This window comes from Acinetobacter sp. RF14B (assembly GCF_006864105.1).
Taxonomy (GTDB): Bacteria; Pseudomonadota; Gammaproteobacteria; order Pseudomonadales; family Moraxellaceae; genus Acinetobacter; species Acinetobacter lwoffii_C.
This window is the reverse complement of the sequence record NZ_SMTB01000007.1, coordinates 1-57,447: the sequence shown is the minus strand read 5'-3', so window position 1 is coordinate 57,447 and position 57,447 is coordinate 1. Positions and strand designations below refer to the sequence as shown.

The 57,447-nt window shown below is 44.5% G+C and carries 46 protein-coding genes and 1 pseudogene; 27 read left to right on the top strand and 20 right to left on the bottom strand.

Annotated features, from left to right (window positions below; genetic code table 11):
* A partial coding sequence (locus tag E2K52_RS02480; protein ID WP_171478787.1) for an acyl-CoA dehydrogenase family protein occupies nt 1-199 on the bottom strand: 199 nt, incomplete at its 3' end.
* Nucleotides 200-231: 32 nt separating this feature from the next.
* Nucleotides 232-1,386, bottom strand: coding sequence for an acyl-CoA dehydrogenase family protein (locus E2K52_RS02475; protein ID WP_151203423.1), 1,155 nt, complete (start codon nt 1,384-1,386; stop codon nt 232-234).
* Between the two features lie 662 nt (nt 1,387-2,048).
* Here E2K52_RS02475 and E2K52_RS02470 point away from each other — a divergent pair.
* A complete protein-coding gene (locus E2K52_RS02470; protein ID WP_151203422.1) occupies nt 2,049-2,885 on the top strand; it encodes an IclR family transcriptional regulator in 837 nt (278 codons plus the stop codon).
* Nucleotides 2,886-3,087: 202 nt separating this feature from the next.
* Nucleotides 3,088-4,800, top strand: a complete 1,713-nt coding sequence (locus E2K52_RS02465; protein ID WP_151203421.1) for an electron transfer flavoprotein-ubiquinone oxidoreductase — start codon at nt 3,088-3,090, stop codon at nt 4,798-4,800.
* Between the two features lie 211 nt (nt 4,801-5,011).
* Here E2K52_RS02465 and E2K52_RS02460 read toward each other — a convergent pair whose 3' ends face one another.
* Nucleotides 5,012-7,210, bottom strand: a complete 2,199-nt coding sequence (locus E2K52_RS02460) for an OsmC domain/YcaO domain-containing protein (RefSeq protein ID WP_151203420.1) — start codon at nt 7,208-7,210, stop codon at nt 5,012-5,014.
* A gap of 361 nt (nt 7,211-7,571) precedes the next feature.
* A complete protein-coding gene (locus E2K52_RS02455) occupies nt 7,572-8,465 on the bottom strand; it encodes a LysR family transcriptional regulator (protein WP_151203419.1) in 894 nt (297 codons plus the stop codon).
* Between the two features lie 277 nt (nt 8,466-8,742).
* Here E2K52_RS02455 and E2K52_RS02450 point away from each other — a divergent pair, with 277 nt between their 5' ends.
* On the top strand, nt 8,743-9,453 hold the full coding sequence (locus tag E2K52_RS02450; protein WP_151203418.1) for an HAD family hydrolase: 711 nt from the start codon (nt 8,743-8,745) through the stop codon (nt 9,451-9,453).
* A gap of 404 nt (nt 9,454-9,857) precedes the next feature.
* On the opposite strand, the pseudogene E2K52_RS02445 reads toward E2K52_RS02450, so the two are convergent.
* From E2K52_RS02445 to E2K52_RS02420, 6 genes and pseudogenes are all read right to left on the bottom strand, one after another.
* Nucleotides 9,858-11,029: pseudogene (locus tag E2K52_RS02445) on the bottom strand (fatty acid desaturase family protein).
* A gap of 34 nt (nt 11,030-11,063) precedes the next feature.
* Nucleotides 11,064-12,086 (bottom strand): flavin reductase family protein, encoded by a 1,023-nt coding sequence (locus tag E2K52_RS02440; RefSeq protein ID WP_151203417.1) that lies wholly within the window; start codon nt 12,084-12,086, stop codon nt 11,064-11,066.
* Between the two features lie 305 nt (nt 12,087-12,391).
* Complete coding sequence (locus tag E2K52_RS02435) at nt 12,392-14,035, bottom strand: long-chain-fatty-acid--CoA ligase (protein ID WP_151203416.1); 1,644 nt, start codon at nt 14,033-14,035, stop codon at nt 12,392-12,394.
* Nucleotides 14,036-14,709: 674 nt separating this feature from the next.
* On the bottom strand, nt 14,710-16,041 hold the full coding sequence (locus tag E2K52_RS02430) for a DcaP family trimeric outer membrane transporter (RefSeq protein ID WP_151203415.1): 1,332 nt from the start codon (nt 16,039-16,041) through the stop codon (nt 14,710-14,712).
* Nucleotides 16,042-16,144: 103 nt separating this feature from the next.
* Nucleotides 16,145-17,524, bottom strand: a complete 1,380-nt coding sequence (locus E2K52_RS02425; protein ID WP_151203414.1) for an MFS transporter — start codon at nt 17,522-17,524, stop codon at nt 16,145-16,147.
* A gap of 223 nt (nt 17,525-17,747) precedes the next feature.
* A complete protein-coding gene (locus E2K52_RS02420; RefSeq protein ID WP_151203413.1) occupies nt 17,748-18,659 on the bottom strand; it encodes a LysR family transcriptional regulator in 912 nt (303 codons plus the stop codon).
* A gap of 116 nt (nt 18,660-18,775) precedes the next feature.
* Here E2K52_RS02420 and E2K52_RS02415 point away from each other — a divergent pair, with 116 nt between their 5' ends.
* The 12 genes from E2K52_RS02415 (at nt 18,776) to pcaD (ending at nt 29,975) form a co-directional block, all read left to right on the top strand.
* Nucleotides 18,776-19,885, top strand: a complete 1,110-nt coding sequence (locus E2K52_RS02415) for a muconate/chloromuconate family cycloisomerase (RefSeq protein ID WP_151203412.1) — start codon at nt 18,776-18,778, stop codon at nt 19,883-19,885.
* Between the two features lie 15 nt (nt 19,886-19,900).
* The gene (gene catC / locus E2K52_RS02410) at nt 19,901-20,191 is read left to right on the top strand and encodes a muconolactone Delta-isomerase (protein ID WP_151203411.1); all 291 of its coding nucleotides are present in this window, start codon (nt 19,901-19,903) and stop codon (nt 20,189-20,191) included.
* A 158-nt stretch (nt 20,192-20,349) separates the two neighbouring features.
* Entirely contained in the window at nt 20,350-21,270 is a 921-nt protein-coding gene (gene catA, locus E2K52_RS02405; protein ID WP_151203410.1) for a catechol 1,2-dioxygenase, read from the top strand.
* Between the two features lie 77 nt (nt 21,271-21,347).
* Nucleotides 21,348-22,736, top strand: coding sequence for a benzoate 1,2-dioxygenase large subunit (gene benA / locus E2K52_RS02400; RefSeq protein ID WP_151203409.1), 1,389 nt, complete (start codon nt 21,348-21,350; stop codon nt 22,734-22,736).
* Nucleotides 22,733-23,224, top strand: a complete 492-nt coding sequence (gene benB, locus E2K52_RS02395; RefSeq protein WP_151203408.1) for a benzoate 1,2-dioxygenase small subunit — start codon at nt 22,733-22,735, stop codon at nt 23,222-23,224. The genes benA and benB overlap by 4 nt, the downstream gene beginning before the upstream one ends.
* Nucleotides 23,225-23,314: 90 nt before the next feature.
* The gene (gene benC / locus E2K52_RS02390) at nt 23,315-24,331 is read left to right on the top strand and encodes a benzoate 1,2-dioxygenase electron transfer component BenC (protein WP_151203407.1); all 1,017 of its coding nucleotides are present in this window, start codon (nt 23,315-23,317) and stop codon (nt 24,329-24,331) included.
* Between the two features lie 16 nt (nt 24,332-24,347).
* On the top strand, nt 24,348-25,133 hold the full coding sequence (gene benD, locus E2K52_RS02385; protein WP_151203406.1) for a benzoate diol dehydrogenase BenD: 786 nt from the start codon (nt 24,348-24,350) through the stop codon (nt 25,131-25,133).
* A gap of 52 nt (nt 25,134-25,185) precedes the next feature.
* On the top strand, nt 25,186-26,403 hold the full coding sequence (benE, locus tag E2K52_RS02380) for a benzoate/H(+) symporter BenE (RefSeq protein WP_151203405.1): 1,218 nt from the start codon (nt 25,186-25,188) through the stop codon (nt 26,401-26,403).
* Between the two features lie 27 nt (nt 26,404-26,430).
* On the top strand, nt 26,431-27,099 hold the full coding sequence (locus tag E2K52_RS02375; protein ID WP_151203404.1) for a 3-oxoacid CoA-transferase subunit A: 669 nt from the start codon (nt 26,431-26,433) through the stop codon (nt 27,097-27,099).
* Between the two features lie 23 nt (nt 27,100-27,122).
* The gene (locus tag E2K52_RS02370) at nt 27,123-27,776 is read left to right on the top strand and encodes a 3-oxoacid CoA-transferase subunit B (RefSeq protein ID WP_151203403.1); all 654 of its coding nucleotides are present in this window, start codon (nt 27,123-27,125) and stop codon (nt 27,774-27,776) included.
* A 146-nt stretch (nt 27,777-27,922) separates the two neighbouring features.
* The gene (gene pcaF / locus E2K52_RS02365) at nt 27,923-29,128 is read left to right on the top strand and encodes a 3-oxoadipyl-CoA thiolase (protein ID WP_151203402.1); all 1,206 of its coding nucleotides are present in this window, start codon (nt 27,923-27,925) and stop codon (nt 29,126-29,128) included.
* Between the two features lie 67 nt (nt 29,129-29,195).
* On the top strand, nt 29,196-29,975 hold the full coding sequence (pcaD, locus tag E2K52_RS02360; protein WP_151203401.1) for a 3-oxoadipate enol-lactonase: 780 nt from the start codon (nt 29,196-29,198) through the stop codon (nt 29,973-29,975).
* Nucleotides 29,976-30,033: 58 nt separating this feature from the next.
* On the opposite strand, the gene E2K52_RS02355 is transcribed toward pcaD, so the two are convergent.
* Nucleotides 30,034-30,912: an EamA family transporter gene (locus E2K52_RS02355; protein ID WP_151203400.1), complete on the bottom strand. Its 879-nt coding sequence runs from the start codon at nt 30,910-30,912 to the stop codon at nt 30,034-30,036.
* 596 nt (nt 30,913-31,508) lie between these two features.
* Here E2K52_RS02355 and E2K52_RS02350 point away from each other — a divergent pair.
* Complete coding sequence (locus tag E2K52_RS02350; protein ID WP_151203399.1) at nt 31,509-32,576, top strand: putative zinc-binding metallopeptidase; 1,068 nt, start codon at nt 31,509-31,511, stop codon at nt 32,574-32,576.
* A gap of 82 nt (nt 32,577-32,658) precedes the next feature.
* Here the strand turns inward: E2K52_RS02350 and E2K52_RS02345 are convergent, their stop codons facing one another.
* The 3 genes from E2K52_RS02345 to E2K52_RS02335 all read right to left on the bottom strand — a co-directional run bounded on the left by E2K52_RS02345 (nt 32,659) and on the right by E2K52_RS02335 (nt 37,320).
* The gene (locus E2K52_RS02345) at nt 32,659-34,155 is read right to left on the bottom strand and encodes a succinate CoA transferase (RefSeq protein ID WP_151203398.1); all 1,497 of its coding nucleotides are present in this window, start codon (nt 34,153-34,155) and stop codon (nt 32,659-32,661) included.
* A gap of 115 nt (nt 34,156-34,270) precedes the next feature.
* Nucleotides 34,271-35,440 carry a thiolase family protein gene (locus E2K52_RS02340; RefSeq protein ID WP_151203397.1) on the bottom strand — a complete coding sequence of 390 codons (1,170 nt, stop codon included), beginning with the start codon at nt 35,438-35,440 and terminating at the stop codon, nt 34,271-34,273.
* 98 nt (nt 35,441-35,538) lie between these two features.
* Complete coding sequence (locus tag E2K52_RS02335) at nt 35,539-37,320, bottom strand: acyl-CoA dehydrogenase C-terminal domain-containing protein (protein WP_151203396.1); 1,782 nt, start codon at nt 37,318-37,320, stop codon at nt 35,539-35,541.
* 312 nt (nt 37,321-37,632) lie between these two features.
* Between E2K52_RS02335 and E2K52_RS02330 the strand changes: the two genes are divergently transcribed.
* Nucleotides 37,633-38,262, top strand: a complete 630-nt coding sequence (locus E2K52_RS02330) for a TetR/AcrR family transcriptional regulator (RefSeq protein ID WP_151203395.1) — start codon at nt 37,633-37,635, stop codon at nt 38,260-38,262.
* A 15-nt stretch (nt 38,263-38,277) separates the two neighbouring features.
* Here E2K52_RS02330 and E2K52_RS02325 read toward each other — a convergent pair whose 3' ends face one another.
* From E2K52_RS02325 to cysK, 4 genes are all read right to left on the bottom strand, one after another.
* Entirely contained in the window at nt 38,278-38,475 is a 198-nt protein-coding gene (locus E2K52_RS02325) for a heavy-metal-associated domain-containing protein (RefSeq protein WP_151203394.1), read from the bottom strand.
* Nucleotides 38,476-38,529: 54 nt separating this feature from the next.
* Nucleotides 38,530-38,955 (bottom strand): Cu(I)-responsive transcriptional regulator, encoded by a 426-nt coding sequence (gene cueR, locus E2K52_RS02320; RefSeq protein ID WP_151203393.1) that lies wholly within the window; start codon nt 38,953-38,955, stop codon nt 38,530-38,532.
* Complete coding sequence (locus E2K52_RS02315; protein WP_151203392.1) at nt 38,952-41,639, bottom strand: heavy metal translocating P-type ATPase; 2,688 nt, start codon at nt 41,637-41,639, stop codon at nt 38,952-38,954. Before E2K52_RS02315 ends, cueR begins: the two co-directional genes overlap by 4 nt.
* A 199-nt stretch (nt 41,640-41,838) precedes the next feature.
* The gene (cysK, locus tag E2K52_RS02310) at nt 41,839-42,837 is read right to left on the bottom strand and encodes a cysteine synthase A (protein WP_151203391.1); all 999 of its coding nucleotides are present in this window, start codon (nt 42,835-42,837) and stop codon (nt 41,839-41,841) included.
* A gap of 282 nt (nt 42,838-43,119) precedes the next feature.
* On the opposite strand from cysK, the gene E2K52_RS02305 reads away from it, so the two are divergent.
* From E2K52_RS02305 to E2K52_RS02260, 10 genes are all read left to right on the top strand, one after another.
* Nucleotides 43,120-43,440 (top strand): ArsR/SmtB family transcription factor, encoded by a 321-nt coding sequence (locus E2K52_RS02305; RefSeq protein ID WP_151203390.1) that lies wholly within the window; start codon nt 43,120-43,122, stop codon nt 43,438-43,440.
* A gap of 210 nt (nt 43,441-43,650) precedes the next feature.
* Nucleotides 43,651-45,399, top strand: coding sequence for a SulP family inorganic anion transporter (locus E2K52_RS02300; protein ID WP_151203389.1), 1,749 nt, complete (start codon nt 43,651-43,653; stop codon nt 45,397-45,399).
* Between the two features lie 326 nt (nt 45,400-45,725).
* On the top strand, nt 45,726-46,922 hold the full coding sequence (sstT, locus tag E2K52_RS02295) for a serine/threonine transporter SstT (RefSeq protein WP_151203388.1): 1,197 nt from the start codon (nt 45,726-45,728) through the stop codon (nt 46,920-46,922).
* Between the two features lie 43 nt (nt 46,923-46,965).
* The gene (locus E2K52_RS02290; RefSeq protein ID WP_151203387.1) at nt 46,966-47,640 is read left to right on the top strand and encodes a YoaK family protein; all 675 of its coding nucleotides are present in this window, start codon (nt 46,966-46,968) and stop codon (nt 47,638-47,640) included.
* Nucleotides 47,641-47,655: 15 nt separating this feature from the next.
* Complete coding sequence (locus E2K52_RS02285) at nt 47,656-48,192, top strand: DUF2058 domain-containing protein (RefSeq protein ID WP_151203386.1); 537 nt, start codon at nt 47,656-47,658, stop codon at nt 48,190-48,192.
* A 197-nt stretch (nt 48,193-48,389) separates the two neighbouring features.
* Nucleotides 48,390-49,646 carry a mechanosensitive ion channel family protein gene (locus E2K52_RS02280; RefSeq protein WP_151203385.1) on the top strand — a complete coding sequence of 419 codons (1,257 nt, stop codon included), beginning with the start codon at nt 48,390-48,392 and terminating at the stop codon, nt 49,644-49,646.
* A gap of 274 nt (nt 49,647-49,920) precedes the next feature.
* Nucleotides 49,921-51,777: an ABC transporter ATP-binding protein gene (locus E2K52_RS02275; protein ID WP_151203384.1), complete on the top strand. Its 1,857-nt coding sequence runs from the start codon at nt 49,921-49,923 to the stop codon at nt 51,775-51,777.
* A gap of 378 nt (nt 51,778-52,155) precedes the next feature.
* Nucleotides 52,156-53,184: an AraC family transcriptional regulator gene (locus E2K52_RS02270; RefSeq protein ID WP_151203383.1), complete on the top strand. Its 1,029-nt coding sequence runs from the start codon at nt 52,156-52,158 to the stop codon at nt 53,182-53,184.
* Nucleotides 53,185-53,265: 81 nt separating this feature from the next.
* The gene (gene gcvH, locus E2K52_RS02265; protein ID WP_151203382.1) at nt 53,266-53,640 is read left to right on the top strand and encodes a glycine cleavage system protein GcvH; all 375 of its coding nucleotides are present in this window, start codon (nt 53,266-53,268) and stop codon (nt 53,638-53,640) included.
* Nucleotides 53,641-53,894: 254 nt separating this feature from the next.
* On the top strand, nt 53,895-55,067 hold the full coding sequence (locus E2K52_RS02260) for an MFS transporter (protein ID WP_151203381.1): 1,173 nt from the start codon (nt 53,895-53,897) through the stop codon (nt 55,065-55,067).
* Nucleotides 55,068-55,527: 460 nt separating this feature from the next.
* Here the strand turns inward: E2K52_RS02260 and E2K52_RS02255 are convergent, their stop codons facing one another.
* Both E2K52_RS02255 and E2K52_RS02250 read right to left on the bottom strand, forming a co-directional pair.
* Nucleotides 55,528-56,577 (bottom strand): 3-deoxy-7-phosphoheptulonate synthase, encoded by a 1,050-nt coding sequence (locus E2K52_RS02255; RefSeq protein ID WP_151203380.1) that lies wholly within the window; start codon nt 56,575-56,577, stop codon nt 55,528-55,530.
* Between the two features lie 519 nt (nt 56,578-57,096).
* A partial coding sequence (locus E2K52_RS02250) for a hypothetical protein (RefSeq protein WP_151203379.1) occupies nt 57,097-57,447 on the bottom strand: 351 nt, incomplete at its 5' end.

Below are 57,447 nucleotides of genomic sequence, written 5' to 3'. Positions count from 1 at the left end.
GACCCAACAGACCAAGCTCGCCCATCTCACGAAAAATAGCCGGATCGGTTTTTTCATGACGGAACTGCTCGAGCACACGCGGCATCAGCTTGTCTTGACAATAAGCCTGTGCGCTGTCCCGAATCATACGTTCTTCTTCAGTCAACTGCTGTTCCAGTAAAAATGGATCCTGCCAGTCAAATCTAGTTCTTGTGCTCATTTCAATATGTCCAATATTCCAAAATCTGCTGCTTAAGCGGTCGCTTGTTTAATCATTTCACGTGCGATAATGATTTGCTGGATTTGAGTCGTTCCTTCATATAAACGGAACAGGCGTACATCGCGGTAGAAGCGTTCAATTGAATATTCACTGATATAGCCCGCGCCGCCATGAATTTGCAGACAGCGATCCGCTACACGACCACACATTTCAGTGGCAAACATTTTTGCGCATGAAGATTCAGTGGTCACATTTTTGCCTTCATCACGCAGACGAGCCGCATCTAGAACCATACATTTCGCTGCATAAATCTCAGCTTTAGAATCTGCCAGCATGCCCTGGATGAGCTGGAAGTTGGCAATTGATTGGCCAAACTGCTTGCGTTCAACTGCATAATTGAGAGCATCTTCAAGCATACGTTCTGCCATACCCACGCTATAGCCAGCAATATGCAAACGGCCTTTATCTAATACGCGCATTGCAGTTTTAAAGCCAATGCCTTCTACACCGCCAATCAGCTGGTCTTGATGTACCTTGCAGTTATCAAAAATAACATCACAGGTATATGAACCATGCTGACCCATTTTTTTATCAATTTTGCCTAGGCTTAGCCCGGGTGTGCCTGCTTCCACCAAGAAAGCTGAAATACCACTGGCCCCTTTAATTTCAGGATTGGTACGCGCCATGACTGTGAAAGTGTTTGCACGCGGTGCATTGGTAATAAAACGTTTGGTTCCATTTAAAACGTAGTAATCACCCTCTTTAACCGCACTGGTTTTTAAAGATGCTGCATCTGAACCCGAATCAGGCTCAGTCAGACAAAAAGAACCAATGATTTCGCCGGTTGCATAACGTGGTAAATACTTCTGTTTCTGCTTTTCCGTACCATCAATAATAATACCGCTTGAACCAATACCATTATTGGTGCCAATTAAAGAGCGGAAAGCGGCAGAAGTTTGGCCCAGTTCCATCGCCACCAGAATTTCTTCTTCCATGGTAATGCCTAAGCCACCGTATTCTTCTGGAATGGTTAGACCAAATAGGCCGAGTTCTTTCATTTGCTCCACAATATGCTCAGGGATGGCATTATTCTCTTCAACTTCATGCTCAAGTGGCATAAGTTCATTTTTAACAAAATTGCGAATGGTTGATAAAAGCTGATCAAGCATTTCTGGATCACGAATCATGGAGTTCTCCCTATCATATAATGTGAGTAAATTCCTTTACCCTTATTTTTGTTTCGCATTGCGAAATAAATAACCATAAAAAAGTTGTTTGAGCAAGCTTAATTATGAAAAAAATTATTTTTTAAGCAAAAAATGAAATTTTTATAGATTTAAACTGTTTTTTTACTTAGAATTAAGTTTCACAATGCGAAATATTTCTAAGTGTGGATAGGTTGGGACGGTAGACTCAGATCATTCGATATCGATTCAATACTTAAATTAAAACCAACTGAATGATCATAAAAGAATATTTTCCTGTGTTGAAAAAGGATATTCTTAATTGGCTGATTAGTTGTATTTTTATTTTATTCAACATAGGGTTTAACAAATACTGATCGAGTGAAATAATACTATGACCACAAGGACCGTGAAACTGGACTATTTTGCCCCATTCCAGTGTTGTAGAGAGGTACAAAGGCGCGCTTAATCTTATTTTTTAATACTTATCTTTAAATTTAAACAGATGATTTTATATTGTCTTTATTTTGATAGTAGCAATTGGTACACCTACAGATAGATTTTGGTATTTTTAAGGCATTCTACCTTTAATGGAAGTGTTTTATTTTGTATGGTGAAATTTAGTTGCTATTATATTCATTAATTTTATTTCAATTGCTGTGACTATGACAAAAAATAAAACTGGCGAAACTCCCAACTTTGATGAAATCCGCTTAGATCCGATTTCACATATTCATCGAGAAAATAATCCACAATTCATTGCATCTATTGCACGTGGGCTAGAGATTTTAAGATGTTTTTCCGCAACCAATCAATTACTGGGTAACCAGGAAATTGCTCAGCTGACCAATCTGCCTAAACCAACCGTGGCCCGGATTACCAGCACTCTGGTTTCTTTAGGTTATCTAAAACAACTGCCAAATACCACCAAGTATCTGCTGGATGTAGGTGTTCTCGCCTTGGGTTATGCTGCGCTTAGTAATATTTCTGCGCGTACTCAGGCTTATCCATTTATGGAAGAAATGTCACGCTATGCACAGGCTCCAGTTGCCATGGCGACCCGTGACCGTCTGAATATGATTTATCTGGAAGTGATTTATACCGATTCTACGTTAACCATGCGCCGTCCAGTCGGTTCAACTTTACCGATCCATAGCAGTGCCATGGGACGTGCCTGTCTTGCGGCAATGGAGGTAAAAGAACGTGAGTATTTATTTGATGCCATTAAAAAGCGCAATGAAGATCAGTGGCCGACCATTAAACGTAATCTGGAACGGGCGATTCGCGATTATCAGGACTATGGCTATTGTCTTTCTATCGGTGACTGGACCAAAGATGTGAATTCTGTCGCGGTTCCTCTGATTCACCCTAAACATGGCATTTTAACCTTTAACTGTGGTGCTCCAAGCTACATTCTGGATCAGGAAAAGCTGGAGAATGAAATTGGCCCTCGCCTCATTCATATGGTTAATAATATTGCGTTAAGCTTGAATAATATTTGAGTTATTGGGTCTGAAATAGAGAATGATACCGCCTCATTCTCTATTTTGTTACAGATCTAACCGCTATTTTTTTTGATTATGAAATTTGTTTTGTGGAAGCAGCTTGTTTCACTTCTTTGCTTTATAAAATAAAGCTTTACTAAATTATAGTCTGGACAGTGTGCAAGCATCATTATCGTATAACAACCTTAGGTTTTAGATTATGGAAGATATTACTCGAGAGTCGATGGAATTTGACGTAGTCATCGTAGGTGCAGGCCCTGCGGGTCTTTCTGCGGCAATTAAAATCCGTCAACTTGCAATTGAAAACAACCTGAACGATCTATCCGTTTGTGTCGTAGAGAAAGGCTCCGAAGTCGGTGCCCACATCCTGTCCGGTGCAATTATCGAACCTCGTGCCATCAATGAACTCTTCCCTGACTGGAAAGAACAGGGAGCGCCTCTTCATGTGCCCGTCACTGAAGACAAGACGTTCTTCCTGCTGTCTGAAACCACCTCCAAACAGGCTCCGCACTGGATGGTGCCAAAAACCATGCATAATGATGGCAACTATGTCATTTCCCTCGGCAACGTGGTGCGCTGGTTAGGCCAGAAAGCCGAAGAGCTGGAAGTCTCCATTTTCCCGGGCTTTGCAGCTGCTGAAATTCTCTACCATGAAGATGGCACGGTCAAAGGTATTCAAACCGGTGATATGGGCATTGGCAAAGACGGCGAACCGACGCATAACTTTACCCCGGGCTATGAGCTGCATGCCAAATACACCATCTTTGCTGAAGGCTGCCGTGGCCATTTAGGTAAACGCCTGATTCAAAAATTCAATCTGGATAAAGATGCTGATCCACAGCACTACGGGATCGGCATTAAAGAGCTTTGGGAAATTGATCCGGCCAAACATAAGCCAGGTCTGGTGATGCACGGGGCCGGCTGGCCTTTAAATGAAACCGGTTCTTCAGGCGGCTGGTGGTTATACCATGCTGAAAACAATCAGGTAACTTTGGGCATGATCGTGGATCTGTCCTATACCAATCCGCATATGTATCCATTTATGGAAATGCAGCGCTGGAAAACCCATCCTTTAATCAAACAGTATCTGGAAGGTGGCAAGCGGATTTCGTATGGTGCACGAGCTGTGACCAAAGGCGGTTTTAACTCGCTGCCGAAATTCACTTTCCCGGGCGGCTCTTTAATTGGTGATGATGCAGGCTTCCTGAACTTTGCCAAGATCAAAGGCTCACATACGGCAATGAAATCCGGCATGCTTTGCGGTGAAGCGGTATTTGAAGCAATCCAGGCCGGTGTAGAAAAAGGTGGTGATCTGGCGATTGCCCGTGTGAGCGAAGGTGAAGATTTCTTCATCAAAGAGCTGACTGCCTATACCGAGAAGTTCAACAACAGCTGGCTGAAAGAAGAACTCTACAATGCGCGTAACTTTGGCCCGGCAATGCACAAGTTCGGTCAATGGATGGGGGGCGCCTTTAACTTTATTGACCAGAACGTGTTTAAAGTACCCTTCACTTTACATGACCTGGTGCCCGACTTTAAGACGCTGAAAACTGTTGATGCAGTGAACTTCAAGCCGAACTATCCAAAACCGGATGGCAAGCTGACGTTTGACCGTCTGTCTTCAGTGTTTGTATCGAATACCGTGCATGAAGAAAACCAGCCTGCGCATTTAAAGCTGACCGATGCTTCAATTCCGGTAGAAGTCAACCTGCCGAAATGGGATGAGCCTGCACAGCGTTACTGCCCGGCGGGTGTGTATGAAATCATGGAAAATGATGATGGTTCAAAACGCTTCCAGATTAATGCAGCCAACTGTGTACACTGCAAGACCTGTGACATCAAAGATCCATCCCAGAATATCACCTGGGTAACACCGGAAGGTGGCGGTGGTCCGAATTATCCGAATATGTAAGGTAATTCTGGTGAATAAAAGGCATGTTCCTTTTATTCATATACCCAACCTTGAAGCCGTTATTGTTAACACTTCACTTTAATTTTTTAGGTAATCCCAGTTCCCCAGGGAGCTGGGATTAATAAATCACAAAACATGCTTTCAACCGCTATGGATGACGCTCAAAAAATGGCTTAGCGCGCCCCCCTAAACCATTTTCAAGATTCATGATTTAACTCGCTACAAACTTGGCACGGGCTGCATGCAGTTTTTTGTAACTTTCGATCAGACGTAAATGACGATCCAGTCCTTTAAGCTGCATATTGGTTTCGCTTAGGCCATGGAAACGTACTGTACCCTCGACTGAACTCATAACTGCATCCATATGGGCATCACCAAACATACGGCGGAAGTTATAGGCGTAGTCTTCCAGTTCTAGTTCATCATCGAGAATAACTTCAAGCACCACATTCATGCACTGGTAGAACAGGCCGCGTTCAACCGTATTGGTATTGTATTGCAGGAACTGCTCCACCAGATCTTTGGCTTCTTCAAACTGCTGTAGCGCCAGATAAATCAGCAATTTCAGTTCCAGAATCGTTAACTGGCCCCATTCGGTATTTTCATCAAACTCAATCCCGATTAAGGTGCGGATTTCGGTATAGTCATCCAGTTCACACTCTTCCAGACGCTCTACTAGCACCTCCAGTTGTTCATTATCCAGACGATGCAGGTTGAGAATGTCTTCACGGTACTGCAAGGCCTTGTTGGTATTATCCCAAACCAGATCTTCAACCAGATACACTTCCGAATAACCCGGCACCAGAATGCGACAAGCCGTTGCACCAAGATGCTGGTAGATGGCCATATAGACTTCATGACCCATATCTTCCAGAATGCTGAATAATGCCTGGGCTTCATCCGCATTCGAGTTTTGGCCATTATTGGTAAAGTCCCATTCGACAAAATCATAATCTGACTTTGCACTAAAGAAACGCCAAGACACTACACCGCTGGAGTCAATAAAATGCTCGACAAAGTTATTTGGCTCAGTCACGGCATTGCTGCTGAAAGTGGGTTGTGGCAGATCATTTAAGCCTTCAAAACTACGGCCTTGTAATAGCTCGGTCAGGCTACGTTCTAAAGCTACTTCAAAGTTTGGATGAGCCCCAAATGAAGCAAATACCCCACCCGTGCGCGGATTCATCAAGGTCACACTCATTACCGGGAACTGACCGCCTAAAGACGCATCTTTTACCAGTACCGGAAAACCTTGTTCCTCTAAAGCTTGAATACCTGCCACAATTTTTGGATATTTTGCCAATACATGTTCCGGCACATCCGGCAGGGCCAATTCCCCTTGCAGAATTTCACGTTTAACCGCACGTTCAAAGATTTCAGACAGACACTGAACTTGAGCTTCAGCCAAGGTATTGCCTGCACTCATACCATTACTTAAATACAGGTTTTCAATCAGATTGGATGGAAAATATACGGTTTCACCATCAGACTGTCGCACAAATGGCAATGAACAGATACCACGTGCCATATTCCCGGAGTTGGTATCATAAAGATGGATGCCTAAAAGCTCATCTTCAGGATCATAAATTTCACGGGTATGTTCATCTAAAATTTCTACAGGTAGTTCGCCATTCGGACCTGGCTGGAACCACTTCTCGTCGGGATAATGCACAAATTCGGCATTGGCAATTTCCTCACCCCAGAACTGGTCATTGTAGAAAAAGTTACAGTTGAGACGTTCAATGAACTCACCCAATGCTGACGCCAGTGCGCTTTCCTTGGTCGATCCCTTACCATTGGTAAAGCACATTGGCGACTGCGCATCACGAATATGCAATGACCAGACATTCGGCACAATATTACGCCAAGAGGCAATTTCAATCTTCATGCCCAGACCGGCCAGAATGGCAGACATATTGGCAATGGTTTCTTCCAGCGGCAGGTCTTTACCCGCAATGAACGTCGTATGGTCAGAAGCCAGACTTGGCATCAATAAGGCTTGAGCATCGGCATCAATGCTTTCCACTTCTTCAATGATAAATTCAGGGCCGGTTTGAATGACCTTTTTTACCGTACAGCGGTCAATTGAACGCAAAATGCCTTGACGATCTTTGTCAGAAATATCGGTTGGCAGTTCAATCTGAATTTTAAAAATCTGTTTATAGCGGTTTTCCGGATCGACAATATTGTTCTGTGACAGGCGGATATTGTCAGTCGGAATATTCCGCGCCGCGCAGTACACTTTCACAAAATAAGCAGCACAAAGTGCCGATGAGGCCAGGAAATAATCGAATGGACCCGGCGCTGAGCCATCACCCTTATAACGGATCGGCTGATCAGCGATTACCGTGAAGTCATCAAACTTGGCTTCCTGGCGAAGATTATTGAGATAATTGACCTTAATTTCCATGTGGATACCTAATATTCTTATGTGCCGTCATGGACAAATAAGATGCTAAATCTGAATATACAAGCCGGATCACAGAGGAGAACTTGAATGAAAAATAGAAAATGGTCAGCATGAGACATCTGCATCTCTGGTTTAGATGAACCCTGACCCGAATGGACGCTATTATAGAATTATTTTATGAAATTGATAATATTTGTCTGAATTTCTGCCCGATTTAAAAGAGCTTGATTCCTTATTCACCTGTTCGCAGGGCAAATCATCCGGGAAATGAGTGATCTGATGATTCATCTGCTCCTATACACTGTGCGTAATCACCCCCGTCCGTTGTCTGGTCTTTATCCAGTTATTGAAATTAAAAAAACTATTTACTTAAAATTTCATAGAAAGTATGACGCAACCACTGATGGCTAATCTTATGATGACAAGAAGCATGCCAATACTGTTTTACTGAATAGGTCGGAAAAGCAATGGGCGCATTAAAAGTTTTCAAATTACCGCGAGACAAGAGTACTTCACTTAAATAATACGGCACGGTTGCAATGGCATCAGTCTCTTGTACCACCAGACCCACCCCTAAGTAGCTCGGCAAACGCATCAAAATATCACGTTTTAACTCCAGGCGGAGTAACTCATTTTCAATATGGTAATGCCCCATGCCTGCATCAATATCAATATGAGTTTCATGTAAATACTCTTCCGTGGTCAGGGTCTCACCCGTTAGCCGTGGATGGTCTTTGGCTGCAATCACCACATAGTATTGTTCAAACAGCTTCTGCTGATAAAAACCATTTTCAAAATTAGGCAAAAAACCCAAAGCCAGATCAATTTCGCCATTGGCCATCTGATAACTGGTTTCTGAAGTAATGGGGCGTACATTCAGCCGGATATGAGAAGCATGCTGTTTGAGATATTGGGAAATTTTTGGCAAGAGTACCAGATGTGATACATCGGTCATGGCCAGCGTAAACTGTTGCTGCGAAGTGGCCTGATCAAAATCAATGGTAAAATTATTGATGGCCTCCACTTTACTCAGTGCTTCACTAACCAAAGGAAACAGCTGTTTAGACAACTCGGTCGGTAGCATTTCATTGCCAATACGCAGAAACAGGGGGTCACTATAATGCTGGCGAACTTTATTGAGTAAATTGCTGACCGCTGGCTGGCTCATTTCCAGATGTTCGGCTGCCTGTGAGACATTTTTGAATTTATACACATAATAAAAAATACTGAGTAATTTACAGTCAAGTTCAAACACAACAACATATTCCCTTTTACTTTTGCATCATTTGGCATGCGAATTATCCATATTGTTTTATCCACTGCCATTATCGAAATATAACACTTTTACACCCGCCATACCCTCCATTCCAATGCGAAGGCAAGTAAAAAAACACTTTTCCCTCTGCTAATTTTTTTAATATTTTTTTAAAAATAGCCAGGCTGGATTTTTTTGAGGCGATCAAAAAAATCAGGACTCCTGTTATATACTCTGCCACACACAATAAGCTGTAAAAAATTGGGGGAAACGTCAAATGTTCCAAGGTAAAAAGCTGGTATGCTTTGATTTGGATGGCACTCTGATTGATTCTGTCGGCATCTGGAATCAGGTGGATGCTGCCCTGATTCAGGAACTTTCTCATATGCAGGTCGGTTTAAGCCAAATTCAGCAGCAACGCGCTCGACAACTGAAAGCCTTTAAACATTCGCTTGATCCTTATCTGGAATATTGTGGTTATTTAAGAGAACTTTATGGCTTTAATCTTAGTAAAGAAGAGGTAAAGTCACGCCGTTATCATATTTCACAGCATTTTCTTGACCACGTGATTGAGCTGAAACCGCATGCAGAAACCTTGATTTCTGCCCTGAAACAGCAAGGTCTACATATCGCGCTAACCACAACTACCAGCTTATCCAATATTCAGCGCTATCAGGAAAATAATCAGAATATTAATCGCAAACTTAGTTTTGAACATGATTTTTCTATGATCTGGACGCGAGAAAATGTCGAGAATATTAAGCCGCATCCAGAAGTCTATTTGAATGCACTCAAGCATTTTAAACTTTCTGCTCAGGACTGTGTAATTATTGAAGATTCTTTGGTAGGTGTTGAAGCTGCCAATCAAGCCGGTATTGATGTCATCGCAATTTATGATCAATATTCTGCTCATGAAATCGACTTGATTAAAGCCAAAGCTGATTATTATGTAGAAGATTTTGCAGCACTACTACGTTTAGTGAGTTAAAAGTATTTAGTTGTGATCTAAGCTGACCTACCCACTAAAAAGTAAAGATTAACTCTTGGCTACTAGCTAGCCTATTGCACATCGTGGCTGTTATGCGAATTCAAAAAAACGGAGCATGTAGCTGCCATTTTTACTAATTTTAAGTATTTTGAACTGTCAGCTTTCAACCTAAAGTATTAATTACACGATTGATGGTATTAGAGCGAGATGCTGAATCTTGGCGCAGAACTTGATAGAGCTTCTCTGCCCATACGAGAACTTTAAGTTTGGCGTGATAACTATGATTGATAAACTATAATTGATAGCCCTAGTCTTAATCTCCAATTCTAATGAAAAAAATCCTCAATAAACCATCCAAATCTATTGAGGAGTATCCAGAGGGATAAGCAGTAAAAGTATCTAAATTATTTGATCAGTTTATTCTTTAAATCATTCCAGCCTGATTTCAGAGTCTGGATTTTTTCTACCATCTGCTTATTCCACTCCTGAGGCAGCGAGCATTTTGCCAGACCGATCCAAACCGTTGAAAACTGTTTAATAAAGCTGGCTTCATTATAATGAATCCCATATTCTGCACAGAGCGCTTTAATTTTCGGAGCAACTTCGGCATAGCGATTGGCAGGCATATCGGGGAATAAGTGATGCTCAATTTGATGGCTCAAATTACCACTTAATATATGCAACCAGGCAGCACCGCTAAAATTACTAGATCCCCGGATCTGGCGTAAATACCATTCAGCCCAGGTTTCCTTCTCGACACTATCCATTTCAAATTCAAAGGTTTCTGCATCTTCGGTAAAGTGACCATTAAAAATGACCGCTGAGGCCCATAAGTTACGAATGATATTGGCGACAGCATTTCCGGTAAAAACAGGAAGCGCATTCGGCCCAGCAATCAGCGGAAAAAATACATAATCTTTCACGATTTGACGGCGCATTTTCTGGCGTAGGGGCGCAGCTTCTTCCCATACCTGTGTCCAAGTTTTGGTTTTATAGACAATCACCTCTTCCAGATGTAGACGCTGCACCCCCACATACCATTCAAAAAAGACCATCAGTTGCATTGCCACTGGAATATTAAACAGGAAACGTGGTTCCCATTTCTGGGATTCACTGACACGAATCAGGCCATAACCTACATCATGATCCATCCCGACGATATTGGTATACGTATGATGCATATAATTATGGGTATACTTCCAGTCATCTCCGGTCGCAATGGTATCCCAGTCATAATTGGCACCATTCAAGCTCGGATCGTTCATCCAGTCGAACTGACCATGCATGACATTATGGCCCAGCTCCATATTCTCCACAATTTTGGAAATACCCAATAAACCCGTGCCTAATAGCCACACGGGTGGCAACCATCCAGCCAACATCAACATGCCACGCGAAGTAATTTCGCTATAACGGATAAAATTCCGGATTTATAAATATATTCTGCGTCTTTTTCACCCAAGTCATCCATGACCTGACGGCGGATTGCATCCACCTTGCCCCCAAACTCTTCAACCTGTTCAAGACTGAGAAATTGGGATTTGCTGTGTTTGTTAAAATTAACCGATAGATTCATGAATAGACCTTTTTATTTATTTGTTTAATTGTGGTTATAAGTTAATCACCACAGGACTAACCGCCTGTGAAATACAAAGTTTAATCTGGGTATTGTGAGCGTGATCAAGTTCACCGGTTAATAGATTGCGTACCGAACCACTCACTTTAGTACAGGAGCAGGTATTACAAATGCCCCTACGACACCCATGTGCAGGCTTAAGCCCGGCCTGTTCTGCACTTTCCAGCAAATTTGACTCAGCTTGAAATACTTGTTGAGACCTTAAAAATTCTACTGGCTGTGCCTTTACTTTTTTATCCGTGATCAGCTGGAAGTATTCAGTATGAAAATGCGGCTGGAGATCAAATTTAGCTACTATTCTAAGTGCTGCTTTCATCATGCTGGCTGAACCACAAGCATAGATTTCACGTTTTTCAAAATCAGGCACTCGCTTTCGTAGCAAAGTCTGATTCAAATGCTGTGCATGTTCGATGGTATTAAAATGATGATATTCGAAGTTGGGATGCATCAAAGCCAGCGTTTTGAGCTCGGCATGAAAAGCATTGTCACGGGTAAAATAAATCAGGTCGATTGGTTCGAGTGACTGCACTACGGCTTTTTGCAAAAGTGAATAAATTGCGGTAATGCCACTGCCAGAGGCCAAAAACAACAAAGGTCTGTCAGAATCACTCAAAGTGAAATTACCCTGAGCTTGAGAAAGCTCAATAACCGCACCCAGCTGCATCAGACTCAGCGCACGTGATACTTTGCCCTGCTGTCGAACTGCAATCAGAATATCACCATTGGTTAAAATTGTCACAATAGAATAATGACGCTGATGGTGAATCCCATCCAGTGCTACTGTCACCGCGATATGCTGGCCAGCTTGAAACAGTCGTCCTTTAAAGTTGCGGTTTGGACGTAATTGAATCTTGAAAAAATCCGGACTGACTGCCTGGATCTTAATGACCTCAGCTTTGACTCTTTTTAGTGCCCAGGTCGGATGTATTTTTTCACCTATGAAGTCAATAAAGTCTTCACGTACCCAATGCGGCCGGTAGGTGGTTATATTTGTCATTTTTATTCCCTTAATCCGTAGGTGTTTATTAATATACAATCGTCTATTTATTATGTGGTTCAGGATAAAAAGTTTTGAGTTTCACACCATATCAATGCAGGACAAATTATGGGCTGAGAATCCATGATGAGGTTTTTTGTAGGACAATATTGCATAGAAAAGCTGATTTAGCTCGCTTGAAGTCCAATAAATGCCTTGCTTGTGTAAAGCTTGTTTTAAAAACCAATAAAAAAAACCGGCCTGAATCCAGACCGGTTTTGGTTTTTTATATTTCATCGACGTGAAAGATCAGCGCCTTTTTTTTCTTAACTTGGTACTTGTTCTTGTTCCGTCAGGATAGAACCATAAGATTCACGTAAATCCTTTTTCAGCATTTTTCCAGTTCCGCTCAGTGGAATGCTATCTACAAAAATAACCTTGTCCGGAATCTGCCATTTGGCAATCTTGTCATCATAATAATCGAGAAGTTCCGTTTCACTGATTCGGCTTTCAGGTTTTTTCACCACAATCAAAACCGGGCGCTCATCCCATTTCGGATGTTGTGCTGCAATCACAGCAGCCATCGCAACTTCCGGATGACCCATGGCAATATTTTCCAGTTCGACTGAAGAAATCCACTCCCCGCCCGACTTGATTAAATCCTTCGCACGGTCACAAAGGGTCATAAAGCCATCTTCATTTAAAGTGGCAATATCACCGGTATCGAACCAGCCATCTGTGGTCAGTGCAGATTCATCCTTGCCAAAATAATGATCAATAATCCAGTGACCTTTAATTTGTAGATTCCCAACGGTTTTGCCATCCCGGGCAATTTCGTGGGTGCCTTTCTCTTCATCCGTCAAGCGCAGATCTACACCAAAAGGTGGACGACCTTGCGATAAACGCACTTTTAGGCATTCTTCCTCTGACAGATTAAGATGTTTGGTTTTAAGCTGATTCGCGCTACCGAGCGGACTGGTCTCGGTCATTCCCCAAGCATGAATAGTTTCACAATCAAATTGTTCTTTAAAGACTTTCAACATGGCGGGTGGACATGCTGAACCGCCCACCACATTGCGTTTCAGGCTTTCCAGCTTTGAGCCAGATTGCTGGGCAGCGGCAATCAGCCCCTGCCAGATGGTAGGCACACCGAGTGCAACGGAGACTTTGTAAGTATCAATCATATTGACCAGACTCGCTCCATCTAGGCCAGGTCCTGGCAAGACTAAGGTACATCCCACCATCGCAGCAGCATATGGCGTTCCCCAAGCATTCACATGGAACATCGGCACAACCGGTAGCATGATGTCACGTGCAGAGACATTTAAAGAATCAGGCAGGCTGATGGCATAACTATGCAAGGTGGTAGAGCGATGGCTATACAATACGCCTTTCGGATTTCCAGTGGTTCCCGAGGTATAACAGAGTGAACTGGCAATATTTTCATCCAGCTCAGGCCAGCTGAATTCTGCACTTTGCTGGGCAATAAGGGAGTCATAAAACTGGACTTCTGGCAATGCTTCAGTTATTGCCAGATCTTCGGCATCCAGACAGATATATTGCTCCACGGTTTTTAATAACGGTTTAATGGCCTTGATCAAAGGGGCAAAGGTTTTATCAAAGAGCAGAACGCGGTCCGCAGCATCATTAATAATAAAAACCAGCTGTTCTGGAAACAAACGCGGATTAATCGTGTGGCAGACCAGACCACTTCCTGAAATGGCATACCAAGACTCTAGGTGACGGTGGTTGTTCCAGGCAATTGTTGCAACACGATCACTCAGTTCCAAGCCAAACTGCATTAAAACATTGGCAAAACGTTTTGAATTTTGTCGAATCTCTCCCCAGTTGGTAATCGTGATACTGGTATCGGTATTTTTGGAAATCACTTCAGTGTCGGCATGATAACGCCCGGCATGTTCAATCATGCTACTGATCAATAAAGGCTGAAACATCATATTTCCCAGCATTTCACACTCCCGTTTCATTTTTATTAGTCCATGTTTTATTTGTTTTGTTAGCCTGACAGTATAGGACTGACTGAAAAAAAATCAGTCAGTTCCGGTCATCATGCCCACTGAATTTAACAGGGAATGGCTCATGTGTGATTGTCAAATTGTGACAAATTAATAGAAGTGACTGGGACGTACAGCAAATCAATCAAAGTCATTCAAAGAGCTAATAAACAAATCTAATCCACTGAGTCTTCTAGCTTTCTGCACAGTTTGTACTTTGAGTTTGGCTTTGCACATAGAGCTGTTATATCAGTCTAGATTCATGCAAATTTGGGCTTAACCGGTTAAAAAAGCAGTGATAACAATCAGAATGGTATAGGGTTGTTGAAGCACTTAAGCTTTGACGAAAGCTGATAATTTGATTCTATGCTGAGGCAATTCAATATTTCTAGTGAATAAGCCCTTTAATAGAGCCTCCCTATCCCAAAATGCACGCTTCAAATGTATTTCAGATTCTCATGATGAAAATTTTAAGGCAGTTTCGGCATCATTTGAAAAATCAAGAAATAGATAAAAAAGTTTTATCAAGAGCCAAAAAAGCACTGCAGTACAGATCATTTGGAAAAAATAAAACGCGGATGAATCCATCCGCGTTTTTATCAGTTGAATAACTTCAGTTTAAAAGTAGCTTAGAAGTTGTAAACGGCAACCGCATTAATTCGGTTATCTTCACCTTTGGTGCTGCCATTTGACGCTGAAGCTACAGCTTCACGTTCACCATAGACATATTCCAGACCAAAACTTAGAGGCTTCGTCGGACTATAGAAGACATTGGCCCACGCCTGCCAGAGGTCTTTATTGATTTTGGTTTTATCTGTAACACTCTGCACATAATTAGCATCTTGATCGAAGGTCATATAACCATAACCTAAAGTGCCACGTAATTTGTCATTAAACTGCTGAGTCAGGCCGACAGTAATTGAGTCAAATTCGCTTTGATAAAGGTTTCCACCTGCTGCAACGACACCCGGGTTAGCATAAGAGACAAAACTGCTGTCACCTTTTACATGGTAATAATCCGCTTTTACAGTCGTTCCTGGCATAACATCATATTTTGCGCCCAGCCCCACGCCCCATGCGGTTTCTTCCTGCTCGTTAATACGCTTTTCATGGCCCATGGCACGTGCGCTTACTGCAAAATTATCTGCCAGTTTATGGTTTAAACGTGCAGTTAAAGCAGGTAAACGTTGCTGAATAGAGCTGTCTTTTGGATCTTCTACTGCAACAACCAGATTGGTAGCCGGGCTAAACGTCGTAGTATGGCGAACCTGCGGTGTACGTTTTACCGCCCCCCCTGCATAAGCCAAAGCATCTACAGTTTCCGGTATATAATCAGGGAGTGCAAAGTTTGACCAGGTTTGCCCGATCAACCAGTTCGCATAGCTAATATAGGCATGCCGAATACGCAGGTTATCCAAGTTCGCTCCACCCAGGAAGTCGACTTCAAGTTTACCGCTAAGGGCATTGTCCCCGGCACCCACAGGTGCTTTAAAGTCCATTCCTAAACGTGTAGCAGCTAAAGTCGATCTGAGACGATCGCTATTTTCACCATTACCTTCAAGTGGTACCGCATTAATCTGGTTATAAGGCATATCCTTAGCACCACCTTCTACCTGATAAGAAGCATCGGCACGAATATTTCCATAAAGATTAAATTCGGCGCCGCTGGCAATTCTCATCACCGGGCTTGTTGCAGCTTTGGCGGGTACTGGCGGGAGGGGTGCAACAGGTGTTTGCACTGCCGTTGCAATCTGCTGAGTTTGGGCTTTCTGCTGTTCAATCATGCTACGTAAAGCTTGCACTTCTTGGCGTAGCTGCTCAATTTCCTGCTGGTTTGCCTGCGCTGTGGTTTGCGCTTGGGTCGATAGACTGATGCCCCCTAGACTCACAGCGATCATGCTCATCAATACTGTACGTTTCAATGTAATTGTTGGTTGGTTAAATAATGCAGCTGTGTTCATCCTAAACTCACTTTTTTTATTGTCCGATCGGATTCTAGCAATAGACCGCCAAGGCTTGCGATGGCGATCTATATCATTGAGGAAATTACACTTTTCAACTATTTCAAAATGATGGGTTGGCTTTTTTCGATGTTGAATCCGCTTCTAGCCCAGATGCTGCAAGGCTTTTACCATCGACGGAGTATTTTAAATTGACCAGGAAAATTGCCATCGCAGCGATTAGGCCAGGAATCGCAATTGCAAAGAAGTTCATTTGGTGAGGCAGGTTCATGGTCAATAAAGCACCTGTCAAAACCGGTCCAACGATAGCACCGATGCGGCCTATACCCGATGCCCAGCCCATTCCTGTAGAGCGTACAGTAGACGGATAGTACTGTGCGACGAAAGTATAAAGCAGGATTTGTGCACCGATGGTGGCGGCACCTGCCACGGCAATCAAGGTATATAAAACAAATTGTGGACTGTTATAACCCAGCAGGATCAGGGCCGTTGCACCACCGAGGAACATAATGGTCAGTACTGTCTTGATATGGAAACGGTCAGCCAGATAGCCACCGCCAATTGCACCGACCATTCCCCCAATATTCAGGGCAAACAGGAAGATCATACTCGCGCCTAGCGAATAACCTGCCTGAATCATGAGTTTCGGCAACCAGCTGCCTAGGGCATAAACCATCAATAAACACATGAAAAAAGCCAGCCAGAACATAAAGGTACTGAAACTGCGACCGTGCTGGAACAGTGCTTTTAATGGGGCTTCATCGCCTTTTTGTACTTCACTCAATACAAACTCAGTATCTTGACCAATCACTTGGGTTGGAGAGATTTTCTGAATAATACTGTGTGCCTCAGAAGTTTGCTTTTTGTTGGTCAGATACATCAAGGATTCTGGCAGATACCGCCATAACACTGGCAAAATCAGCAGTGGAATACCCGCAAGATAGAACATGATTTTCCAGCCAAACTGAGGAACCAGCCAGGCACCTAACAGAGCTGATGTCATACCACCAATGGCATAGCCACTAAACATTAAAGCAACCAGCGTGCTACGGATACGTTTTGGTGCGTATTCTGTCATCAATGCCACTACGTTGGGCATGACTCCACCAATCCCGAGACCTGCAATAAAACGTAAAATGCCAAATTCAACCGGTGTGGTGGCAAAAGCGCCCATAAAGGTAAAACCACTAAAAATTGCCACACAGATCATAATGGTCTTTTTACGGCCGAGCTTATCTGACAGGGTTCCAAAAGTCATGGCACCAAACATCATCCCGAACAGTGCGGTACTGGCCAGCATTCCTGCCTGCACTGCGGTCAATGCCCATTCCTGCATTAAAAGTGGTAATGCGACCCCATAAATGACCAAGTCATAACCATCAAAAATAATGATCAGCAAACACCAGATCAGTACTCCCCAGTGAAAAGGCGTAAACTTCGCTTCATCGATGAGTGTATTTATATTCACTTTATTCGTAGACATCTCCACCTCCTAACTGTGAAGTTCAATGAATGAGGCTCACAATGCAGAAGATAGGAAAAAATGTCCAAAACTGAATAGGCATGCTTCCATACCTATAAAGTCTACTGTTATCCAAGTGGTTTATTTTATTAAAGAATATATTTAAAAAAGAAAAACATAAGTCTTTGGGAGCAGACGAGTTTCATTTGCAATCCTTTATCATAAGAACTCAGGCTGCATATTTTCAAAAGACTGAACGGTCATAGGAAATAGCCTCAAGGTCATAGACCTGATAAACCGAATCGAATAGATGACGGATATATTCACTTTCATCCATATTGCGGATTGCCATAAATACTGGACTGACGGCTAAATGGTCGAGTATGGGGATAAAGTTCAGATGAGCCAGTTTAATATTCTTGGCACTTTCTGGTGTAATGCATATCCCTTCCCCCGCTGCCACAAAACCCAGGGCAAGCTGTAATTCACGTACAGTCCGGATGTTTTTAGGCTCTAATCCATATTCAGAGAAGATCCCCAGAGTCTGGCTGGCAAAGTTGGCTTTACCGCTATTGGGATATAAAAACAGGGGCTGCTCTACCAGTTCAGATAAATACACCCCTTCTTGCTGTGCCAAGGGGTGACTGGTATGTGCTGCCATCACCAGACGTTCTTCACGCAGTAACATTCGTTTAACCGCAGGATCGGAAATTCTCAACCGTCCGAATCCCACATCAATACGCCCTTCTTTCAGCGCCTGAATCTGTTCATAGGTATTCATTTCCATCATCTCAATCTTGAGATAAGGATGCTGCTGTTTAAATAAAAACAGAATTCGTGATAGCAAACCGAATAATAAAGAACCGACAAAACCAATAGTAATGCTGCGGTCTGCAATTCCAATGCGTCGCGTCATGGACTTGATTTCTTCTGCATTAGACAAAAGTTTAACGGCATGCTGATAAAAAAACTGGCCGGCTTCCGTGGTCTTGAGTGGACGGCTACCGCGCTCAAATAGCTGAATATCAAGCTCTTGCTCTAAGTTCTGGATTTGCCGGCTTAAAGGTGGCTGAGCAATAAATAGTTTCTCTGCCGCTTTGGTAAAGCTTTGCTCTTCTACTACCGCAACAAAGTAGCGTAAATGTCTAAGTTCCATCCCAAACCAATACCTTTAAAATATAAAGAAATGCCAAATCGATCTTCGACTGATCGAAACTATTCCTTTAAGGTATATTAAGTTAATGCATGAAAGCAAGAATGTGAACCGTAATTATGTATAAATCAGTTGAAACCTTGCTGTTGGAAATTCCCACCATCCGCCCACATAAGATGGCGGTGGCCACCATGCAAACCCAGACTTTGGTACTTGTCAAAATTACCACAGAAGACGGTTATGTGGGTTGGGGCGAAGCAACGACCATTGGTGGATTGGGTTATGGGGATGAAAGTCCGGAAAGTGTCAAAGTGAATATTGATACTTATTTCACCCCGCTTTTAAAAACGCTATCCGGTTTAAATGTTGCTCAGACCTTACAAGCAATTAAAAAGAATATTAATGGCAACCGTTTTGCGAAATGTGCCATTCAAACTGCCCTGCTGGATATTCAGGCGCAGCGTTTAGGCTTGCCGCTTTCAGAAGTTTTAGGGGGCCGTTTACGCGACAGTGTGCCGGTACTGTGGGTATTGGCTTCTGGCGATACCGAAAAAGATATTACAGAAGCAAAAAAAATGATTGCGGCAAAACGCCACAATATTTTCAAGCTAAAAATTGGTTCACGCCGTGTTGAAGAAGATGTTGAGCATGTGCTGGCCATTAAACGCGCCTTAGGCAAAGACATCTCGGTCCGTGTGGATGTGAACCGCGCCTGGTCCGAACTGGAGGCCCTTAAGGGTATTCAGCTGCTTCAGGATGGTGGCGTAGACCTGATCGAACAGCCTTGTGCAATTGATAATCTGGGGGCAATGCAACGCCTGACCCGCCGTTTTGACATCGCCATCATGGCAGACGAGTCGCTGATGGGGCCGCAATCTGCCTATCAGATTGCCACGCAGAATGGCGCTTCAGTTTTTGCCGTCAAGATCGCCCAGTCGGGTGGTCTGATTGAAGGTTGTGAGGTCGGCACCATTGCACAGCTTGCAGGTATTGATCTGTACGGCGGCACCATGCTGGAAGGTCCGGTGGGAACCATTGCCTCTGCACATGTGTTCTCTACCTTTAAGAATCTGGCCTATGCAACTGAGCTATTTGGCCCGCTCTTACTGACCGAAGACATTTTAAAAACCCCACTCAATTATCAAAACTTTGAACTTCAGCTTCCCAAAGGCCCAGGTCTGGGAATTGAGCTGGATGACAACAAGATTGACAACTTACGTCGTCAATAATTCAAGGAGAAACCCATGCTTTTCCATGTACGGATGGACGTGAATATTCCACAAGATATACCAGTGGAACAGGCCAATGAAATTAAAGCGGTAGAAAAAGCCTATTCTCAGGACTTACAGCGTCAAGGGAAATGGCGTCATATCTGGCGTATTAGTGGCCAATATTCAAATATCAGTATTTTTGATGTAGAGAGCAATGAAGAGCTGCACAACCTGTTACAAGGTTTGCCCCTTTATCCCTATATGAAGATTGAAGTGATGCCCTTGAACCGTCATCCGTCTTCGGTTCGTGATGATGACCGCTGAGCAGACCTTTTAACACGGGAATTACCGGATTTTGCCTCTAATCCACACAATAGAGAGCGACCCCACAAGGATTGTGGCCAGCAAGATTTAGCCAGCCGAACGCAAGCTAAAAACATGGGCCACCCAAATATAAAAAAACATACTTAAGGAGCACTAGTATGAACCGCCAAGCAATTGATGCACTAGTAAAGAAAATGAATATCGATACAGCCACAGGTCCAATAGATGAGCGTGTACAGCAAATTGTTGTGCGTTTATTGGGGGACCTTTTCCAGGCAATTGAAGATCTGGACATTTCTCAGTCAGAACTCTGGAAAGGTCTTGAATATTTTACCGATGCAGGACAAGCCAATGAATTAGGCTTACTGGCTGCAGGATTGGGGCTGGAACATTATTTAGATCTTCGTGCTGATGCTGCAGATGCAAAAGCAGGCATTACAGGGGGGACGCCACGTACCATCGAAGGTCCTTTATATGTGGCAGGTGCGCCCGAATCAGTTGGTTTTGCCCGCATGGATGATGGCTCCGAGGAAGGCAAAATTCCAACGCTGATCATTGAAGGTACGGTCACCGACACGCAAGGCAACCTGATTGAAGGTGCCAAGGTTGAAATCTGGCATGCCAACAGCTTAGGCAATTACTCTTTCTTTGATAAGTCACAATCTGACTTTAACCTGCGCCGTTCTATTTTCACGGATCAGGACGGTAAATATGTGGCACTTACCACCATGCCGGTCGGTTATGGCTGTCCCCCAGAAGGTACGACCCAGTTTGTACTGAACAAATTAGGCCGTCACGGTAACCGCCCTTCACACGTGCATTATTTTGTATCTGCACCGGGCTATCGCAAGTTAACCACCCAGTTCAACATCGAAGGTGATCAATACCTGTGGGATGACTTTGCCTTTGCAACACGTGATGGCCTGGTCGCTACAGCAGTTGATGTTACCGATGAAGCTGAAATCGCACGTCGTGGTTTAAACGGCCCTTTCAAACACATTCAATTCAATATTGAACTTGTGAAAGATCAAGCCGCTGCGCCTAGCACTGACGTTGAACGTCGCCGCGCAAGCGCATAATTCCCTATGGAATCGGGATGAGAGTCTAAGAACGACATCCCGATGACTTACCCTGTTTGGAAAGTCGGAGACTGGACATGCCTCGTATTCCTGTAATTAACACCAGCCATTTAGACCGTATTGATGAATTACTGGTCGATGATTTTGAATCCGGTGAATTTAAACTCCACCGTTCGGTCTTTACAGACCAAGCCATGTTTGACCTGGAGATGAAATACATCTTTGAAGGCAACTGGGTCTATCTGGCACATGAAAGCCAGATTCCAAACAACAATGACTATTACACCACCTATATTGGTCGTCAGCCGATTATCATTGCGCGTAACCGCCAGGGTGAGCTGAATGCCATGATTAATGCCTGTTCACACCGTGGTGCACAGCTGTGTCGTCATAAAAAAGGCAACAAGGCGACTTACACCTGCCCTTTCCACGGCTGGACATTTAACAACTCTGGCAAACTTTTAAAAGTAAAAGATCCGACAGATGCCGGCTATTCAGACTGCTTCAACCAGGACGGCTCACACGACCTGAAAAAAGTAGCCCGTTTTGAAAGCTACAAAGGTTTTCTGTTTGGCAGCTTAAATCCGGATGTGCCAAGTCTGGAAGAATTCCTGGGTGAAACCACCAAAATTATTGACATGATTGTAGACCAGTCAGATCAAGGTTTAGAAGTTTTACGCGGCTCTTCGACCTATACCTATGACGGTAACTGGAAGCTGACTGCTGAAAATGGTGCGGATGGTTATCATGTATCTGCAGTGCACTGGAACTATGCGGCCACCACCCAGCAGCGTAAAGAAAAAGAAGCCGGTGATAATATTCGTGCCATGAGCGCCGGTGCATGGGGCAAACAAGGCGGCGGTTGTTATGGCTTTGAACATGGCCATATGCTGCTGTGGACACAATGGGCCAACCCGGAAGACCGTCCAAACTTTGCCAAGCAGGATGAATATACCGAGAAATACGGTGAAGCGATGGCGAAATGGATGATCGAGCGTTCACGTAACCTGTGTATTTACCCGAACGTTTATTTCATGGATCAGTTTGGCTCACAAATTCGTGTATTGCGCCCGATCTCTGTCAATAAGACCGAAGTCACCATTTACTGTATCGGCCCTATCGGCGAAGCACCGGAAGCCCGTACTCGCCGTATCCGTCAATATGAAGACTTTTTTAACGCGTCCGGCATGGCGACTCCAGATGACCTAGAAGAATTCCGCGCCTGTCAGGCGGGTTATGCCGGTATCGCGCTGGAATGGAACGACATGTGCCGTGGTTCCAAACACTGGATTCAAGGCCCAGATGATGCAGCCAATGAAATTGGCTTAAAACCAAAACTGTCTGGGATCAAGACTGAAGATGAAGGTCTGTATCTGGCCCAGCACCAGTACTGGTTAGAGTTGATGAAAAAAGGCATTGCAGCTGAAAAAGAACTGGCAGCGCAGACTGAAGGAGAAACCGTATGAGCGACATCAGTTTAGAAAATATTGCCCAGTTTCTTTATCAGGAAGCCCGCTTTTTAGATGACAAGCAATGGGATGACTGGCTGAACTGTTATGCACCTACTGCATCTTTCTGGATGCCAGCATGGGATGACGATGACAGCTTGACTGTAGATCCACAGTCTGAAATTTCCTTGATCTACTATCCGGACCGTCAAGGTCTGGAAGACCGTGTGTTCCGTATCAAGACGGAACGTTCATCGGCCACCATACCGGATACCCGGACCAGCCATAACATCAACAATATTGAAGTGATGGAACGTGACGGTGACAAGATCACTGTACGTTTTAACTGGAATACCTTGAGCTTCCGCTACAAGACCAATTATAGCTACTTCGGCATGTCACGTTATGTGATCGATTTTTCGGGTGAACAACCGAAAATTTTAAGCAAATACGTGGTACTGAAAAACGACTACATCAACCAGGTCGTCGACATTTATCACCTGTAAGACTGTCTGCACAGCCAGGTATCACCTTTCAGCCAGATAGAAAATTGGCTGAAAGGTTTAGTTTCAAAGATTTATATAGGATATTCAGCCATGTCAAACCACAATATTGCACTTCAATTTGAAGATGGCGTGACACGCTTTATTAGCGTTGCCCAAGGTGAAACCTTGTCGGATGCAGCTTACCGTCAAAAGATTAATATTCCTTTGGACTGCCGTGACGGAGCATGCGGAACATGCCGTGCCTTTTGTGAATCAGGTGCGTATGACATGCCGGAAGAAACTTATATTGAAGATGCATTAACGCCGGAAGAAGCTGAACAGGGTTATATTCTGGCCTGCCAATGCAAGCCGACTTCAGATGCTGTGTTCCAGATTCAGGCATCTTCAGAAGTCTGTAAAACTACCATCCATGCTTTTCAGGGCACCCTGGCACGTGTAGACAACCTGTCGGAATCTACCATTAGCTTTGATGTTCAGCTCGATGAAGGTCAACCGGACATTCATTTTCTGGCAGGTCAATATGTCAATGTAACGATTCCGGGTACAACAGAAACCCGTTCTTATTCATTCAGCTCTAAACCGGGTAACCGTTTAACCGGCTTTGTGGTGCGCAACGTACCCAATGGCAAAATGAGTGAATTCTTGAGTAAGAATGCCGCCGCGGGCGATAAAATCAGCTTTGCCGGTCCATTCGGTAGTTTTTACTTACGCCCTGTGACCCGTCCAGTTTTGATGTTGGCTGGTGGTACCGGGATCGCTCCATTCCTGTCGATGCTGCAAGTATTGGAAGAAAAAGGCTCAGAACAACCTGTCCGTCTGGTCTTTGGGGTGACCAATGATTTTGACCTGGTGGCCCTTGAAAAGTTAAATGAACTGCAAGAAAAATGCCCTTGGTTTGAATATCGCACAGTGGTTGCAAGTCCGGAATCGGCACATAAGCGTAAAGGCTATGTCACGGGTCATATCGAAAATGAATGGTTAAGTGACGGCGATGTCGATATTTACTTATGTGGGCCGGTGCCTATGGTTGAAGCGGTCAGAAGCTGGCTAGACACAGAAGGCATAAAGCCTGCGAATTTCCTGTTTGAAAAATTTTCTGCGAATTAATAAAAGGAAATTTTCCATGTCAGCACGTCAAAGATTTTTAAACAGAGTTGTGATTGTCACAGGCGCCGCCCAGGGTATTGGTCATGGGGTGGCTTTGCAAGCAGCCCGCGAAGGTGCACAAGTAGTCTTGGCTGATTTTTCCGATTATGTTGAAGAAACACTGGCTGAAATTGAAGCTTTTCAGGGTGATGCCATTGTTGTCAAAGCCGATCTGGAAACCTATGCCGGCGCTCAGGCCGTTGTGGCCAAAGCCATCGCAGTCTATGGCCGTGTAGATGTGCTCATTAACAATGTGGGGGGTGCCATCTGGATGAAGCCCTTCGTTGAGTTCTCACCTGAAGAAATTGAAAAAGAAGTCAGCCGCTCATTATTTCCGACGCTATGGTGCTGCCATGCAGTATTACCTGAGATGCTGAAAAATAAGGAGGGCGTGATTGTGAATGTCTCTTCCATTGCAACCTGCGGTATCAATCGTATTCCTTACTCGGCCTCCAAAGGTGGAGTCAATGCACTAACCCGATCACTGGCATTTTGCCATTCCAAAGATGGTATTCGTGTGAATGCCGTTGCAACCGGTGGAACTGAAGCACCACCACGCAAAATCCCTCGTAACAGTAAGGCGTTATCAGAGCAGGAAAAATCCTGGATGCAGGAAGTAGTCGACCAGACGATTGACCGCACTTTTATGGGTCGTTATGGAACGATTCTGGAGCAGGTCAATGCCATTTTATTCCTGGCCTCTGATGATGCTTCATATATTACTGGAACGGTTGTGCCTGTAGGCGGTGGCGATCTGGGTTAACCAGACTATCTGAACGTTTACGGGATCATTGAATGCAAGGAGGCAAATCGCAATGGGAACCCTAGTTAAAACATTAAAAAATGACTGGTCTATTTCAGCCACTGTTGCAGGATTTTTAGCAGTGCTGATTTCCTATGCTGGCCCCATGATTATCTTCTTTCAGGCCGCCCAACAGGCTGACGTTTCATCCAGCATGATGGCCTCATGGATCTGGGGCAGTTCAATTGGGGCAGCCATCACCGGTATTGTTTTATCCATCAAATTTAAAGTCCCGGTGATTACCGCCTGGTCCGCTCCGGGTACAGCTTTACTGGTTGCCCTGTTTCCAGGGATTACTCTCAATGAAATGGTGGCGGCTTATATTAGCTCAGCCATCATTATTTTTATCATTGGGGTCACCGGATCATTTGACCGGCTTTTAAAAGCCATTCCTCAAGGACTGGCTGCCGGCATGATGGCCGGTATTCTCTTTCAATTCGGGATCGGATTATTTAAAGCAACCGACAGCATGCCTTATGTGGTCTTTGGCATGCTGCTGTGCTTTTTACTGGCCAAACGCTTTTCTCCCCGCTATGCCATTATTTGGGTTCTGATTGCAGGCATTAGCCTCAGTTTTATCTTTGGGAAAATCAATCCGGTTGCCATGAATTTTTCATTGGCTATTCCGGAGCTGATCATGCCGCAATGGACCTGGTCATCCACTTTAAACCTGGCCCTGCCTTTGACCATTGTCAGTCTGACAGGACAGTTTTTACCGGGTATGGCCATTTTAAAGCTCAGTGGATATGACATGCCGGCCAAACCGATCCTGAGTCTGGCCAGTATTGTTTCTGTAGGCGTGGCGATTGTGGGCGGGATTACGATTGTACTCGCTGCGATTACCGCCGCGCTGTGTACCGGTAAAGATGCCCACGAACTCAAGGAAAAACGTTATATCGCCGGTATTGCCAACGGCATTTTTTACATTTTAGGCGGTTTGTTTGCGGGCAGTATTGTCATGCTGTTCAGCATCTTACCCAAAGAACTGGTTGCGGCTCTTGCAGGACTGGCTCTACTTGGCGCGATTGCCACTAATATTTCCACAGCAATGCACAATGAATCACAACGTGATTCGGCATTAATTACCTTTATGGCCACCGCATCAGGCATGAGTTTTTTAGGGCTCAGTTCCGTCTTCTGGGGCATTTGTATCGGTATTGTGGCACATGTGATTTTAACCAGACGCACTGGCCAGACTGTTGCTGTGACGGGCACTCAAACCCAGCGTTAATGACCATTTGTTGAATTAGGAAATATTATGATTGATAAATCATCTGCTTTAACCGAAGCACTTGCACAAATTAAGGATGGCTCAACCGTCATGATCGGTGGCTTTGGTACAGCAGGTCAGCCTGCTGAACTGATTGATGGTCTGATCGAATTGGGCATCAAGGACCTGATTATTGTCAATAACAATGCCGGAAATGGTGATTATGGTTTGGCTAAGCTGCTCAAATCTGGTGCTGTTCGTAAAATTATCTGTTCTTTCCCGCGTCAATCCGACTCCTGGGTATTTGATGAGCTGTACCGTGCCGGAAAGATTGAACTGGAACTGGTACCGCAGGGTAATCTGGCTTGCCGTATTCAGGCGGCTGGCATGGGCCTAGGCCCAATCTATACACCAACTGGTTTCGGTACTTTGCTGGCTGAAGGCAAACCGACCCTCAACTATGAAGGCAAAGACTATGTACTGGAAAATCCGATCAAGGCAGATTTTGCCCTGATCAAAGCGTCTCAAGGCGATCGCTGGGGCAATCTGGTGTACCGTAAATCTGCCCGTAACTTTGGCCCGATCATGGCGATGGCAGCCGATGTCACCATCGCCCAGGTTTCTGAAGTGGTTGAACTCGGTGCCCTGGACCCGGAGCACATTATTACTCCGGGGATTTTTGTTCAACACGTGGTTCAGGTTCAGCCTGCACAGTAATTGCAGCTAAGGAGAGAAGATTCATGAGCTATATCAAACTGACCCGTGACCAGATTGCCGAGCGTGTGGCACAAGACATTCCAGATGGCGCCTATGTCAATCTGGGCATTGGCCTGCCGACTAAAATTGCCAGCTACCTGCCTGACGATAAAGACGTCTTTCTGCATTCGGAAAATGGCCTACTGGCGTTCGGCCCGCCTCCTGCGGAAAAAGACCGTGATCCGGAGCTGATTAATGCCGGTAAAGAATACGTCACCATGCTCACCGGAGGCAGCTTTTTCCATCACGGTGATTCATTCGCCATGATGCGGGGCGGTCATCTGGATATTGCAGTACTTGGAGCTTTCCAAGTGGCTGAAAATGGAGATTTGGCCAACTGGCATACCGGCGCACCCGATGCGATTCCAGCCGTTGGCGGTGCAATGGATTTGGCTGTGGGCGCCAAAAAAGTCTTTATCACTACCGATCATGTCACCAAAAATGGGGAACCTAAGATTGTGGCTGAGCTGAGCTATCCGGCAACCGGTCTGAAATGTGTAGACCGCATTTATACTGACCTCTGCGTCATTGATATAACTGCGGATGGCATGAAAGTGGTCGAAAAAGTAGAAGGTTTGTCATTTGCAGAATTACAGTCGATGACGGGTGCAACGCTGATTGACGCAACTCAGGGTTAAGAACTTTAGCAAATTCAAACCCAATTCTAAAAGATACCTGAGGTTCCTTCTCCCTCTGGGAGAAGGCTAGGATGAGGGGAAATTTAACAAACCTCTCCCTAACCCTCTCCTCAAGTAGAGGGAACTTTATAAAGAAGAGATTAGATATGAAAAATGCATATATTATTGATGCCATCCGTACCCCATTTGGCCGTTATGCCGGAGGTCTGGCAACTGTCCGGGCAGATGACTTGGGCGCATTACCGATCAAAGCCCTCATAGAGCGTAATCCATCCGTCAACTGGGAACAGGTAGATGATGTCATCTATGGCTGTGCCAACCAGGCGGGTGAAGATAACCGTAACGTGGGCCGTATGTCAGCCTTGCTGGCAGGTTTGCCTTATCAAGTCCCTGCCACCACTGTCAACCGTCTGTGTGGCTCATCTCTGGATGCAGTCGCCATGGCGGCACGTGCAATTAAAGCCGGTGAAGCCAACCTGATAATTGCTGGTGGCGTAGAATCTATGTCGCGCGCGCCCTTTGTAATGGGCAAATCTGAAACTGCTTATGGCCGTAGCCAGAACATTGAAGATACCACCATGGGCTGGCGTTTTATCAATCCAAAACTCAAAGCATTATATGGTGTTGAAACCATGCCGCAAACGGCGGAAAACGTCGCGCAACAGTTCAACATTAACCGTGAAGATCAGGACCGTTTTGCCCTGACCAGTCAGCAGCGCACAGCGGCAGCACAAGCCAAAGGCTTCTTTGCTCATGAAATTATTCCGGTGGTCATTCCACAGCGTAAAGGCGATCCGGTTGTCGTGAATCACGATGAACATCCACGTGCCTCAACCACGGCAGAGGCGTTGGCCAAACTGAAACCTGTGGTCAAAGCAGACGGAACCGTCACCGCCGGTAATGCCTCAGGGATTAATGATGGTGCGGCTGCACTGTTAATTGCCTCGGATGAAGCAATGGCACAACACGGCTTAAAAGCACGGGCCAAAATTATTGGCTCAACCGTCGTAGGGGTTGAACCGCGCATCATGGGGGTTGGTCCTGCACCTGCGATCAAAAAGCTGCTCACTCAAACCGGTCTGACTCTAGAGCAGATAGATGTGATTGAGTTAAACGAAGCTTTTGCAGCTCAGGCTCTGGCCTGCACCCGTGACCTGGGCCTTGCAGATGGCTCGGAGAAAGTTAACCCGAATGGTGGTGCGATTGCCTTGGGTCATCCACTCGGTGCATCCGGTGCGCGTCTGGTTACTACGGCCTTAAACCAGCTGGAACAGAGCGGTGGACAATATGCCCTCTGCGCCATGTGTATTGGGGTGGGTCAAGGTATCGCTTTAATTATTGAGCGTGTTTAAATAAAGAATTCTTCCTCAGCTCCCTTTGATAAAACAAGATGGTTTAGGACCTACAAAGGAATATTTCATGCCAATATTTACATCAAATGATGCACAGATCAATTATCAGACTTTTGGCGATGCCACCAAGCCTGCGCTGGTTTTTTCCAATTCGTTGGGTACTAAATTCAGTATGTGGCAGCCACAAATTGATTTTTTTCAAAAAGATTATTTTGTGGTGTGTTATGACACTCGCGGTCATGGAGGCTCAACAGCACCACAAGGCCCCTATCAACTTGATCAGTTAGGTCAAGACGTCATCCATTTACTAGATCATCTGAATATACAGAAAGCCGCTTTTTGCGGTATTTCTATGGGGGGGCTAACCGGGCAATGGTTGGCAATTAATCACCCTGAACGCTTTAATCACGTGATTGTGGCCAATACAGCCGCAAAGATCGGTCAGGAGCAAGCCTGGCTGGAACGTGCAGCCTTGGTTCGTGCACAAGGTCTGGCACCGATCGCATCCACTGCCGCATCACGCTGGTTTACTGAACCCTTTATCCAAAGCAACGCAGCAATTGTTGCAGAACTTTCAAACGACCTTGGAGCTGGCAGCCCGGAAGGTTATGCAAGCTGCTGTGAAGCTTTGGCTAAAGCGGATTTACGTGAGCAAATCAAATCAGTTTCGGTACCGGTACTGATTGTGGCAGGTCAGCAAGATCCGGTTACCACAGTGGCAGACGCTCAGGCCATGCAACACAGTATCGTCAATAGCCAGCTCTTTGAAATCAATGCCTCACATATTTCCAGTGTAGAGCAAGCTGAAGCCTTTAATCAGGCAGTTCAGATATTTCTTGCTGCTTAAACGCATTGTTGAATCAAGGAAAAGCCACTGCTCAGCAGTGGCTTTTTTTATATAGACTCTAGGCCCAGATCACTAAAACCGCCACCACCACCAGAACCAATCCCCAGTGTTCAGTACGGGCCAGTTTTTCTTTAAAGAAATAAGCAGAAATCAGCATACTAAACAAAATCTCGATTTGTCCCAAGGTTTTGACTACCGGTACGCTCATCATGCTCATGGCGGTAAACCAGCCAAGTGATGCCATAAAACTGCAGATACTAACTTTAAAGACCAACCCCAGACGCTGCCACATCTCTACTAAAGTCTGGCGGCTAAAAAGGCTCAGATACATCAGCATGCTCAGGCACTGAAAACTGATGACCATCATCAAGACCCAGGCCGCCCGATGTAAAGTCGGCAAGGTATTCAGCTCCAGACTGGCTTCGCGTACCAGAAGTGAGGTAATTGCAAAACTTAAACCACTTCCGATTCCAATAACCAGAGTTTTGGGAGAAAATCCAGTCGCCTCCCGACCTTTACTCAAGAGAAAAACGGCATAAGCACCCAGCGCCACACCTGTCCAGGCCAAAACAGACAACTGGTCGGATAAAAAGGCAACCCCAATCATGGCAGCCAGTATGGCTTCACTTTTAGCGAGACCTACGCCAATGGCGTAATTTTTCTGCTTAAAGAGCTGTACCATCAGTGCAGTCGCTAAAATCTGACTTGAGCCTGCAATCACAATATAGGTCCAGAATTTTGGGCTAAAATGCACGATATTTTCAGCCGGTTTCAGATCATACAAACTACTGAGATAAAGCGCGGCAAATGGCAATCCAAAGATAAAGCGTGCAAGGGTAACTCCCCAAACATCTACCGTTGTACTTAACTGTTTTTGGAAGGCATTACGCCAGGCTTGCATAAATGCCGCCATTAAAGTAAAGAAAATCCAGCTCATTGCCCCATGCCACGACCACAAAAGTAAATTAATTCTATGCCTTAGCCCATCATATGACTAATTAAAAATGGGATGAGATCTAATAGCTGAAAGTTTAATTTTCTGGCTTAAAAAATAATTTAAATTTATCAATACACAAATAGCAACGACACATAAGCGTCTAAGTTGACGTCTGAATTGCCGAAGAAAAATAAAGTATGGATAAATGGGCGATCAATAAAACCTTACTCTTTAATAGCTGCTTTATTGAACTCTAAAAAGCTGAGGCTCAAACCCGGCAGAGTAATTTTCTTGCATCGAAATAAAGCATTCACTTTCAATCGAATTGGGTAATAACTTAGAGGCTGCCTAAATTTAAAACCGTAAAATTAATTTTATCACCTGCCTATTCTTTTGATTTTTAAATTAAAAAATTTGAAAAACATAACAAATATGACTTTTATGCTTGTCTTTACAAATTATAAGTATCAGGTTTTTGCTGAAGTTTTTATTATTCTTATTAAAACACATATGCCGTGATGCAGTTTGGTTTCTGGAATCACCTCTCTATTTTGTAAAGAGGTAAGTAAAGAAAATAAAACTGCAAGGGAGCAGAAATGAAATATTTTGAATGTGCAATTTGCCACCGGCAGATCTTTTTTTATAAATCAGTATGTGATCATTGCCTGCTTCCCATCGGTTATGTCGCTTCTGAAAAAGAGCTGTGTACATTCAAGAAACAAAGCCCGACGGAATGGATTCCGGTGGCCAAGCAATATCGGCATACCAGTTACAAGCCCTGTCATAATTATACTCACTATCAGGTTTGTAACTGGATGATTCCTAGCAGCGATGAAGAAGATTTCTGTGAATCCTGCCAGCTGACCCATGTAATTCCCAATCTGGAGAATACAGAAAACCTGATTTACTGGTTCCGGCTGGAAGAAGCCAAGCGCCGTTTTCTATATCTGGCCCTGGGCATGAATATGATGCCGCGTCCGAAATATTCAGAGAATGATCCCTTTGGGATACGCTTTGACTTTATTCTGCCCGAAGAAGATAAACCAGTGCTGACAGGACACTCCAATGGCGTCATTACCCTGAATGCCATTGAGGCAGATGTGGTTTATCGAGAAACAACACGGGTAAATATGGGTGAAAATTACCGGACTTTATTGGGACATTTTCGCCATGAAAGCGGTCATTACTATTTTAATGTCATGCAGCATTTACACCCTGAACTGCTGGATGAGTTTCGCCAGGATTTTGGTAATGAACAGCAAGATTATAGTCAATCTCTGGAACGCCACTATAACAAAGGCGCACCCATCAACTGGCAGGAAAACTATATCAGCAGCTATGCGTCGGCTCACCCGTGGGAAGACTGGGCCGAAACCTGGGCACATTATCTGCACATGATGGAAACTCTCGAAACTGCCTATTATGCGGGCCTGCGTGTGCAAGGAAATAATCGGGACCTGGCCAGTATGAATTTTAAGGAATGCCCGATTGGCGGACAGGATTTTGAACATATTTTAGAAAACTGGATTACGCTGACTTTCAATCTGAATGCGTTGAACCGCAGTATGGGGCTAGAAGATGCTTATCCTTTCAAACTCTCAGAAAGCGTCAAAAATAAACTGCGTTTCATTCACCGCCATGTACTGGAAAAAGTTTTTAAATAGTTCAAAGAATGTTGAAACGACAAAAACTGAATAAAGCCCGTCTAAGACGGGCTTTATTTTACAATCAATGCAATTCAGAATTTTAAGCGATTTTCATTGAACCGGTTTCTTCAAATTGAGCATGCCAGGACAAGGCTTCATTTAATAAGTGCGGTGTATGGCCACCACGTGCACAAGCACGCTCAAAATAATCATTCAAACTTTCGCGATAATCCGGATGAGCACAGATATCAATAATCTTGCGGGCACGTTCACGCGGCGCCAGACCGCGCAGATCTGCCAAACCTTGCTCAGTCACCAAAATATCTACGTCATGGTCGGTATGGTCAATGTGGCTCACCAGAGGAACTACCGAAGAAATTGCCCCACCTTTGGCATAGGATTTGGTCACAAAGATGGCAAGATGCGCATGGCGGGTAAAATCTCCCGAGCCACCAATACCATTCATCATCTTGGTCCCCGCGACATGAGTGGAGTTCACATTTCCGTAAATATCAAACTCCAGTGCCGTATTAATCGCAATAATACCGAGGCGGCGAATCAGTTCGGGATTATTGGAAATTTCCTGCGGGCGCAAGACAATTTTATCTTTATACTGATCAAAATTCTTCATCACCCGTGCGGCCCAGTCATCGCTCAGGGTCATGGAACAGCCAGAAGCAAAGGTCATCTTGCCGGAGTCGATAAGCTGAAAAGTACAGTCCTGCAAAACTTCAGAATACATTTCCAAGTTATTAAAACTGGAGTGTTCAAAGCCGGCAAATACCGCATTGGCCACTGAGCCCACACCTGATTGCAGTGGCCCCAGATTTTCCGGTAAACGCCCTGCTGCGACCTCCTGCTCAAAAAAATCAATCAGGTGACTTGCAATTGCCAGCGTTTCCTCATCTGGTTGGTCCATACCAAAGGAAGTATCTGGAATCTCGTTCATCACAATCGCAGCAATTTTTTCAGGCGCCACATGAATCCCGATCGTTCCAATCTTGTCACTGGCTTGTGTCAGCGGAATTGGCCCGCGGTTTGGACGAGCTTGTGGCAAATAAATATCGTGAACCCCTTCAAGCACAGGGTTAATCGTCATGTCAATTTCAATGATGACCCGGTCTGCCATTTCGATGAAATTTGCAGAATTTCCGCAAGAGCCTGTTGGAATAATCTGACCATCTTCGGTAATGGCCGTGGCTGCAATGATAGCTACATTAATTGCGGGCAGGTTTTTATGACGGATATTGTCGGCCAGCTCAGAGAGATGCTGATCGACATACATGACTTCGCCTGCATTAATCGCTTTACGTAAAGAAGGATCGGCCTGATAAGGATAACGGCGGGTTATAACGTGTGCTTCATTAAGTTTGCCATCAATCTGGTTCCCCAGACTTGCGCCTGTCGCCAAGGTAATATGGATTGGATGCTTCCGTGCATACTCAGCCAATGCCAAAGGCATAGTTTTCGCTTCACCCGCTCCACCAAAACCGCTTAAACCAATTACATCGCCCTCTTGAATGAGTTGTAGTGCTTGTTCTACAGATACCACTTTGTCTTGTAATGGGAGCAAACGAATGCGCTCTAAACCGTTCATAAAAAATCTCAAAAAATATAAAATAAACAAATGTCTGCTTCTGGCGAACCAGAAGCATAACTCTCTGAATCAATAGTTAATTTTGCTCATTCGAGCATTGAGTTTTTGGACGGACTTAAACCAGTTCTACTGCAATCGCAGTTGCTTCACCGCCGCCGATACAGAGTGCGGCAATGCCCTTCTTGCCGCCGGTACGTTTTAAGGCATGAATCAAGGTCACAATAATACGCGAGCCTGAAGAACCGAGTGGATGACCTAAAGCGCAGGCACCGCCATTGATGTTGACTTTGGCTGTATCCAGATCAAAGGCATCTATTGCAGCCATTGTCACCATGGCAAATGCTTCATTAATTTCCCACAGATCGACTTCTTTGGCATTCCAACCGGTTTGCTTTAATACTTTTTCAATGGCACCAACCGGTGCAATGGTAAATTCACTTGGATGTTGTGAATGGCTGGCATAAGCCACAATATTGGCAAGCGGTGTTAAGCCGCGCTCTGCTGCAATCTCGCTTGAAGTCACTAATAATGCAGAGGCACCATCTGAAATTGAACTGGCATTTGCCGCAGTAATGGTGCCGTCTTTCTTGAACGCCGGGCGCAAGCTTGGAATCTTGTCTACCTTGGCATTTAAAGGCTGTTCATCCTGATCAACTGTGACCTCGCCTTTGCGGCTGCTGACCACCACCGGTACAATTTCATCTTTAAAGAACCCGCCCTCAATCGCTGCAACCGCCTTGTTTAGTGAAACAATCGCATATTGATCCTGCTGTTCACGGGTATAGCCTTTTTTGTCTGCCATGTCCTGCGCCAGAATTCCCATTGACAGGCCTGTCTCAGCATCTTCCAGCCCTTCCTGAAACATATGATCAGTGACTTTGCCATGCCCCATGCGAAAACCGGCACGCGCCTTATCCATCAAATAGGGCGCATTTGACATAGACTCCATGCCACCTGCTACCACAAATTCAGCCGAACCCGCTTTGATTGCATCTGCGGCCTGCATCACGGCTTTCATGCCTGAGCCGCAGATTTTATTGATGGTGGTTGCACCCGTAGCATCAGGTAAGCCTGCCTGACGCATCGCCTGACGTGCCGGCCCCTGTTTCAGTCCTGCTGGCAGTACACAGCCCATGATCACTTCATCAATTTCATTGGGCTGTAAACCCGAACGTGCCACCACTTCTTTAATTGCAGCCGCCCCCAAATCTGGTGCTGTATAGCTAGAGAGTGAACCTTGGAAACCGCCCATGGCGGTACGTACAGCTTCTACGATTACGATCATGATATTCATCCTTCTATTCTTTTTCAGTAATCAGACATTGCAGTGCATATAGACTGCAATGTATCTCTGGTGACCAGTTTTTTGATCTTTTTAAATCATCAGGCCTGAGCAGTAAAATAATCTTCCGGCAACTGCATGACCAGATCGGCACCTGCCTGAATGCGTTGCAAACGTGCATCCAGATCCGGCAGAACTTTGGCAAGATAATAGTCGGCCAGAACCAGTTTATGCTGATAGAAACTTTCCGCTTTTAAGCTGGCTGCCTGACTGATACGTGCATACATATACACAAAGCTGAGCAGTCCCACGGCATGCAGATAGTCTACTGCAACGGCATTGGAGAAATCAGAATCAGTCTGAGACTGGGTAATGATATAGGCGGTAATATCTTCCAGTTTTTGACACACGTCCAGAGTCACCGCTTTAATCGTTAGACTGTCATCCAAGCCTTGGGCAAATTCACGAATTTCACTTAGATATTCAGCCAGATACGCCCCTTTGCATTTGGTCGTCTTACGGCCAATCAGGTCAATTGCCTGGACCCCGTTGGTGCCTTCATAAATCTGTGCAATACGCAGGTCGCGAATACATTGCTCCATTCCCCATTCACGGATATAACCATGACCACCAAAGCACATTTGCGCTTCCAGTGCAGAATCCAGTGCTTTATCGGTCAGATAGGCTTTGGCAATTGGGGTAAGTAGCGCGACACGGTCTGTGGCTTTGCGTATTGCTTCCGGGTCATTAGAGTATTTGGTAATGTCGAGCTGTTGTCCCACATATACCGCAAATGCACGTGAAGCCTCATTATTAGCACGGACATTCAATAGCATACGGCGTACATCACCATGAACCAGAATTGAGTCTGCCGGTTTTTCAGGTGATTTTGCACCTGTTGAGGCACGTCCCTGTAAACGGTCGGTCGCATATTGGGCGGCATTCTGATAGGCAAACTCCGCAGCACCAATTCCCTGAATGCCCATTGACAGACGTTCATAATTCATCATTACGAACATGCCGGCCAGACCTTCATTTTCATTGCCCACCAGATAGCCTTTGGCGCCGTCAAAGTTCATTACACAGGTTGCAGAGCCTTTAATCCCCATTTTATGTTCGATAGAACCGGCCGATACGGCATTTCGCTCCCCCAAAGAACCGTCAGCATTGACCAGAAACTTCGGCACAATAAACAGAGAAATTCCGCGCGAACCGGCCGGCGCATCTGGCGTTTTGGCCAGAACCAGGTGAATGATGTTGTCGCACAGGTCATGCTCACCACTGGTAATAAAGATTTTGGTACCGGTAATATTGTAGCTGCCATCAGCATTCGGTTCGGCTTTGGTTTTAATAATGCCTAAATCGGTTCCTGAGTGTGGCTCAGTCAGACACATGGTGCCAGACCATTCACCTGTATAAAACTTTGGCAGATAGGTTTCTTTTTGCGCCTGAGAAGCCCGGTCATTGATCGCCATGCCGGCACCTACCGTCAATAGCGGATAAAGCATAAAGGAAGGGTTGGTACTCCAGATCATCTCGTCTGCCAGCACGGTGAGCATTTTAGGCATATTCTGGCCGCCCCATTCTTCGGGTGCACCCAGACCAACCCAGCCACCTTCGGCAAACTGGCGAAATGCTTCCTTAAAACCTGCAGGGGTGGTCACTTCACCCTGATGAAATTGAGCGCCACCGCTTTCATCGGCCGGACGGTTCAGATCCAGAATGACGTTTTTTGAAAACTTGGCCATTTCTTCCAGAATCGCATGGGCTGTGGCCAGGTCAAGATGAGCCAGCTTTTCATTGTCTTGCCAGAATTTTTCAGCCTGAAACACATCCTTTAAAATAAATTCCATGTCTTTGAGAGGCGCATTATAAATTGGCATGTTCAATTTCCTTAAATGGTGATACCCAAATCTGTAGCTGAATATTGTGATAGCTACATGACTGTATGACTTTACTTGGCAGAAAATAGAATAATTAGGGTAAAAAGGGAATTTTATTTAAGCAAACTGACCTTTAGGGTTCATTTTTCTTGACAATCCTTCAGGAAGGGTGCGCTCTATATAAGTCAAATACACCAACTGACGAATAAACATACAGCTTTAAAGCAAAATAACGACCTTAGTTTTATATTCACTGGCAAAAATATTGCATAATCTGGGTCTGTTCTTTTTCGAGACGTATGGACCAAGAAGATGACGACTGTAAGACAGCAGAACTTTCTTCTTCGTAAAGAGAAGATATTAAACATGGCTGAATGCCTGTTACTGGACAATCATCAGGATATTACCCTGAGTGAATTGGCTAGTGAGCTGGATATCGCGAAGGGAACAATTTATAAACATTTTAAAAGCAAGAATCAGCTTTATCTGGAATTAATCATTCGCAACGAAAAAAGAATTCTGGAAATTTCGAAAAATCACAATAACGATATCAAGCACTATGTGTCCCAATATATGCTGTATCACATGCTGAATTCTAATCGCACCATTTTATTGCATGTGATTGAAGAGCGTCTGACTAATAATGAAAAAAACCTGAAAGAGCTTTTTCAGGAGCTGTATCAGATTCGAGAAGAACGAATTATCCGGATCAAAGACATGACGCATGATTATCTATTGTCTTTAGACAGTGCCATGTCAATACGGGATTATCTGTCTTATATCTGGACAGTCACCTATGGAGCTTCACTGCTGCTCAATTCGACCCACTATCAAAAATCAATCGGCTCACGTGAGCGGCTGATCAAGCTGTATATTAATCAGGCGCTGATGACGCCAGATAAAATTTCTTCCATGGAATCAAAAATGCCTAACTTGAGTTAGGCATTTGATCTTATTTTAAGTTGCTGGGACTGGTGGAAAACCATCTTCCGTCAGGGCCGCGACAATTTCAGCTTCGCTACAGCTGCTTTGCACTTCGACCAGTTTACTTTCCACATCAATCACCACTGTTGCATGGTCATCCAGATCTTTAATGGTCGCTGTCACACTGCGCGCACAGCCACCACAGGTCATATTGTTAATACGGAATTTCATTTCTTTCTCCATTGCATTAAGTAAATTCATTGAGTGTATGCTTTAAATACCGGACTATTTTTGACAGTCTGAACCGGAACATTCGGGCAAGCTACCCTGCTCGATCTGTTTTAAAATCTGGCAATCCGATTCTTCATTGCCAGCACACTGATCTACCGACTGCTGCAAAATATGAATCATTTTCTGCATATCGGCAATTTTCTGTTGTAAACGCTGTATATGCTGTTCCGCCAGCTGTTTGACATCCGCACTATGTCTGGCACTGTTCAGCCTTAAATCCAGCAGTTCTTTCATCTGGGTCGATGAAAAACCCAGTTCGCGCGCATGCTGTATAAAACTGAGAGTTTTAATATCTTGCTCGGTATAGAGGCGATAACCTGAGGTGCTGCGCTTCGGTTCGGGCAATAATCCGATCTCTTCATAATAGCGGATCATTTTTGCCGAGATCCCCGAACGTCTGGCGGCCTGGCCAATATTCATGACTGTTCCTTAAACTGGACGGCCTGATAGGTCTTTAATCTTAACGCATTCGACACTACGAATACCGAAGACAAAGCCATCGCACCGGCGGCAAACATCGGAGAAAGCAGAATGCCAAAAAATGGATACAGTACACCAGCTGCAATCGGAATCAAGGCGATATTATAAATAAAGGCCCAAAACAGGTTCTGGCGGATATTACGCATTGTGGCCTGACTTAAGCCAATACCAGTCGCCACATGCTGTAAATTTCCTGACATCAACACCACATCTGCAGCTTCAATTGCGACATCTGTTCCAGTGCCAATCGCCATGCCTACATCAGCCTGAGCCAAAGCCGGTGCATCATTAATCCCATCTCCCACAAAAGTCACAACGCCATGTTGCTGCTGTAATTGTTGTACAGCTTCAACTTTTTCATGCGGCAGCACTTCTGCAATCACCTGATCAATCTTTAACTCTCTGGCAATGGCTTGTGCAGTATAGGCATTATCTCCAGTGATCATGGCCACTTTTAGCCCCTGATCATGCAGAGCCTGAATTGCGCTATAGGTCGTCGGCTTGATCGGATCGGCCACCGCAATAATTGCAGCCAGTTGCTGGTCAAGTGCGACATATAACGGCGTTCTGCCCTGATCACCCAGTTGCTGAGCCATGTGTTTAAACAGGGCAAGATCCAGTCCCAGTTCCAGCATCAACCGTTCGGCACCTATATGCACCTGATGCCCTGCCACCTGCGCCTTTACACCAGCCCCTGTAATCGAATCGAACTCAGTCACGTCCAGTAACTCAAGCTTCTGTTGCTGTCCCGCCTCTACAATTGCATGGGCTATCGGGTGTTCAGACTTGGCTTCTACTGAGGCCACAATTTGTAAAACTCGTTGAGATTCAAAACCCTCCGTAACCTCAAAATCGGTTAAAGCCGGTTTGCCCTCTGTCAGCGTACCGGTCTTATCGACAGCAACCACTTGTGTACGTTGCAAAAGCTGCAAAGCTTCCCCTTTACGGAATAAAACCCCTAACTCGGCGGCCCGGCCTGTACCTACCATAATGGAAGTCGGGGTCGCCAGGCCCATGGCACATGGGCAGGCAATAATCAATACAGCAACCGCATTGACCAGTGCATAGGTCAGATTAGGCTCCGGTCCGAACAGGAACCAGATAATAAAGGTCAGTGCTGCCAGCCCCATCACCGCCGGTACAAACCATAAAGTGACCTTGTCTACCAGCGCCTGAATAGGCAGTTTGGCGCCCTGTGCCTGTTCCACCATCTGAATGATCTGGGCCAGTACCGAATCCTGTCCAACCGCAGTGGCCTTGATCTGCAAGGTTCCATTCTGGTTGACGGTACCGCCAATGACCTGATCGCCTGACTGTTTAATGACCGGTAGCGGTTCACCACTGATCATGGCTTCATCAATATAGCTCTGACCAGAGACAACTTCCCCATCGACAGCCACTTTTTCACCCGGGCGGATTTCAATCAGCATACCTTGCTGGACTTCTGCAATATCCAGATCAATCCAGACTCCATTTTGCTGGATACGCGCCGTTTTAGGCTGCAGACCAATGAGATACTGAATAGCCTGCGAGGTTTTGCCTTTCGCCCGAGCTTCCAGATACCGTCCCAGTAGAATTAACGCCACAATAACGGCAGCTGCTTCAAAATACACATGTACGGTTGCCTGTGGTAAAAGCTCAGGCAGGAAGGTTGCAATACAGGAAAAGCTATAGGCAGCAAGTGTACCTACTGCCACCAGCGAATTCATGTCCGGTGCCAGACGCAATAAGGCAGGAATTCCATGCTGATAAAAACGTCTTCCCGGAAAGACCAGAATCAGGGTGGTCAATACAAACTGTAAATACCAGCTATTTTGGGTTCCCAAAGTCTGCAAAATAAAATGATGAAATGCAGGAATTAGATGCGAACCCATTTCCAAAATAAATACCGGAATCGCCAAAGCCAGCGCCACCCACAGGTCACGCTTGAGTTCTGCAGTTTCCTCGGCTTTTTTCTCCTGAAACACGGCATGAGTATCCATGGTTGCATGGCTCAGTTCACTGGCCTGAAAACCCGCCTTTTCAACCGCAGCAATCAGTTGGGGGAGCAGGCTGCGTGACGCCTGTACACGCGCGGTTTCAGTCGCCAGATTGACCTGTGCTCCTTGAACACCTTCGACTTTAAGCAAAGCCTTTTCTACCCGTGCCACACACGAGGCACAAGTCATCCCTTCAATATTTAGCTCAATGTGTTCCGCACGGACATGAAATCCTGCCTTTTCAATCGCCTGAACCAGAGTGGAGGTCTGCAGTGAGGAAAGAGCAATGACCTGTGCCTGTTCAGTCGCCAGATTAACTCGCGCATCCGTCACACCTTCCACCTTTTTCAAGGCCTTTTCGACACGTGCCACACACGAGGCACAGGTCATGCCTTCAATGCCCAGATTCAATTGCTGGGTCGCCACAGCAAAGCCGGTTTTTTCAATGGCCTGTAGCAAGGTAGCGGCTGCAACGGGCTGCTGGCTTTTTACCCAGGCCTTTTCTGTAGCCAGGTTGACCTGTGCATCCGTCACGCCTTCTACCTTTTTTAAAGCCTTCTCTACCCGCGCTACGCATGAAGCACAGGTCATTCCTGAAATCTGCAATTGTTGTTCATACAGTTGGGGGCTATCGACTTTGCTCATCATGCTCTCCACTGGCTCATGGAATATATTTACTTTTATGAGTCTATAGCTTAAACATTCCCACTATGAGAAGGTCAAGTATTTCTCTATCTGGCGACTATAAAAATTAAAACCTGATTTTTAAAATAAAAAACCCGGCAGCTGTTCCGGGTCTTTTACATTTTGTGTGGTCTATTGTAAGTAGGATGGCGAAATCAGCTTATTCAGCAGAGATGTCTTCAAACAGAATGGAAGATAGATAACGCTCACCACCGTCTGGTAAAATGACCACAATATTTTTACCCGCGTTTTCAGGTCGTGCAGCCAGTTGTGCCGCCGCCGCCATTGCCGCGCCACAGGAAATACCCACCAGAATTCCTTCCTGGGTTGCCGTCTTACGTGCCCATTCAACGGCGTCAGTACTGTTGATGGCAATGACTTCATCGACCAGGTCCAGATCCAGATTACCTGGAATAAAGTTCGCCCCAATTCCCTGAATTTTGTGTGGGCCTGGTGTCAGGGTTTCGCCACGCTTTGCCTGACCGATAATTGGCGATTCAGCAGGCTCCACTGCCACGGTATATAGAGGCTGGTTTTTAACCTGTTTAAAATAACGCGAAATACCCGTAATCGTGCCCCCCGTACCGACACCTGCAACCAGAATATCCACCTTACCACCAGTAGCTTCCCAGATTTCTGGTCCGGTGGTTTCTTCATGAATTTTCGGGTTGGCCGGGTTTTCAAACTGTTGTGGCAGGAAATACTGATCCGGATTCTCATTAAGAAGACGTGTGGCTTCGTCGACTGCACCTTTCATTCCTTTGGCCGGATCTGTCAGTACCAGATTCGCCCCCAAAGCTTTGACCACTTTACGGCGCTCAATACTCATGCTGGCAGGCATGGTTAAAGTAATATCATAGCCCTTGGCGGCAGCCACAAACGCCAGCGCAATACCAGTATTACCACTGGTTGGCTCAACAATATGCATGCCCGGCTTTAACTTGCCCGACTTTTCTGCATCGGCAATCAGCGCAGCACCAATACGGCATTTCACTGAAAAAGCAGGATTACGGCTTTCAACTTTTGCAAGTACCGTTGCCGCAGTCGAAATTACACGGTTAATACGAACTAGTGGTGTATTTCCAATCGCGTCTGCATTATTACTATATACGGCGATACCGAGATTTGAAGGAGTTGGAAAAGCTGGATCTGTACTCATGAGTATATCCCTAATGTTATAAGTTCAAGTGTTGGCACCATCATACAAGCATTTTTTCTGTTTGTAGATGCCCGATGACTTCTACACAAAATGGCGAGACTTTGCTGAAATAACATTTTTACTATGCATTAAAGTCTGCTTATATATCAACATTAAATACATAACTTTTTTTAATAACTGGACGCATTAAAAATAATAAAACTTAATCTTTTTGAGCAATGTAATCCCCTGTATGAGTTCATATAATCAGGGACGCTGTAATTTTATAAATGGACATTCTGAATGAAAACCGATCTCGAAATTGACATCATGCGGGATTCAGCACAACAGGTCGTCGCTATTTTAAAGTCTCTGGCTAATATGGACCGTCTGCTTATCTTATGTCATCTTTCTCAATCAGAAATGAACGTCTCTCAAATTGAAGAAATGACCGAGATTAGACAACCCACCCTTTCCCAGCAGCTCATGATGCTACGCAGGAACGATATGGTCAGTACACGCCGCGATGGTAAACAGATTTATTATTCTATTAAAGATCCTCACTTGGTGGAAATGCTGAATACCTTATACCGGCTTTATTGCCCCCAGGAACTCTTGGGTTAAAGAATGGACTCTAATTTAAATTCATAAAATACATTAAGTTATAGATGAAACCATTTTAAATGGAGGTTTAATCGAACAGTTTTAGACGATCAGGTTTCATCTAAGCTTTTTTACTCATGCTGCGTAAAATTTATCAGCTGCATTTTATTTTTAAGACTTCTTAGCAGAATTTGTGCATAATATATCTATATTTGTGATTTAGACCTTGATATGCCCAATTCCAAGTCCAAACTGCTGCATAAAATCCCTGCTTGGGCTTGGTTAAGCCAATATAATTCAATCAAATTTAAGTCTGATGCACTGGCTGCATTTATTGTGGTGGCCATGCTGGTTCCGCAAGGGATGGCCTATGCAATGCTGGCAGGATTACCACCCATGATGGGTTTATATGCCAGTATTCTGCCGATGGTCATTTATGCCTTGCTCGGTGGCAGTTCTACTTTGTCTATTGGTCCCGTCGCCATCATTTCAATGATGACTTTTGCCACCTTGAATCCCCTGTTTGAGGTCGGTTCAGCGGCGTATATTGAAGCAGCCACATTGCTGGCTCTGCTGGTCGGTATCATTTCCCTACTTTTGGGTCTACTCAGGTTTGGCTTCTTAATTCAGCTGATCAGTCATCCGGTCATTCACAGTTTTATTATAGCTTCCGCTTTACTGATAGCCTTGGGCCAGTTCAAGTTTTTGGTGGATTTACCCTTAAAAGCCAATAATATTCCGGAACTGGCGCTAAGCTTATGGGAATATCTGCCGCGTCTGCATCTGCCCAGCCTGATTTTCGGCATTTGTGCCCTGCTGATACTGATTTATCTTCCCAAAATTTTAAAATCGCAACGCATTCAGAGCCTGATCGGGTCAACTGACTTTCTCGTGCGCGCCGTACCTTTGATCTTGGTCTGTCTCGGGATTACTGCTGTGGTTTTTCTGGATCTTAAACTTCAAGGTATTCAGACGGTCGGAGAAATTCCATCTGGTTTTCCACCGTTGTCTTTTCCACACTGGAACTGGGATCTGGTGATCAGCCTGTTACCGGGTGCCGCCATGATTGCCATGATCAGCTTTGTCGAATCACTTTCCATTGCCCAAGCCACAGCCTTACAGCAACGCAGTAATTTAAATAGCAATCAGGAACTGATTGCACTTGGGGTGGCCAATATCAGTGCCGGAATCAGTTCGGCATTTCCTGTAACTGGCAGTTTGTCACGTACTGTGGTAAATGCCGATGCGGGTGCCAAAAGTCCTATGGCAGGCGTGCTGTCTTCATTGTCCCTGATTATTGTCAGCCTGTTCTTTACCAGTTTTTTTGAAGATTTGCCGCTGACCATTCTGGCTGCTACGATTATCGTTTCCATCTGGAAGCTGGTTGATTTTCAGCCCTTTGTAGATGCGTGGCGTTATTCCAAAGCCGACGGGATTGCGATGTGGATTACCTTCTTCAGCGTGGTGCTGATTGATATTAGTGCAGGCCTGCTGATTGGTATTGTGTCGACTTTTGCCCTGATGTTATGGAGAATCAGCCGGCCGCATATTGCCGTGCTGGGACTGGTAGAAGGTACGCAGCATTTTCGTAATATTCAGCGCCATCAAACCCGGACTTCTGAACGTGTCTTATCCTTAAGGATTGATGAAAACCTGACCTTTTTAAATGCCAACAGTTTTAAAGGGTATCTGATTAATCAGCTGAGCCATAATGATCAGTTGCAGCATGTTATTCTGAACTGCTCCAGTATCAGTGCGATTGATCTGAGTGCACTAGAAATGCTTGAAGAGCTGAATGCTGAATTGGCCAAGCTCAATATTCGCCTGCATTTTGCTGAAGTCAAAGGCCCGGTGATGGATCGTTTACATACCTCCAAACTGTTGACCTATTTAAGTGGTCAGATCTATTTGACCCATTTTCAAGCTATTCAGGACTTGGCCCCAGAAATTTTTGAAGCGCCTCAGGAGGATAATCTTTAAGTCCAATCCTGCTCAAACTCATGGTTAAAATGGACTTTCAACCATGAGTTATTTTATCTTGCATTCAATCATAATTTTAGGTGATTAATATTTAATTGCTATTTATTTGATAAATGAAAATCTGGAATTCCAGGTAAAATAAGCCCCAAAATAGATATTTTACGGACAGAATCGATTATTTTAAAAAAGGTTTTAACTATAATTTCCATTTCATATCAAGGGTTTATTTTTTATCTGAAAATATTTTCAATCCCTTTGAAATTTAAGTATAAAATAGTGCCAATTTTTTTTAAATTTCGCCCTCGTAATTTTCACAAGGCAACCTTATGTTTTCTGCCCTTTCGCGTATAAGTTTAGTCTCTCGAATCATTATCGCCATTATTTTAGGTGTAGCCGTCGCTGTGGTTTTTCCCGAAGCTGCGCCGTCACTCCGTCTGTTGGGTGATCTGTTTATTAAAGCACTAAAATCTGTTGCGCCGATTCTGGTATTCGTTCTGGTCTTAGCTTCAATCGCGAATTTTAAAGTTGGTCAGACCAATGTCGCGATTCGTCCTATCATGCTGATGTATGGTGCCGGCATGTTCTTGGCTGCACTCAGTGCCGTTGTGGCGAGTATGCTGTTTCCAAGCACGTTATTTCTGGACATTGCAGCCCAGGCTGACTTGCAACCGCCGGGGAGCCTGGGTGAAATTTTGCAGAATTTAGTGCTGAGCTTTGTGGCAAACCCGATAGTGGCAATTTCGGAAGCCAATTTTATTGGCATTCTGGCTTGGGCAGTGGCTTTGGGAATGGCATTTCGCCATGCTTCGGACAGCAGCAAAACCTTGCTGAATGACACTGCTTCTGCCGTGAATCATGTGATTCGTCTGGTGATTAGCTTTGCGCCTGTCGGTATTTTTGGTCTGGTGGCAGTGACCTTTGCTGAAGCAGGTCTTGAAACCTTGTCCAACTACGCCCAATTGCTCACGGTTCTTCTGGGCACCATGCTTTTTGTTGCTCTGGTGATTAACCCCTTAATGGTGGCGCTGGTCACACGCCGTAATCCTTATCCTCTGGTCTTTACCTGCTTACGGGAAAGTGGCATTACCGCCTTCTTTACCCGCAGTTCCGCAGCGAATATCCCTGTCAATCTGGATCTGGCCAAGCGTTTAGGAGTGAGTGAGTCAACCTCTAGTGTAGCAATTCCCCTAGGTGCGACCATCAATATGGGCGGTGCTTCAGTCACCATTACAGTACTTACTTTAGCCGCAGTTCATACGCTGGGCATCAGCGTAGACTTTAGCACCATGCTGATTCTGTCTGTTGTTGCGGCGGTATCTGCATGTGGGGCTTCAGGTGTAGCCGGTGGCTCCCTGTTGCTCATTCCAGTAGCATGTGGCCTGTTTGGAATTTCTTCGGATATTGCCATGCAGGTGGTTGCGATTGGTATGGTGATTAGTGTCTTGCAAGACTCTACTGAAACTGCCTTAAACTCCTCTACCGATGTTTTATTTACGGTAGCAGTAGACCGCGCTTTAAATTGATTTTATATTGATTAATCAATATTTTTTTGTTAATGATGTTGTTATGCCGTTACAGCGTTTGCCCGTGTGGGTACAGTTGGGTGCGTTTTTACTTGCCCTGAATGCAGGTATGATTAACGTGCTGGGACTGCTGACTGTATTGAATCAGTCTGTTTCCCATATGACCGGTAATGTCAGTATGCTGACTATGGCTTTACTAGAATGGCAGCCAGAAATGATACTGTATCTGGTATTGATCATCCTGTGTTATGTAATGGGTTCTATGTATAGTGGCCTGATTCTTGGAAACAGCCACTTTCGCCTGGGACGCCTGTATGGCTACCCTCTCAGTCTGGTGGCTTTTTTTATTTTTCTGTGCTGGTTATTACTGCCCTATTTTCCACGGTATGCCTTGCTTTGGGCCTGTGTCGCGATGGGTCTGCAAAATGCCATGGTCAGCCATTATAAAGGTACGATTATCAGGACCACCCATTTATCCGGTGTTCTCACGGACTTAGGTCTGGCTTTGGGCTATCGCCTGCGAAGGCTGGAAGTGGAATCTCGCCGCGTCATTCTGCATGGGCTGATTTTTCTCGGTTTTCTGATTGGTGGTATCCTTGCCAGTTGGACCTATCCTTATTTAAAATTGAATGCATTCCTGATTCCTACGGCACTCAGCTTTCTGTTAAGCCTGAGTTATTGGATCATCTATTTGCGTTATCGGCATCAACACGACTAATTTCTGGAAATTCTCATGGTTAAAAATGCATTACAGGCACAATTGTTAAAAGCTGGCCTGGTCGATAATAAAAAAGCAAAAAAACTGTCTAAACAGGCAGTACATGAAAAACGTACGGGTGACAGCAGTGAAGCTGAAATCAAGGCGAAGATTGCACAGGACCAACAGGAAAAGCTGGCCAAAGATCAGGCCATTGAGCGAGCGAAAAAAGCCCAGTTACAGGAAAAAGAACTGCAAGCTGCCATCATACAGATGATCAATCAGCATAAAATCCGCGATACCGATGGCGAAATCAGCTACCAGTTCATTGACAATGACAAAATCAAAAAAGTCTATATCAATCAACAGATTTATAATGCTTTAGTGGCTGGCAGTCTCGTGATTGCACGTGACAATACCCAGTATGCTTTCTTACCTAAAGCATTGGCAGAGCGTATCAATGCCAAAATGGAAGGTTTTATTCTGGTTAACAATTCAGAGAAAAATGAAAAAATTACTGATGAAGAAGATCCGTATGCAGCCTATGTCATTCCAGATGACCTGATGTGGTAGTTTGTTCTGCCACCTCGCCAGAAAACATCTGGAAATATAAACCGGCAAACCTGCCGGTTTTTTATATTCAATGAAACGATGAGGCTAAAAAAAGTATAAGACCTAGAGGGATATGTTTTAAAAAGTTATCCAGGATTAAAAAGTCAGCTTCAAAGCTATAAACTCTATCAAATTTTTTAGTCTAAGAGAAAGATCAGTTGGAACAGTTTAATTTTATTCAGAACATTCAGGATTGGACAGATCAGTATCCCTGGCTGGAAATGCTGTCTTCATTAAGCATCCTGATTCTATTTGCCCTTATTACCAATTTATTTGCTAAAAAAGTGGTTGTTCGTGGAATTCGTAAACTCATTTCCAAAATGCCTTTTGCCAATAACACGATTTTTGCTCAGCATAGCGTGATTCGCCGGATTGCCAATATTGTTCCGGCCATCGTGATCATGAATGGTATCAGTACCGTACCGCATTTATCAGATAAGGCTCAAGCCCTTATCGAAATGGGTGCACAAGCCTTTATTTTCCTGACCATTGCACTGGCACTCGGCGAGCTGCTTAATATTTTCAACCTGATTTACCAGCGTAATCCGAAATCGCGTAACAAACCGATTAAAGGTTATTTACAGTTGGTAAAGCTGATTATTTTTATCGTTTGCGGCTTGATGATTCTGGGCACTTTCCTGAGAAAGGATGTATTCACCCTGCTGGCCGGTTTTGGTGCAATGGCCGCGGTGCTGATGCTGGTTTTCCAGAACACGATTTTATCGCTGGTGGCTTCAGTCCAGATTTCCTCGTATGACATGGTACGTATTGGTGACTGGATTGAAATGCCTTCACTGAATGCCGATGGTGATGTGATTGATATGTCATTACATACCGTGACAGTGCAAAACTTTGACAAGACCATAACCACCATTCCCACCAACAAGCTGGTCACGGATACCTTTAAAAACTGGCGCGGTATGCAGGAAGCTGGTGCACGCCGGATCAAGCGTTCAATCCACATTGACCAAAGCAGTGTGCATTTCATGAGTGCCGAAGAACAGACCAAGCTGAAAAATTTTATCCTGCTGGATCAGTATTTGAATAGTAAAAGTGAAGAAATAGAAAAATTCAACCAACAGTTACAGCATCATTCACAATATAACCAGCGCCGTCTGACCAATCTGGGAACATTCCGTGCCTATCTGGAGTTTTATTTACAGCAGCATCCCGGGATTGCCAAAGATTTTTCTTTAATGGTGCGTCAGTTACAACCGACCAGTGAAGGCTTGCCGCTTGAAATTTATGCCTTTACCAATACCACCGCCTGGACTGAATATGAGAATATCCAATCCGATATCATGGATCATATCTTGGCGATTATTCCCGAGTTTGAACTGAAAGTGTATCAGGCTCCTTCAGGTCATGATCTAAAAGAAGCTTTTACTCCACCACCTTCGCCAATTATTCACTAAACGTTTCACTGAATAGCGCAAGCCTAAATGCAAGCCTGAAATGATGCGTCATTTCAGGCTTTTTATATGCGTATTGTCTGCTGCTTTACCCAATGCCATCAAATATTTCTTTTAAATACAGCAATAGAGATACAACTCATCTAAGCGTTCAACCTGCAATCTAAAGTTTGATTTCGTTAATCATTGTGTGGCAATTTCACCCAATTGCAGACTTTAAAAAATAGAATCCTTTATACTTCCTGAAAAGCAGCATGCATGAGAAAAGAGTACGACAATGTTTCGATGGCTTGAACGGCTGGTGGACCCTTATCCCACCAAACATCTGAATCAGCCCTTGCCTACCCAGTTTTTTCCTTTTGTCTGGCAGGCGGCCTATGGGGTACGCCGTTATTTATTGATTCTGGTGCTATGTACCGCAGGTGCTGCCAGCTTTGAAGCCGTGCTCTATTCCCAGATTGGCGAACTGGTGAACTGGCTCAGCCGCAGCCAGCCAGAGACTTTTTTAGAAGAACACGCCCGTAATCTTATCTGGTTAAGCTTTATTCTGCTGGCCAATATTTTATTTGCCAGCGCCCAGTCGCTTATCAAGCATCAGATTCTATACAGTAACTTTCCGATGCGCTTGCGCTGGCGCTTTCATAATCTGTTACTTAAGCAAAGCCTGGATTTTTTCCATAATGATTTTGCCGGACGCTTATCTGCCAAAGTGATGCAAACTTCTCTGGCGATTCGTGAGTTCTGGGTGATTCTGGGTGATATGCTGGCCTATGTCCTGATTTACTTCATTACGATCAATATTGTACTGGGCGCCATTTCTCCTTTACTGGTTCTGCCCCTGTTGTTATGGCTACTGCTGTTTATTTGTGCTGCCTGTTACTTTATTCCAAAACTGAGTAAAATTTCCTCGCAACAGGCTGATGCCCGTGCAGTGATGACCGGACGGGTCACCGATGCTTATACCAATATCCAAACGGTCAAGCTCTTTGCTCATGCCGGACGCGAAAGTCAGTACGCCAAGTCCTCCATGCAGGAGTTTATGCAGACTGTTTATAAACAAATGCGTCTGGGCGCCCAATATGAAATCAGCATTTTATTTCTGAGCGTGATTCTGTATGGCGGTGTCTTGGGGACGGCGGTCTGGCTCTGGATGCAGGGACAGGCTGAACTCGGCATTATTGCAGCTACCACCGCCATGGTACTGAAACTGAACAGTATTGCCGAATTTATGATGTGGCAAACCTCTGCTCTGTTTGAAAATGTCGGCACCATTCAGGACGGAATGCGTACGCTGGGACGTAAAATTTCTATTGAAGACCGTCCGGATGCGAAAGAGTTACAGCTCAAGCAAGGAGAAATCAGGTTTGAAAATATCACCTTTGCCTATAATGAAAAACCGGTCATTGACCAGTTTGATCTAACGATTCGTCCGGGTGAAAAAATCGGCATCGTTGGTCGTTCAGGTGCAGGAAAATCCACCCTGATTCAATTATTATTACATTTCTACCAGCTGGATCAGGGCCGAATCCTGATTGATGGTCAGGATATTGATCATGTCACTGAGGACAGCTTGCGTAAAAATATTGCCCTGGTAACCCAAGACACCTCTTTATTGCATCGTACAGTCGCAGAAAATATCAAGTATGGCCGTCCGGATGCGACCGATGAAGAAATGTATGATGCTGTGCGCAAAGCCAAGGCAGAAGAATTTATTCCGAACTTGAGCGACTTACGTGGACGTAAAGGTTATGAGGCTTATGTGGGTGAACGCGGCGTGAAACTTTCTGGTGGCCAGCGTCAACGTATTGCAATTGCCCGGGTCTTTTTGAAAGATGCCCCTATTCTGATTCTGGATGAAGCGACAAGTGCGCTCGATTCTGAAGTAGAAGCGGCAATTCAGAGCAGTCTGGATGACCTGATGCAGGATAAAACAGTGATTGCGATTGCACATCGCCTCTCGACCATTGCCCAGATGGATCGCCTGATTGTCATGGATCAGGGCCGCATTGCAGAGCAAGGCACGCATGAGGAGCTGGTCGCGTTAAACGGTATTTATGCTCATCTCTGGCAGCGACAAACAGGCGGTTTCCTGATCGAACAGCAGGCTCACAAAGCGCCATCGACCGATCTATAACTTTTTTCAAATAGCTTTGATTTAAAAGAAATACTACCTCCAAACCCCAAGCCTGATCCGAATGTACATCTTTCAGATCAGGCCTGCGGCTTTGGTTAAGATTGGTGGTGATGTCTCTTTTTCATTCATTAAGCGGTCTGTTGACATGATTGCCTTTTAATAAAATGGTTTTTATCATTCTGAAAGAATAAATTTTTCTCTTAGATACATGAATTATATAACTTTTAGATCAATTTTTGGCTATAATCAGGCTCATCCTCTAATTTAAGCAGGACAATTTAGCCAGCTTTTGTCCAACAATATGAATGAAAAAATGACTGTTTCATGCCAATATCAGGGCATAAGTAGAAAAACTTGTATGAGTGCAACGGATCGCGCATGAAAATAATAGCCTCACGCCAAGACCAGGGTATTCCTGGCGTATACGGTCTTTTACTCCTCGATGTGATTTCTCGCTGGGGATATAACAGTGAATCATTATTTACACCATTTGGCCTAACTGCTGAACAACTGGCCGATCCTGATTTTCGGATCCCGACTCCTGTGGCCAATGAGCTGGTTAAGCATGCCCTGAAACTGACTGGTGAACCAACACTGGGTTATCATCTGGGTACGCAAATGCGGATTTCGATTCATGGCTTTATCGGCTATGCCATCATGACAGCTCACGATATTACGGATGCACTGGTACTTGCGAACCGTTTTATCCAGTTGCGTATGCCCTTTCTGCAACTATTTTTTTCAACCTTTGGCAGCAAGGCCACAGTACAGTTACAAACAGATATTCAGCTGGAACCCCTGCGTACCGAAATTTCCATTGCGCTGATTATCGGCATGATCAGCATGGCCAAAGCCATTACGGGCATTGATCATGTCTCCGGTGAAATTGATTTTGACTTTAAAAAGCCCGACGGCTTTGAACGTTTCATGGCGAAATTTCCAAATCACCAGTTCCGTTTTGAACAGCCACATTTAATTTTAAGCTTTGATAAAAGCTACTTAATGAACAAGCTGGTCCACGCCGATCCAATTGCCAGCCAGATCGCCATTAACCAGTGTGAAGCAGAACTGTCTGCACTGGGCGAACGGCACCGGATTGCGATGCGGGTTCGGGATATTCTGACACATTCGGAGCAGCACTATCTGAGTATTGAAAGTGTGGCAGATCGTCTGCATATGTCCGACCGCACCTTAAAACGCCAGTTGGCGGCTGAAGGCACTTCTTTTTCAACCCTGGTCGATGAAGTACGCTACCGGCATGCGACCTCACTGCTGTCGCGGACCGACTTTACTTTAGAACAGATTGCCGATGAGCTCGGTTATAGCGATGTGGCCAATTTTAGCCGGGCATTTAAACGCTGGAGTGGTCGTAGCCCAAGCAGCTGGCGTAAAGATCCTTATTTATAAAGGATCATAGCCTTTTGTTTTGACCAAAAAGAATGTATAAAACATGTTGAAAATGATCTTAAGATTTTTAAGGAGTTATCAATGAATCATCCTTCAGAACTAAAGTACGCAAGTACACATGAATGGGTACGCATTGAAGGTGATCTTGTTGTGACCGGTATTTCCGACCATGCACAGGATGCACTAGGTGATTTGGTCTATGTCGAAGCACCTGAACTGAATGCACAGCTTACCGCAGGTCAGCAGGCCGGCGTAGTTGAATCGGTTAAAACCGCCTCTGATATTCATGCTCCTGTATCGGGCGTGGTAGTTGAAGTTAATGCTGATCTTGAAGATGATCCAGATTTTATTAATGACGACCCTTATGGCAAAGGCTGGATCTATAAAATCAAACCGGACAATATGGATGATGTGAGCAAGCTGCTCGCCAATACAGAATATGAAGCAGGCTTATAATTCCACTTTTTATAAAATAGTGGTCCATAAAAAAATCAGCTTAAGGGCTGATTTTTTTATATCAGTTCAATGGTATAAAAGTCCTGTGAGTATTCAATTTAATGGATCGTATTAAAATATTATTGTAATTTTCACGTATTTTTCTTAAAGTTCCTATACATCTTGCTTCGCTCCTAGATATGTCGTGCTTATTTATCACAATAATTTTTTCATATTAAGCCCCGCATCTCGCAGCACATCATTTTAGGAAAATCATGAATACTGCTCCATCGCCGTTATGGACCAAGTCCTTTGTACTTTGTCTGGCCAACAACCTGTTTTTATTTATTTTCTATTTTGCGCAAACGACAATTTTGCCTATTTATATCTTAAATGAACTTGGTGGCAACTTGACCCAAGCAGGTCTGGCCATGACTTTGTTTATGGTTTCAGCAATTGCAGTTCGCCCTTTTAGTGGCCTGATTATTGAAAAATTTGGGGTGCGTAAAACTCTGATTGTTTCAGAAGTATTCTTTAGCCTGTTTTCTTTGGCTTATCTGCTGGCAGATCAGCTGACTCTCCTGTTCATCATCCGATTTTTACATGGGATCTGGTTCAGTATACTGACCACGGTTTGTATCCCTGTAGTCAATCAGTTTATTCCAGAACAGCGTAAAGGCGAAGGTATGGGCTATTTCGTCATGTCGGTCAATCTGGGCATTGTGCTTGGTCCATTGCTGGGGCTTAGCCTAATTGAATACTGGTCTTATGTTGAGGTGAGTACCCTGCTGATCGCTCTGGTCTTTATCGGTTTCGGTTTCTGTTTTCTGATTCCTGTCAAAGAACCTGAAAAATTCGCTGGTCATTCCAATCAAAAGTCTATTGCTCTGACAGATTTGGTGGAAAAGAAAGTTCTACCAATTGCCGTACTGGCGATGCTAATTTCATTTTCTTATGCCAGTGTCATGTCCTTTATCGCCCCCTTTGCTGAAAGCAAAAACTTAATGGCCTATGCCGGCTTATTCTTCGTGGTTTTTGCAATTTCCATGATGAGTTTACGCCCCCTTACTGGAAAAGTTTATGATCGTAAGGGGCCGCAATATGTGATTTATCCTGCACTGGTGGCCTTTAGTCTGGGCTTGTTTCTACTGAGCCAGATTCAAACTTTATGGGGGTTTATGCTGGCTGCGGTGATGGTCGGGGTAGGTTTTGGGAGCGTACAGCCCTGTATGCAAACGCTGGCCATTCAACGTGCACCTAAACATCGTATTGGCTATGCAACTTCAACTTTTTATACCTTTTATGATCTGGGCATTGCCATTGGTTCCCTGTTGATTGGCGCCATTATTGCAGCCTACAGTTACCAGTTCGCCTTTATCCTGTGTAGCTTGTTGACTCTAAGCAGCATTGTGTACTTTAAGCTGGTCATTCAGCGCAAATCAACCTAATGGGCTCCATATTAAAAATACAAACAGGCAGATCAATCTGCCTGTTTTTTTAGAAGTATAGGCCGAGATTTTAAGGGTGTACATAAATGGCAGGACACCTTATAGGAGAAGTTTTACTTAGATTAGCCCTTACAATGATTTTTGCTCTTCTTGAGAATAACTGTCTGTCTGTCTGCTAGCTTGGTTTTTTTACCAGTTAAATCCTACTGATCAAACGGCTTTATCAGGCCTTGATACTTAATACTTTGCGGAAAATCTGCGGTAATAAATCAATAAAAAATTTGAATCAATGATTTTTTACGAATTGTGTAATGCTTTATGTCCGGAGACAAAACAATTTACTGACAATAAAAATATTATTTTAAAGGTGTGATAGATGTCATATTTATCTTGTTTTTATAAAGCCGATCAAGCGCTAAACGAAAAAGGACTTTCCTCGGGAAAGTCCTGTTCTCTGAATTTAAGCGCTACGTTTTAAACAAGTCGATGCCAGAGTATGAGCCACTTCCAGTAAAAGCTGCTCGGTTTTCTCCCAGCCCAGACAGCCATCAGTCACCGACTGGCCATATTGCATCTCCGTAGAAATTTTCTGGTTACCATCTATTAAATGGCTTTCCAGCATCACTCCGCGCACATTGGTTTTCAGACGTTCTGTCACAATCGTATGCAGCACTTGCGGCTGTAGTAATGGATTTTTCGAGCTGTTTCCATGACTGCAATCAATTACCAAAGCGGGCAACTCTGCTGCATGCTGGACCTTGATCTTTTCAATGTCGGCCAACTGGTAATTTGGTCCATTATTTGAACCACGCAGAATAAGATGAGCCTGAGGATTACCCGCTGAGTGAATCATGCAAGGCAGCCCCGACTGGCTCATGCCTAAGAACTGATGTGGCTTAGACGCGGACTGGATGGCATCCAGTGCAATCTGAATAGAACCATCGGTACCATTTTTGAAACCAATGCTATAAGGCATATAGCTGGAAATTTCACGATGAATCTGGGATTCACTGGTGCGAGCCCCAATCGCACCCCAAGCCAAAAGATCATCGAAATATACCGTTGCCATAGGACTCAAGACCTCTGAGGCAATCGGCAAACCCAGCTCAAGGATATTTAAGTAAAGTGCACGTGATCTTTCCAAGCCAAGCTGCATATCAGAAGAGCCATCCAGATTTGGATCGTAGAGAAAGCCCTTCCAGCCAACGGTGGTACGTGGTTTTTCAATATAGGCCCGCATGACCAGAAAAATCTGATCGGCAACTTGAGTCTGGAGCTGTTTTAATTTTTTTGCATAATCCAGTGCAGAAGCTTCGTCATGAATGGAACAGGGTCCGGTAATCACCAGCAAGCGCTGATCCTTACCTGTTAGAATATTTTGAATAACTTGGCGATGTTCAGCCACCTGAGCAGTCAATTGAGGAGACAGTGGCAAGTGCTGCTTAAGCTGCTGGGGTAAGCTTAGAATTGTTTCAGTTTGATTTTTTACTAATGTATTTGCGGTATTCATGACTTTTCATCCTGGGACTGCTACTCAGTCCGAACTTTTATTTGAGCGTTATGGGTCTGATCGAAGAAATCGAAAGAGTTACTAACTGGCTAAAATAAGACCAATAAAAGTTGCTAAAGTATGAATAGTTAAAGTTGGTCATGGCTGTCTCCGAAAAAATTGTTAAATTACATGCATAAAAAAACCTGATCAGGGTTGCCGATCAGGTATCAACTGGTGGGCAACCTTTTCATCGCCCAAACGCATTCAGGCAATTATCTAAACTGCCAAAAATAAAAATAAACGTTTGAAATGATAGGTTGCTTTAACATGTTTATGTCTGTTCATAAAATGTGGTTCTTAACTTAAAATACGCGCTCTGAACCGGTTTGACAAGCCTAAAATACAAAAAAATCTTTATGAGTTAGATGATTTTTACTTATTAATCCGATTATTGGTCAACTCAGTGCAAAATTGACAAGCACTGAATCCAAGCAGGTCTTGTCAATTTTGCAGCATTTCGTTGCTAAACAAGCAGAATTAGCGTGTCACGCGGTTCCATGCATCACGTACTGCATATTTTGCCTGTTCCCAGGTCAGACGTGATTCACCTTTCATTTGTTCCCATTTGAGCTTCAGATCAGACTCGGCATCTTCAAAACGGGTATTGGCATCATAAGCCCCGCGATTTTCATAACCCACACGATAAGCTATGTCATAGTCACGGTCATAATCCAGATCACTATAAGTGCTACGTGCTTCTGAATAATAAGGGGTATGTACTGAATTTTCACGCCAGTAAGCGGCTTCTTCAGTCGGATTTATCGCTTCACCGACTTCTTTACCAGCAAGACCTCCGACGACTGCCCCCACTACGCCGCCGACGACTGC

Excerpts from the sequence above, each read along its gene's own strand:
- E2K52_RS02325 (WP_151203394.1), bottom strand. The coding sequence starts at position 38,475 with ATGAAATTCCGTATTAACAATATGACCTGTGGTGGCTGTGCGCGCAGT.
- E2K52_RS02305 (WP_151203390.1), top strand. The coding sequence starts at position 43,120 with ATGAAAACCGATCTCGAAATTGACATCATGCGGGATTCAGCACAACAG.
- benD (WP_151203406.1), top strand. The coding sequence starts at position 24,348 with ATGTCAGCACGTCAAAGATTTTTAAACAGAGTTGTGATTGTCACAGGC.
- benA (WP_151203409.1), top strand. The coding sequence starts at position 21,348 with ATGCCTCGTATTCCTGTAATTAACACCAGCCATTTAGACCGTATTGAT.
- E2K52_RS02435 (WP_151203416.1), bottom strand. The coding sequence starts at position 14,035 with ATGCTGGGAAATATGATGTTTCAGCCTTTATTGATCAGTAGCATGATT.
- E2K52_RS02430 (WP_151203415.1), bottom strand. The coding sequence starts at position 16,041 with ATGAACACAGCTGCATTATTTAACCAACCAACAATTACATTGAAACGT.
- catA (WP_151203410.1), top strand. The coding sequence starts at position 20,350 with ATGAACCGCCAAGCAATTGATGCACTAGTAAAGAAAATGAATATCGAT.
- E2K52_RS02350 (WP_151203399.1), top strand. The coding sequence starts at position 31,509 with ATGAAATATTTTGAATGTGCAATTTGCCACCGGCAGATCTTTTTTTAT.
- benE (WP_151203405.1), top strand. The coding sequence starts at position 25,186 with ATGGGAACCCTAGTTAAAACATTAAAAAATGACTGGTCTATTTCAGCC.
- E2K52_RS02375 (WP_151203404.1), top strand. The coding sequence starts at position 26,431 with ATGATTGATAAATCATCTGCTTTAACCGAAGCACTTGCACAAATTAAG.
- E2K52_RS02345 (WP_151203398.1), bottom strand. The coding sequence starts at position 34,155 with ATGAACGGTTTAGAGCGCATTCGTTTGCTCCCATTACAAGACAAAGTG.
- E2K52_RS02340 (WP_151203397.1), bottom strand. The coding sequence starts at position 35,440 with ATGATCGTAATCGTAGAAGCTGTACGTACCGCCATGGGCGGTTTCCAA.
- E2K52_RS02450 (WP_151203418.1), top strand. The coding sequence starts at position 8,743 with ATGTTCCAAGGTAAAAAGCTGGTATGCTTTGATTTGGATGGCACTCTG.
- E2K52_RS02370 (WP_151203403.1), top strand. The coding sequence starts at position 27,123 with ATGAGCTATATCAAACTGACCCGTGACCAGATTGCCGAGCGTGTGGCA.
- E2K52_RS02270 (WP_151203383.1), top strand. The coding sequence starts at position 52,156 with ATGAAAATAATAGCCTCACGCCAAGACCAGGGTATTCCTGGCGTATAC.
- E2K52_RS02300 (WP_151203389.1), top strand. The coding sequence starts at position 43,651 with ATGCCCAATTCCAAGTCCAAACTGCTGCATAAAATCCCTGCTTGGGCT.
- pcaD (WP_151203401.1), top strand. The coding sequence starts at position 29,196 with ATGCCAATATTTACATCAAATGATGCACAGATCAATTATCAGACTTTT.
- E2K52_RS02315 (WP_151203392.1), bottom strand. The coding sequence starts at position 41,639 with ATGAGCAAAGTCGATAGCCCCCAACTGTATGAACAACAATTGCAGATT.
- E2K52_RS02355 (WP_151203400.1), bottom strand. The coding sequence starts at position 30,912 with ATGAGCTGGATTTTCTTTACTTTAATGGCGGCATTTATGCAAGCCTGG.
- E2K52_RS02475 (WP_151203423.1), bottom strand. The coding sequence starts at position 1,386 with ATGATTCGTGATCCAGAAATGCTTGATCAGCTTTTATCAACCATTCGC.
- E2K52_RS02460 (WP_151203420.1), bottom strand. The coding sequence starts at position 7,210 with ATGGAAATTAAGGTCAATTATCTCAATAATCTTCGCCAGGAAGCCAAG.
- gcvH (WP_151203382.1), top strand. The coding sequence starts at position 53,266 with ATGAATCATCCTTCAGAACTAAAGTACGCAAGTACACATGAATGGGTA.
- E2K52_RS02425 (WP_151203414.1), bottom strand. The coding sequence starts at position 17,524 with ATGTCTACGAATAAAGTGAATATAAATACACTCATCGATGAAGCGAAG.
- benB (WP_151203408.1), top strand. The coding sequence starts at position 22,733 with ATGAGCGACATCAGTTTAGAAAATATTGCCCAGTTTCTTTATCAGGAA.
- pcaF (WP_151203402.1), top strand. The coding sequence starts at position 27,923 with ATGAAAAATGCATATATTATTGATGCCATCCGTACCCCATTTGGCCGT.
- cysK (WP_151203391.1), bottom strand. The coding sequence starts at position 42,837 with ATGAGTACAGATCCAGCTTTTCCAACTCCTTCAAATCTCGGTATCGCC.
- cueR (WP_151203393.1), bottom strand. The coding sequence starts at position 38,955 with ATGAATATTGGCCAGGCCGCCAGACGTTCGGGGATCTCGGCAAAAATG.
- E2K52_RS02275 (WP_151203384.1), top strand. The coding sequence starts at position 49,921 with ATGTTTCGATGGCTTGAACGGCTGGTGGACCCTTATCCCACCAAACAT.
- E2K52_RS02330 (WP_151203395.1), top strand. The coding sequence starts at position 37,633 with ATGACGACTGTAAGACAGCAGAACTTTCTTCTTCGTAAAGAGAAGATA.
- catC (WP_151203411.1), top strand. The coding sequence starts at position 19,901 with ATGCTTTTCCATGTACGGATGGACGTGAATATTCCACAAGATATACCA.
- E2K52_RS02255 (WP_151203380.1), bottom strand. The coding sequence starts at position 56,577 with ATGAATACCGCAAATACATTAGTAAAAAATCAAACTGAAACAATTCTA.
- benC (WP_151203407.1), top strand. The coding sequence starts at position 23,315 with ATGTCAAACCACAATATTGCACTTCAATTTGAAGATGGCGTGACACGC.
- E2K52_RS02285 (WP_151203386.1), top strand. The coding sequence starts at position 47,656 with ATGGTTAAAAATGCATTACAGGCACAATTGTTAAAAGCTGGCCTGGTC.
- E2K52_RS02420 (WP_151203413.1), bottom strand. The coding sequence starts at position 18,659 with ATGGAACTTAGACATTTACGCTACTTTGTTGCGGTAGTAGAAGAGCAA.
- E2K52_RS02290 (WP_151203387.1), top strand. The coding sequence starts at position 46,966 with ATGCCGTTACAGCGTTTGCCCGTGTGGGTACAGTTGGGTGCGTTTTTA.
- E2K52_RS02470 (WP_151203422.1), top strand. The coding sequence starts at position 2,049 with ATGACAAAAAATAAAACTGGCGAAACTCCCAACTTTGATGAAATCCGC.
- E2K52_RS02440 (WP_151203417.1), bottom strand. The coding sequence starts at position 12,086 with ATGACAAATATAACCACCTACCGGCCGCATTGGGTACGTGAAGACTTT.
- E2K52_RS02465 (WP_151203421.1), top strand. The coding sequence starts at position 3,088 with ATGGAAGATATTACTCGAGAGTCGATGGAATTTGACGTAGTCATCGTA.
- sstT (WP_151203388.1), top strand. The coding sequence starts at position 45,726 with ATGTTTTCTGCCCTTTCGCGTATAAGTTTAGTCTCTCGAATCATTATC.
- E2K52_RS02260 (WP_151203381.1), top strand. The coding sequence starts at position 53,895 with ATGAATACTGCTCCATCGCCGTTATGGACCAAGTCCTTTGTACTTTGT.
- E2K52_RS02415 (WP_151203412.1), top strand. The coding sequence starts at position 18,776 with ATGTATAAATCAGTTGAAACCTTGCTGTTGGAAATTCCCACCATCCGC.
- E2K52_RS02335 (WP_151203396.1), bottom strand. The coding sequence starts at position 37,320 with ATGCCAATTTATAATGCGCCTCTCAAAGACATGGAATTTATTTTAAAG.